This is a genomic window from Variovorax flavidus, assembly GCF_030317145.1.
Classification (GTDB): domain Bacteria; phylum Pseudomonadota; class Gammaproteobacteria; order Burkholderiales; family Burkholderiaceae_C; genus Variovorax; species Variovorax flavidus.
In genome coordinates, this window is record NZ_JASZYE010000003.1 from 732,074 (window position 1) to 788,113 (window position 56,040).

Annotated in this window: 56 protein-coding genes (2 of these 56 only partly in view); 36 read left to right on the forward strand and 20 right to left on the reverse strand. The window is 65.5% G+C overall.

The genetic code is table 11. The features are described from left to right. On the reverse strand, positions 1–579 hold the 5' portion of the coding sequence (locus QTH90_RS18690; protein ID WP_286666057.1) for a FadR/GntR family transcriptional regulator. It extends 252 nt beyond the left edge of the window; only the first 579 of its 831 coding nucleotides appear in the window; it begins with the start codon at positions 577–579; the stop codon falls past the left edge of the window. Between the two features lie 66 nt (positions 580–645). Here QTH90_RS18690 and QTH90_RS18695 point away from each other — a divergent pair, with 66 nt between their 5' ends. From QTH90_RS18695 to dnaJ, 14 genes are all read left to right on the forward strand, one after another. Further along, complete coding sequence (locus QTH90_RS18695; protein WP_286666058.1) at positions 646–1,470, forward strand: NAD-dependent epimerase/dehydratase family protein; 825 nt, start codon at positions 646–648, stop codon at positions 1,468–1,470. A gap of 5 nt (positions 1,471–1,475) precedes the next feature. Then, on the forward strand, positions 1,476–2,366 hold the full coding sequence (locus QTH90_RS18700; protein ID WP_286666059.1) for an SMP-30/gluconolactonase/LRE family protein: 891 nt from the start codon (positions 1,476–1,478) through the stop codon (positions 2,364–2,366). Positions 2,367–2,410: 44 nt separating this feature from the next. Beyond that, on the forward strand, positions 2,411–3,382 hold the full coding sequence (locus QTH90_RS18705) for a TRAP transporter substrate-binding protein (protein WP_286666060.1): 972 nt from the start codon (positions 2,411–2,413) through the stop codon (positions 3,380–3,382). Between the two features lie 55 nt (positions 3,383–3,437). Further along, entirely contained in the window at positions 3,438–3,926 is a 489-nt protein-coding gene (locus QTH90_RS18710) for a TRAP transporter small permease (RefSeq protein ID WP_286666061.1), read from the forward strand. Between the two features lie 3 nt (positions 3,927–3,929). Beyond that, complete coding sequence (locus QTH90_RS18715; protein ID WP_286666062.1) at positions 3,930–5,225, forward strand: TRAP transporter large permease; 1,296 nt, start codon at positions 3,930–3,932, stop codon at positions 5,223–5,225. 141 nt (positions 5,226–5,366) lie between these two features. Next, complete coding sequence (garD, locus tag QTH90_RS18720; RefSeq protein ID WP_286666063.1) at positions 5,367–6,953, forward strand: galactarate dehydratase; 1,587 nt, start codon at positions 5,367–5,369, stop codon at positions 6,951–6,953. Between the two features lie 13 nt (positions 6,954–6,966). After that, entirely contained in the window at positions 6,967–7,731 is a 765-nt protein-coding gene (locus tag QTH90_RS18725; protein ID WP_286666064.1) for an SDR family NAD(P)-dependent oxidoreductase, read from the forward strand. 64 nt (positions 7,732–7,795) lie between these two features. Then, positions 7,796–8,788 (forward strand): Bug family tripartite tricarboxylate transporter substrate binding protein, encoded by a 993-nt coding sequence (locus QTH90_RS18730; protein WP_286666065.1) that lies wholly within the window; start codon positions 7,796–7,798, stop codon positions 8,786–8,788. Between the two features lie 67 nt (positions 8,789–8,855). Continuing rightward, positions 8,856–9,707, forward strand: a complete 852-nt coding sequence (gene asd, locus QTH90_RS18735; RefSeq protein ID WP_286666066.1) for an archaetidylserine decarboxylase — start codon at positions 8,856–8,858, stop codon at positions 9,705–9,707. Positions 9,708–9,879: 172 nt separating this feature from the next. Next, positions 9,880–10,209, forward strand: a complete 330-nt coding sequence (locus QTH90_RS18740; RefSeq protein ID WP_286666067.1) for a winged helix-turn-helix transcriptional regulator — start codon at positions 9,880–9,882, stop codon at positions 10,207–10,209. Between the two features lie 83 nt (positions 10,210–10,292). Then, a complete protein-coding gene (locus QTH90_RS18745) occupies positions 10,293–10,643 on the forward strand; it encodes an FKBP-type peptidyl-prolyl cis-trans isomerase (RefSeq protein WP_286666068.1) in 351 nt (116 codons plus the stop codon). 139 nt (positions 10,644–10,782) lie between these two features. Then, positions 10,783–11,349 (forward strand): nucleotide exchange factor GrpE, encoded by a 567-nt coding sequence (gene grpE / locus QTH90_RS18750; RefSeq protein WP_286666069.1) that lies wholly within the window; start codon positions 10,783–10,785, stop codon positions 11,347–11,349. 104 nt (positions 11,350–11,453) lie between these two features. Continuing rightward, positions 11,454–13,388, forward strand: coding sequence for a molecular chaperone DnaK (gene dnaK, locus QTH90_RS18755; protein ID WP_286666070.1), 1,935 nt, complete (start codon positions 11,454–11,456; stop codon positions 13,386–13,388). 90 nt (positions 13,389–13,478) lie between these two features. Then, positions 13,479–14,615: a molecular chaperone DnaJ gene (dnaJ, locus tag QTH90_RS18760; RefSeq protein ID WP_286666071.1), complete on the forward strand. Its 1,137-nt coding sequence runs from the start codon at positions 13,479–13,481 to the stop codon at positions 14,613–14,615. 158 nt (positions 14,616–14,773) lie between these two features. On the opposite strand, the gene QTH90_RS18765 is transcribed toward dnaJ, so the two are convergent. The 3 genes from QTH90_RS18765 to QTH90_RS18775 all read right to left on the reverse strand — a co-directional run bounded on the left by QTH90_RS18765 (position 14,774) and on the right by QTH90_RS18775 (position 17,294). After that, a complete protein-coding gene (locus QTH90_RS18765) occupies positions 14,774–15,481 on the reverse strand; it encodes a molybdate ABC transporter substrate-binding protein (RefSeq protein WP_286666072.1) in 708 nt (235 codons plus the stop codon). After that, positions 15,478–16,467: a tripartite tricarboxylate transporter substrate binding protein gene (locus QTH90_RS18770; protein WP_353506620.1), complete on the reverse strand. Its 990-nt coding sequence runs from the start codon at positions 16,465–16,467 to the stop codon at positions 15,478–15,480. The genes QTH90_RS18765 and QTH90_RS18770 overlap by 4 nt, the downstream gene beginning before the upstream one ends. 155 nt (positions 16,468–16,622) lie before the next feature. Continuing rightward, positions 16,623–17,294 (reverse strand): FadR/GntR family transcriptional regulator, encoded by a 672-nt coding sequence (locus tag QTH90_RS18775; RefSeq protein ID WP_286666073.1) that lies wholly within the window; start codon positions 17,292–17,294, stop codon positions 16,623–16,625. A gap of 121 nt (positions 17,295–17,415) precedes the next feature. Here QTH90_RS18775 and QTH90_RS18780 point away from each other — a divergent pair, with 121 nt between their 5' ends. The 5 genes from QTH90_RS18780 (at position 17,416) to QTH90_RS18800 (ending at position 24,572) form a co-directional block, all read left to right on the forward strand. Then, a complete protein-coding gene (locus QTH90_RS18780) occupies positions 17,416–18,288 on the forward strand; it encodes a fumarylacetoacetate hydrolase family protein (protein ID WP_286666074.1) in 873 nt (290 codons plus the stop codon). A 38-nt stretch (positions 18,289–18,326) separates the two neighbouring features. Next, the gene (locus QTH90_RS18785; RefSeq protein ID WP_286666075.1) at positions 18,327–19,307 is read left to right on the forward strand and encodes a tripartite tricarboxylate transporter substrate binding protein; all 981 of its coding nucleotides are present in this window, start codon (positions 18,327–18,329) and stop codon (positions 19,305–19,307) included. 517 nt (positions 19,308–19,824) lie between these two features. Further along, a complete protein-coding gene (locus tag QTH90_RS18790; protein WP_286666076.1) occupies positions 19,825–21,747 on the forward strand; it encodes a PrkA family serine protein kinase in 1,923 nt (640 codons plus the stop codon). Positions 21,748–21,774: 27 nt separating this feature from the next. After that, positions 21,775–23,058, forward strand: a complete 1,284-nt coding sequence (locus QTH90_RS18795) for a YeaH/YhbH family protein (RefSeq protein ID WP_444814744.1) — start codon at positions 21,775–21,777, stop codon at positions 23,056–23,058. Next, the gene (locus QTH90_RS18800; protein WP_444814745.1) at positions 22,944–24,572 is read left to right on the forward strand and encodes a SpoVR family protein; all 1,629 of its coding nucleotides are present in this window, start codon (positions 22,944–22,946) and stop codon (positions 24,570–24,572) included. Before QTH90_RS18795 ends, QTH90_RS18800 begins: the two co-directional genes overlap by 115 nt. A gap of 8 nt (positions 24,573–24,580) precedes the next feature. On the opposite strand, the gene QTH90_RS18805 is transcribed toward QTH90_RS18800, so the two are convergent. Genes QTH90_RS18805 through aroQ form a run of 3 tightly spaced genes read right to left on the reverse strand, consistent with a single transcriptional unit; the run spans position 24,581 to position 26,780 of the window. Next, positions 24,581–25,216 carry a DNA-3-methyladenine glycosylase I gene (locus tag QTH90_RS18805; protein ID WP_286666079.1) on the reverse strand — a complete coding sequence of 212 codons (636 nt, stop codon included), beginning with the start codon at positions 25,214–25,216 and terminating at the stop codon, positions 24,581–24,583. After that, a complete protein-coding gene (locus tag QTH90_RS18810) occupies positions 25,216–26,328 on the reverse strand; it encodes a mandelate racemase/muconate lactonizing enzyme family protein (RefSeq protein WP_286666080.1) in 1,113 nt (370 codons plus the stop codon). The genes QTH90_RS18805 and QTH90_RS18810 overlap by 1 nt, the downstream gene beginning before the upstream one ends. Continuing rightward, positions 26,325–26,780, reverse strand: coding sequence for a type II 3-dehydroquinate dehydratase (gene aroQ / locus QTH90_RS18815; RefSeq protein ID WP_286666081.1), 456 nt, complete (start codon positions 26,778–26,780; stop codon positions 26,325–26,327). The genes QTH90_RS18810 and aroQ overlap by 4 nt, the downstream gene beginning before the upstream one ends. 65 nt (positions 26,781–26,845) lie before the next feature. On the opposite strand from aroQ, the gene QTH90_RS18820 reads away from it, so the two are divergent. From QTH90_RS18820 to QTH90_RS18835, 4 genes are read left to right on the forward strand one after another with little or no spacing between them, the layout of a single operon-like run. Then, positions 26,846–27,952, forward strand: coding sequence for an S-(hydroxymethyl)glutathione dehydrogenase/class III alcohol dehydrogenase (locus QTH90_RS18820; RefSeq protein ID WP_286567130.1), 1,107 nt, complete (start codon positions 26,846–26,848; stop codon positions 27,950–27,952). 7 nt (positions 27,953–27,959) lie between these two features. Then, on the forward strand, positions 27,960–28,871 hold the full coding sequence (locus QTH90_RS18825) for an alpha/beta fold hydrolase (RefSeq protein ID WP_286666082.1): 912 nt from the start codon (positions 27,960–27,962) through the stop codon (positions 28,869–28,871). Beyond that, positions 28,868–29,734: an S-formylglutathione hydrolase gene (fghA, locus tag QTH90_RS18830; protein WP_286666083.1), complete on the forward strand. Its 867-nt coding sequence runs from the start codon at positions 28,868–28,870 to the stop codon at positions 29,732–29,734. The genes QTH90_RS18825 and fghA overlap by 4 nt, the downstream gene beginning before the upstream one ends. A gap of 17 nt (positions 29,735–29,751) precedes the next feature. Further along, positions 29,752–30,360: a 3'-5' exonuclease gene (locus QTH90_RS18835; RefSeq protein WP_286666084.1), complete on the forward strand. Its 609-nt coding sequence runs from the start codon at positions 29,752–29,754 to the stop codon at positions 30,358–30,360. On the opposite strand, the gene QTH90_RS18840 is transcribed toward QTH90_RS18835, so the two are convergent. After that, positions 30,357–30,896, reverse strand: coding sequence for a gluconokinase (locus tag QTH90_RS18840; RefSeq protein ID WP_286666085.1), 540 nt, complete (start codon positions 30,894–30,896; stop codon positions 30,357–30,359). The genes QTH90_RS18835 and QTH90_RS18840 overlap by 4 nt on opposite strands. Before the next feature lie 63 nt (positions 30,897–30,959). Between QTH90_RS18840 and QTH90_RS18845 the strand changes: the two genes are divergently transcribed. From QTH90_RS18845 to QTH90_RS18855, 3 genes are read left to right on the forward strand one after another with little or no spacing between them, the layout of a single operon-like run. Then, the gene (locus tag QTH90_RS18845) at positions 30,960–34,178 is read left to right on the forward strand and encodes an efflux RND transporter permease subunit (RefSeq protein ID WP_286666086.1); all 3,219 of its coding nucleotides are present in this window, start codon (positions 30,960–30,962) and stop codon (positions 34,176–34,178) included. Positions 34,179–34,182: 4 nt separating this feature from the next. Continuing rightward, the gene (locus tag QTH90_RS18850) at positions 34,183–35,400 is read left to right on the forward strand and encodes an efflux RND transporter periplasmic adaptor subunit (protein ID WP_286666087.1); all 1,218 of its coding nucleotides are present in this window, start codon (positions 34,183–34,185) and stop codon (positions 35,398–35,400) included. Then, complete coding sequence (locus QTH90_RS18855; RefSeq protein ID WP_286666088.1) at positions 35,397–36,878, forward strand: efflux transporter outer membrane subunit; 1,482 nt, start codon at positions 35,397–35,399, stop codon at positions 36,876–36,878. The genes QTH90_RS18850 and QTH90_RS18855 overlap by 4 nt, the downstream gene beginning before the upstream one ends. Here the strand turns inward: QTH90_RS18855 and QTH90_RS18860 are convergent. Further along, entirely contained in the window at positions 36,829–37,923 is a 1,095-nt protein-coding gene (locus tag QTH90_RS18860; RefSeq protein WP_286666089.1) for a PA0069 family radical SAM protein, read from the reverse strand. The two genes, QTH90_RS18855 and QTH90_RS18860, sit on opposite strands and share 50 nt — an antisense overlap. Before the next feature lie 121 nt (positions 37,924–38,044). On the opposite strand from QTH90_RS18860, the gene QTH90_RS18865 reads away from it, so the two are divergent. Further along, on the forward strand, positions 38,045–38,401 hold the full coding sequence (locus tag QTH90_RS18865) for a DOPA 4,5-dioxygenase family protein (protein ID WP_286666090.1): 357 nt from the start codon (positions 38,045–38,047) through the stop codon (positions 38,399–38,401). A 24-nt stretch (positions 38,402–38,425) separates the two neighbouring features. Here the strand turns inward: QTH90_RS18865 and QTH90_RS18870 are convergent, their stop codons facing one another. After that, on the reverse strand, positions 38,426–39,082 hold the full coding sequence (locus QTH90_RS18870; RefSeq protein WP_286666091.1) for a glutathione S-transferase: 657 nt from the start codon (positions 39,080–39,082) through the stop codon (positions 38,426–38,428). Positions 39,083–39,198: 116 nt separating this feature from the next. Between QTH90_RS18870 and QTH90_RS18875 the strand changes: the two genes are divergently transcribed. Continuing rightward, the gene (locus QTH90_RS18875; RefSeq protein WP_286666289.1) at positions 39,199–40,416 is read left to right on the forward strand and encodes a polyhydroxyalkanoate depolymerase; all 1,218 of its coding nucleotides are present in this window, start codon (positions 39,199–39,201) and stop codon (positions 40,414–40,416) included. 122 nt (positions 40,417–40,538) lie between these two features. On the opposite strand, the gene QTH90_RS18880 is transcribed toward QTH90_RS18875, so the two are convergent. Beyond that, positions 40,539–40,985 (reverse strand): CBS domain-containing protein, encoded by a 447-nt coding sequence (locus QTH90_RS18880; protein WP_286666092.1) that lies wholly within the window; start codon positions 40,983–40,985, stop codon positions 40,539–40,541. A gap of 137 nt (positions 40,986–41,122) precedes the next feature. On the opposite strand from QTH90_RS18880, the gene QTH90_RS18885 reads away from it, so the two are divergent. After that, entirely contained in the window at positions 41,123–42,433 is a 1,311-nt protein-coding gene (locus tag QTH90_RS18885) for an O-acetylhomoserine aminocarboxypropyltransferase (RefSeq protein ID WP_286666093.1), read from the forward strand. Further along, the gene (locus QTH90_RS18890) at positions 42,433–43,239 is read left to right on the forward strand and encodes an alpha/beta fold hydrolase (protein WP_286666094.1); all 807 of its coding nucleotides are present in this window, start codon (positions 42,433–42,435) and stop codon (positions 43,237–43,239) included. The genes QTH90_RS18885 and QTH90_RS18890 overlap by 1 nt, the downstream gene beginning before the upstream one ends. Positions 43,240–43,260: 21 nt before the next feature. Here QTH90_RS18890 and QTH90_RS18895 read toward each other — a convergent pair whose 3' ends face one another. From QTH90_RS18895 to QTH90_RS18905, 3 genes are read right to left on the reverse strand one after another with little or no spacing between them, the layout of a single operon-like run. Then, positions 43,261–43,923, reverse strand: coding sequence for an NAD-dependent epimerase/dehydratase family protein (locus QTH90_RS18895; protein WP_286666095.1), 663 nt, complete (start codon positions 43,921–43,923; stop codon positions 43,261–43,263). Between the two features lie 17 nt (positions 43,924–43,940). After that, positions 43,941–44,333, reverse strand: a complete 393-nt coding sequence (locus tag QTH90_RS18900; protein WP_444814746.1) for a thioredoxin family protein — start codon at positions 44,331–44,333, stop codon at positions 43,941–43,943. A gap of 34 nt (positions 44,334–44,367) precedes the next feature. Continuing rightward, complete coding sequence (locus QTH90_RS18905) at positions 44,368–45,585, reverse strand: YihY family inner membrane protein (RefSeq protein ID WP_286666097.1); 1,218 nt, start codon at positions 45,583–45,585, stop codon at positions 44,368–44,370. Between the two features lie 52 nt (positions 45,586–45,637). On the opposite strand from QTH90_RS18905, the gene QTH90_RS18910 reads away from it, so the two are divergent. Genes QTH90_RS18910 through QTH90_RS18935 form a run of 6 tightly spaced genes read left to right on the forward strand, consistent with a single transcriptional unit; the run spans position 45,638 to position 50,119 of the window. After that, positions 45,638–46,042: a DUF2069 domain-containing protein gene (locus QTH90_RS18910; protein WP_286666098.1), complete on the forward strand. Its 405-nt coding sequence runs from the start codon at positions 45,638–45,640 to the stop codon at positions 46,040–46,042. Then, positions 46,039–47,469: an FAD-binding oxidoreductase gene (locus QTH90_RS18915; protein ID WP_286666099.1), complete on the forward strand. Its 1,431-nt coding sequence runs from the start codon at positions 46,039–46,041 to the stop codon at positions 47,467–47,469. The genes QTH90_RS18910 and QTH90_RS18915 overlap by 4 nt, the downstream gene beginning before the upstream one ends. Next, positions 47,466–48,296, forward strand: a complete 831-nt coding sequence (locus QTH90_RS18920) for a thymidylate synthase (RefSeq protein ID WP_286666100.1) — start codon at positions 47,466–47,468, stop codon at positions 48,294–48,296. Before QTH90_RS18915 ends, QTH90_RS18920 begins: the two co-directional genes overlap by 4 nt. Before the next feature lie 2 nt (positions 48,297–48,298). Further along, positions 48,299–48,796 carry a dihydrofolate reductase gene (locus tag QTH90_RS18925; protein WP_286666101.1) on the forward strand — a complete coding sequence of 166 codons (498 nt, stop codon included), beginning with the start codon at positions 48,299–48,301 and terminating at the stop codon, positions 48,794–48,796. 49 nt (positions 48,797–48,845) lie between these two features. Then, positions 48,846–49,625: an exodeoxyribonuclease III gene (xth, locus tag QTH90_RS18930; RefSeq protein ID WP_286666102.1), complete on the forward strand. Its 780-nt coding sequence runs from the start codon at positions 48,846–48,848 to the stop codon at positions 49,623–49,625. After that, positions 49,622–50,119, forward strand: a complete 498-nt coding sequence (locus QTH90_RS18935; RefSeq protein ID WP_286666103.1) for a hypothetical protein — start codon at positions 49,622–49,624, stop codon at positions 50,117–50,119. Before xth ends, QTH90_RS18935 begins: the two co-directional genes overlap by 4 nt. A 19-nt stretch (positions 50,120–50,138) precedes the next feature. Here QTH90_RS18935 and ntrC read toward each other — a convergent pair whose 3' ends face one another. The 6 genes from ntrC to QTH90_RS18965 form a co-directional block, all read right to left on the reverse strand. Beyond that, complete coding sequence (gene ntrC / locus QTH90_RS18940) at positions 50,139–51,662, reverse strand: nitrogen regulation protein NR(I) (protein ID WP_286666104.1); 1,524 nt, start codon at positions 51,660–51,662, stop codon at positions 50,139–50,141. Positions 51,663–51,684: 22 nt separating this feature from the next. Next, a complete protein-coding gene (gene glnL, locus QTH90_RS18945; protein ID WP_286567541.1) occupies positions 51,685–52,761 on the reverse strand; it encodes a nitrogen regulation protein NR(II) in 1,077 nt (358 codons plus the stop codon). A 114-nt stretch (positions 52,762–52,875) separates the two neighbouring features. Continuing rightward, a complete protein-coding gene (locus QTH90_RS18950; RefSeq protein ID WP_286666105.1) occupies positions 52,876–53,388 on the reverse strand; it encodes a hypothetical protein in 513 nt (170 codons plus the stop codon). Between the two features lie 235 nt (positions 53,389–53,623). Continuing rightward, positions 53,624–55,039: a type I glutamate--ammonia ligase gene (gene glnA / locus QTH90_RS18955; protein WP_286666106.1), complete on the reverse strand. Its 1,416-nt coding sequence runs from the start codon at positions 55,037–55,039 to the stop codon at positions 53,624–53,626. Between the two features lie 147 nt (positions 55,040–55,186). Then, positions 55,187–55,987: a competence/damage-inducible protein A gene (locus tag QTH90_RS18960; RefSeq protein WP_286666107.1), complete on the reverse strand. Its 801-nt coding sequence runs from the start codon at positions 55,985–55,987 to the stop codon at positions 55,187–55,189. Then, positions 55,984–56,040, reverse strand: partial view of an EI24 domain-containing protein gene (locus QTH90_RS18965; protein ID WP_286666108.1) — the end only. 816 nt of this gene lie beyond the right edge of the window; the window shows 57 of its 873 coding nt (coding positions 817–873); its start codon lies beyond the right edge, outside the window; the stop codon is at positions 55,984–55,986. Before QTH90_RS18965 ends, QTH90_RS18960 begins: the two co-directional genes overlap by 4 nt.

Consider the following 56,040-nt stretch of genomic DNA (forward strand, 5'->3'; position numbering starts at 1 on the left):
CGGGATGATCGTGGTGCCCAGATGGCTCATGATGTCGGCGAAATACGAATTGCCCGTTGCCTGCGCGATCTGGAGATGGAAGCGGAAATCGGGCTCCACCGTATCCCCCGCCACGGCGACGTTGCGCTCGAAATCATCCAGCGCCTCCCGCATGGCAAGCAACTGCTCTTCGGTGCGACGCGTCGCGGCCAGGCCGGCCGATTCGGTCTCGAGGCTGATGCGAAGCTCCAGCACCGCAAGCACATCGACCGAGGTGGCGATGTCCGACGCATCGAGCCGGAACATGCCGGCCGTGCGCGGCTGAAGCACGAAGGTTCCAATGCCGTGATGCGTTTCCACGAGCCCTGCTGCCTGCAGCTTCGACAGCGCCTCGCGCACGACGGTGCGACTCACGCCATAGGCTTGCATGATGGCGGACTCGGTCGGCAGTTTGTCGCCCGGCCGCAGTTGCTGGCTGCGGATCTTCTCGCCCAGATCGTCCACCAGGCCATGGGCCAGCCCACGAACCCTCCGACGCGGATTCGCGCCGAAGGCAGGTTGTTCGGTCGTTGCGGTTGACCCCGTTGACAGGCTCGACATGCCATGATGATAATCGCCGCGATGTTGTATGACAACAGATAACTTACGACCAGAAACCTGACACCCATGAGCGAGACATTTCCCAACCCGCTGCGCGTTAGCCGACTGCTCTTGACCGGGGCCGCCGGCGGCTTGGGCAAAGTGCTGCGCGAGCGCCTGCGCCCCTACGCCGACGTGCTGCGCGTCTCCGACATCGCGGCCCTGTCCCCGGCCGAAGGCCCGCACGAAGAAGTCGTGCCCTGCAACCTCGCCGACAAGGCGGCCGTCGACGCACTGGTCTCCGGCTGCGACGCCATCGTGCATCTTGGCGGAGTGTCCGTGGAGCGCCCCTTCGAGGAAATCCTCGAAGCCAACATCAAGGGCGTGTTCCACATCTATGAGGCCGCGCGCCGCCACGGCGTGAAGCGCGTGGTCTTCGCCAGTTCCAATCACGTGATCGGCTTCTACAAGCAGAGCGAACACCTGGACGCCCATGTCGCCCGCCGTCCGGACGGCTATTACGGCCTGTCGAAATCCTTCGGCGAGGACGTGGCCCAGTTCTACTTCGACCGCTGGGGCATCGAGACCGTCAGCATCCGCATCGGCTCCTCCTTCCCCGAGCCGGCCAACCGCCGGATGATGAGCACCTGGCTCAGCTACCGCGACCTGACCAACCTGATCGAGAAGTCGCTCTTCACGCCCGACGTGAAGCACACCGTCGTCTACGGCATGTCCGCCAACCGCGACGTGTGGTGGGACAACGATGCCGCGGCGCACCTGGGCTTCGTGCCGCAGGACAGCTCCGAAGTCTTCCGCGCGAAGGTCGAGGCACAGCCGCCCGTCGCGCCCACCGACCCGAACGCCATCTACCAGGGCGGAGCCTTCACGGCCCAGGGCCCCTTCGGCGATTGAGCGCGATGTCCGCCAACGCCGAACTCGTGGTCGACGCGCGCTGCGGCACGGGCGAAAGCCCCGTCTGGTCCGTTGCGGAAGAGGCCCTGTACTGGGTCGACATTCCCGGCCGTGCGCTCCACCGCTGGTCCGCCGATGGCCATGCGCAGTGGACCTCCGACGAAATGCCCGCCTGCATCGCACCGCGCGCCGACGCGCCGGGCGCCTGGATCGCGGGCATGGAAAGCGGGATCTTCTCCATCGAGACGCAGGATGACGGCCGGCTCGAAGCCTTCCGGCTGGCGTCCGTCACGCACGCGGCGCCGGGCATGCGCTTCAACGACGGCCGCTGCGACCGCCAGGGCCGCTTCTGGGCCGGCACGATGCTGATGGACATGGCCGCCGGCTCGCGCGTCGGACGCGTCTACCGCCAGGACAAGTCCGACACGGCGCCGACGATCCAGCTGGAGGACTTCATCGTCCCCAATGGACTCGCCTTCAGCCCCGACGGCCGCACCATGTACCTGTCCGACTCGCACCCCAGCGTGCAGACGATCTGGGCTTTCGACTACGACATCGCGACCGGAACGCCCTCCAACCGGCGAGTGTTCGTCGACATGAATCCCCTCCCCGGCCGACCTGACGGCGCGGCGATCGACGCCGACGGCTGCTACTGGATCTGCGGCAACGACGCCGGCCTGGTGCATCGCTTCACGCCCGAGGGCAAGCTCGACCGCTCGCTCGCCGTACCCGTCAAGAAGCCCGCCATGTGCGCATTCGGCGGCCCGAAGCTCGACACGCTGTTCGTCACGTCGATCCGCCCCGTCGGCGACCTCTCCGATCAACCCTTGGCCGGTGGCGTTTTCGCGCTGCGTCCGGGCACCCAGGGCATCCCCGAACCCATGTTCGGGGCCTGAATCCAGATTTCATTTTCACGACAACCACCAGCAGAGGAAGACAAATGAAGGTTCATAAACACGCACTCATCGTCGCCATCGCGGCCTGCATGACCGCGATGGCCGCACAGGCCACCGAGTTCCGGTCGGCCGACATCCATCCCGACGACTACCCGACGGTCACGGCCGTCAAGTTCATGAGCGAGCGTCTCAAGCAACTCTCGGGTGGCAAGGACAGCATCAAGGTGTTCAACAACAGCGCCCTGGGCAGCGAGAAGGACACGATCGAGCAGGCCAAGATCGGCGCGCTGCAGATGGTGCGCGTCAACATCGCCCCGATGAACAACATCTGCGCCGAGACGCAGGTGCCGACCATGCCCTTCCTGTTCCGCTCGGTGGACCACCTGCACAAGGTGCTCGACGGCCCGATCGGCGAAGAGATCCTCAAGTCCTGCGAAAAGCAGGGCTTCATCGGCCTCGCCTACTACGACAGCGGCGCACGCTCGATGTTCACTGCCAAGAAGCCGGTGCGCAGCTTCGCCGACATGAAGGGCCTGAAGGTCCGCGTGCAGCAGTCCGACCTGTGGGTTTCGATGCTCGAAGCCATGGGCGCCAACGCCACGCCGATGCCGATGGGCGAGGTCTACACCGGCCTCAAGACCGGCCTGATCGACGCCGCCGAGAACAACTACCCCACCTACGAAAGCGCACGCGCCTTCGAAGTCGCCAAGTACTACACCAAGACCGAGCACTCGATGGCCCCCGAGATGCTGCTGTTCTCCAAGCGCGCGTGGGACAAGCTCTCGCCCGAAGAGCAAGGCTGGATCCGCCAGGCCGCCAAGGAGTCGGTGCCCTACATGCGCAAGCAGTGGGAAGAACGTGAAGTCAAGTCGCTCGCGACCGTGAAGGCCGGCGGCGCCGAGATCATCGAGATCGACAAGGCCCCGTTCCAGGCCGCGATGAAGCCCGTGTACGACAAGTTCATCGTCGACGCGAAGCTGAAGGACCTCGTCAAGCGCGTGCAGGACACCAAGTAAGTCCGGTCTTCCCCACCCTGCCCCTCTCCGCACGCGAGAGGGGCAAAGGCACATCATGTACACGAAAATCTGCCGCACGCTGGCTCGCGCCTGCATGTGGCTGGGCATCTTCGGCCTCGTCGCGGTGATCTGCGCCGTGAGCTGGCAAGTGTTCGGCCGCTACGTCCTCAACAACACCCCCACGTGGGCAGAAAGCCTCGCGCTGCTGCTCGTGCTCTACGTGACCATGCTCGGCGTTGCAGTCGGCGTGCGCGACGCGGGCCACATCGGGCTTGAATCCTTCCTCGTGCTCGCGCCCGACTGGCTGCGCCTGAAGATGGAGTTCCTGATCCATTTCCTGATCCTGCTGTTCGGCGCCGCAATGGCCTGGAATTGCGCCTCGCTGGCCGAATCGGTCTGGAGCTATCGCCTTCCCACGCTGTGGATCTCCGAAGGCTGGAAATACGTGCCGGCCGCAGTGTCCGGCGTCCTGATCGTGATGTTCTCGATCGAACACATCATCGCGCTTGCCAAGGGCGGCGAAGTCGAACCCGCCTGGACCTGAGCAATGACCATTCCTCTCCTCATCCTCTGCGTTTCCTTCACGCTCTTCCTGCTGCTGGGCGTACCGGTCGCGTTCTCCATCGGCCTGTCGGCCCTTTCCACCCTGCTCTATGAGGGTCTTCCGCTGGAAGTCGGTTTCCAGCAGATGACCTCGGGCATGGGCATCTTCTCGTTCCTCGCGATTCCGTTCTTCATCTTTGCCGGCGAGCTGATGCTCTATGGCGGCATCGCCGACCGCATCGTGAATCTCGCGCGCGATCTGGTGGGTCACGTGCGCGGCGGCCTCGGCATGTCGAACGTGGTGGCCTGCACCTTGTTCGGCGGCGTCTCGGGCTCACCCGTGGCCGACGTCTCGGCGATGGGCGCCGTGATGATCCCGATGATGAAGAAAGAGGGCTACCACGCCGACTACGCCGTCAACGTGACGACGCACGCGGCACTTGTGGGCGCTCTGATGCCGACCAGCCACAACCTGATCATCTATTCGCTCGCGGCAGGCGGCAAGGTGTCCATCGCGGCGCTGATCCTGGCGGCGTTGCTGCCGGCGGCAGTGCTCACCATCAGCAACCTCGCCGCGGCCTATCTGGTCGCAGTGAAGCGCGGCTACCCCGCAGGCACCTTCCCGGGCTGGCAGATCGTGGCGCGTTCGTTCGCGGCGGCGTTGCCGGGCCTGTTCATCGTGGTGCTGATCCTCGGCGGCATCCTGTCCGGCGTGTTCACCGCGACCGAATCGGCCGCCGTGGCCGTGCTGTACGCGCTGGCGCTGACGATCTTCGTCTACCGCACGCTGAAGTGGGAGCACTTCATCAAGGCGGCGTCGAAGGCGGTGCGTACCACGGGTGTGATCCTGCTGCTGATCGGCATCTCGAGCACCTTCGGCTACCTCATCAGCCTGTACGGCGTGGCGGAGCTGACGGGCCAGATGCTGTCGCAGATCACGAGCACGCCATGGGTGATCTTCCTGCTGATCAACGTCATCCTGTTCGTCCTGGGCACCTTCCTGGACATGGCTGCGACCATTCTCCTGTGCACGCCGATCTTCCTGCCCATCGCACAGCAGTACGGCATGACCTCGGTCCAGTTCGGCATCGTGATGCTCATCAACTGCGCGCTGGGCCTCAACACGCCACCGGTGGGCACGACCCAGTTCGTGGGCTGCGCGATCGGCGGGGTGTCGGTGGGCACAGTGATGAAGACGATCTGGCCCTTCTACGGCGCATTGATCTTCGCGCTGGGCGTCGTCACCTTTGTTCCGGCCTTCTCCACGTGGTTGCCAAGCCTCTACATGGTGGTCAAATGATGGACACCCCCGGGCTCGCGCACTTCGTGTCGCTCTCCACCCCCTTGCAGGGGGCAACACCGGCGGCCCGGCGAAGCCGGTTCCGCGGTGTTTCCGGCATCCGGGCGTGCGAGTCTTCGGGCCAAGCTGCGGAGAACTGACATGTGGGAAAGCGCGAAGGCGCCGCTGTGCATCAGCATGGATGAACGCGACAACGTCGCGATCGTGGCCAACGACGGCGGCCTGCCCGCGGGCACCGTGTTCCCCTCGGGCCTGACGCTGGTGGACAAGGTCCCGCAGGCGCACAAGGTGGCGCTGGTGGACATCCCCGAAGGCGGGGAGGTGCGCCGCTACAACGTCGTGATCGGCTATGCGCTCAAGGCGATTCCCGCCGGCAGCTGGGTGCATGAGCGCTTGCTCAAGATGCCCGCGGCGCGCGAACTCGTCGGCCTGCCGATCGCCACCGTCAAGCCCGAGCCGCAACCTGCGCTGGAGGGCTACACCTTCGAGGGCTACCGCAACCCGGATGGCTCGGTGGGCACCCGCAACATCCTGGCGATCACGCAGACCGTGCAATGCGTGGCGGGCGTGACCGATTTCGCCGTGAAGCGCATCAAGTCCGAGCTGCTGCCGAGGTTCCCCCACGTCGATGACGTCGTGGCGCTCGAACACAGCTACGGCTGCGGCGTCGCCATCGATGCGCCGGACGCCATCATCCCGATCCGCACCCTGCGCAACATCAGCCTCAACCCCAACTTCGGCGGCGAGGTCATGGTGGTGAGCCTGGGCTGCGAGAAGCTCCAGCCCGAGCGCCTGATGCCCCCGGGCACCATCCCGCTGATCGACGAACGCAACGTGGCCGACGTCGGCGACAGCGCGGAGAGCAAGCTCGACGTCGTGTGCCTGCAGGACGACGCGCACGTGGGCTTCATGTCGATGGTCGATTCGATCATGCGGCAGGCGGAAGAGCACCTGGAGCGGCTCAACGCCCGGCGCCGCGAGACCGTGCCGGCCAGCGAACTCGTGGTCGGCGTGCAGTGCGGCGGCAGCGACGCCTTCTCGGGCGTCACGGCCAATCCGGCGGTCGGCTTCTGCACCGACCTGCTGGTGCGTGCCGGCGCGACGGTGATGTTCTCGGAAGTCACCGAGGTGCGCGACGGCATCGACCAGCTCACCTCGCGCGCCACCACGCCCGAAGTGGCCGACGCGATGATCCGCGAGATGGCCTGGTACGACGCCTACCTGGACAAGGGGCGGGTCGACCGCAGCGCCAACACCACCCCCGGCAACAAGAAGGGCGGGCTGTCCAACATCGTGGAGAAGGCGATGGGCTCGATCGTGAAGTCGGGCAAGTCGCCCATCTCGGGCGTGATCTCGCCGGGCGAGAAGGTCCGGCAGAAGGGGCTGATCTACGCGGCCACGCCCGCGTCGGACTTCATCTGCGGCACGCTGCAGCTCGCCGCGGGCATGAACCTGCACGTGTTCACCACCGGCCGCGGCACCCCGTACGGGCTGGCCGAAGTGCCCGTCATCAAGGTCGCGACGCGCGCCGACCTGGCCCGCCGCTGGCACGACCTGATGGACATCAACGCCGGGACGATCGCCACCGGCGAGAAGACCATCGCCGACGTCGGCTGGGAGATGTTCCAGTTGATGCTCGACGTCGCGAGCGGCCGCAGGAAGACCTGGGCCGAGCACTGGAAGCTGCACAACGCGCTGGTGCTGTTCAATCCGGCACCCATCACCTGAAGGAGAGCGAAACATGGAAGACCTCAAAGGCCGCAGCGCCCTTGTCACCGGCGCAAGCACGGGCATCGGAGCCGCCGTTGCCATCGGCTACGCCCAGCGCGGCATGCGCGTGGCTGTGCACTACAACAGCTCGGCAGATGCCGCCAAACAGGTGGTCGCGACGATCCAGGCGGCAGGCGGCGATGCCTTTGCTCTGCAGGCGGACGTGCGCGACAGCGCAGCGATCCGGCGTGTCGTGGCCGAAGCCAACGAACGGCTCGGCGGCATCGACGTGCTGGTCAACAACGCGGGCAGCCTCGTGAAGCGGCTGCCGATCGCCGAGTTCGACGACGCGCTGTTCGACGACGTGATGCACATCAACGCGCGTTCGGTGCTGGCGTTCTGCCGTGAGGTCGTGCCGTTGATGCGCAAACAAGGCCGCGGCGGCAGCATCATCAATGTGTCGTCGATCGCGGCGCGCAACGGCGGCGGCCCGGGCGCGTACCTGTACGCAGGTGCGAAAGGCTTCGTCAGCACCGCAACGCACGGCCTTGCCAAGGAACTGGCGCCCGACAACATCCGCGTCAACGCAGTCGCGCCCGGCGTGATCCAGACGCCCTTCCACGACCGCTTCTCCACGCCGCAGCTGCTCGAATCGTTCAAGGCGGCCATCCCGATGGCGCGCATCGGCGAGCCGGACGATTGCGTCGGCGCCTTCCTCTATCTTGCGTCGGCTCAGCTCTCGGGCTATGTGACGGGGCAGGTCATCGAAGTGAACGGCGGGCAGTACATGCCCTGAGTTCCAACGTGCCGCGACACAACGACAAGAAGCGCGGCGCCCACCTTTCAACGGAGACAAGAACATGCAACGCCGCACACTCATTCATACCGCACTCGCCTCGCTCGCCGGCGGCCTTCCGGCCCTGCCCGCTTTCGCACAGGGCCAATGGCCCACGGGCAAGACCATCACCTATCTGGTTCCCTTCCCGGCCGGCGGCACCACCGACGTGCTGGGCCGGCTGATCGGCCAGAAGCTCGGCCCGGTGCTGGGCACCACGGTCGTCATCGACAACAAGGGCGGTGCCGGCGGCAGCGTCGGCTCCGAGATCGCATCGCGCGCCGCGCCCGACGGGTACACGATGCTGGGCGGCACGATCAGCTCGCACGCGATCAACGTCAGCCTCTATCCCAAGATCGGCTACGACCCGCAGAAGTCTTTCGCGCCCGTCACGCTGATCGGGACCAATCCCGTCGTGCTGGTGGTCAACCAGGCGAGTCCCTACAAGACCCTGAAGGACGTGCTCGAGGCCAGCAAGGCCAAGTCGGGCGGCCTCTCTTCGGCGTCTGCCGGAACAGGCACCTCGCAGCACCTGGCGCTCGAACTGCTGGCCTACAAGTCCGGCGTCAAGTTCACGCACATTCCCTACAAGGGCAGCGGCCCGGCGATCCAGGACGTGATCGGCGGCCAGGTCGACATGATGTTCGACACCACCGTGGTGGCCGGCCCGCATATCCAGAGCGGCAAGCTGCGCGCGATCGCCGTCACCTCCGGCAAGCGGCTGGCGTCGATGCCGGACGTGCCGACGGTCGCCGAATCGGGTGTTCCGGGACTCAAGGATTTCGAAGTGGTGTCCTGGCAGGCTATCTTCGTGCCGGCCGGCACGCCGGCGCCGGCCATCGACCGGCTGCACAAGGAGATCCGCACGATCCTGGCGCAGCCGGACATGCAGGACAAGCTCAAGGGCTTCGGCATGGAGCCCGCCGACATGACCACGGCACAGATCGCGGCCTTCCAGAAAGCCGAGGTCGAGAAGTGGGCCCAGGTGATCAAGGCCGCCAACATCAAGGCGGAGTAGGTCCCGTCCTGCGAAATGCGCGGGAGGCGGTCGATAGAATCGCCCACCGCTTTTTTGGGAAGACCCCTTGTCCGATCGCCTCCCCGTCCTGCCGCAGTACCTGTTCCCCAAGCAGGCGCTGACCTCTTTTGCCGGCTGGGTTGCCGGCAAGGAACGCGGCGCCGTCACGACGTGGATCATCCGGCGCTTCGTCGCGAAGTACGGCGTCGACATGGAGGAAGCGCTCGACAGTGACATCGCAAGCTACCCGAGCTTCAACGAGTTCTTCACGCGCGCGCTGAAGCCCGGCGCACGCCCGCTGGCGCAGGCCGACCTGGTGTCGCCGGTCGACGGCGCGATCAGCCAGTTCGGCCCCATCGAGGGCGACCAGATCTTCCAGGCCAAGAACCACCGCTACTCGACCACCGCACTGGTCGGTGGCGACGCGGCGCTGGCGGCGCAGTTCGAGCACGGCAGTTTCGCCACGCTCTACCTGAGCCCGAAGGACTACCACCGCATCCACATGCCTTGCGACGGCCGGCTGACCCGGATGATCTACGTGCCAGGCGATCTCTTCTCCGTCAACCCGACCACCGCCCGAGGCGTGCCCGGCCTCTTCGCGCGCAACGAGCGCGTGGTGTGCGTGTTCGAATCGGCGGCGGGTCCGTTTGTGCTGGTGCTCGTCGGCGCGACCATCGTCGGCAGCATGGCGACGGTGTGGCACGGCGTGGTGAATCCGCCGCGCGGCGGCGAAGTGCGCGAATGGCGCTATGACGACCAGCAGGTCGTGCTCCGACAAGGCGACGAGATGGGCCGCTTCCTGCTCGGCTCGACGGTCGTGATGCTTTTCCCGCCTCCCTCGCTGGAATTCAATCCGGCATGGGCACCGGCTCGCCCGATCCGGCTCGGCGAGGCCATGGCCAACTACCCGACGCACTGAAGTGCGCGGCTGCAAGCCGCAGCCGGCTTGCTTTCACAGCTATAAAACTTGTAGCAGCAGCTCTTCTGGGCTATAGTCGCCGGCCGTTTCGAGTGGTCACGAGCCAGTCACAAAGAACAAGCGGGCGCCGCCGTGCGTCGCCCGGCCGCCGCGCCCCGAGGAGATGAAGTCGATGAGTAGCAAGGAAAACGCAGCCATCAGCCAATTGCTTGCGCTGCTGGAAGCCCGCTACGCGCTGCGCGTCCTCTGGGCCCTCCGGGACGGACACGCCCAGACCTTTCGCCTGCTCCAGGACAGCGTTGGCAGCATCACGCCCAACACGCTGAACACCCGCATCAAGGAGCTTCGCGAAGCGGGCCTCGTGAACCACGGCACCGACGGCTACAGCCTGACACTCAGCGGCCAGGATCTGCTCAAGCGGCTTTCCGACCTGCAGGCCTTCGCCGGGAAATGGCAGCAGAGCCAGGTGAAGAAGACGCCGCCGCCCGTCGCGCCCACCTGAAGCGGCGACGCCCCGCCCGGGGACCTGCCGTCCAGCCTCGTTAAACTGCGCGGTTTCCTCCCCAATTCCCAAAGGAGCGCTCCATGCCCACCACTCCCTCCGGCCTGCAATACGAAGACACCACGGTCGGCGACGGCGCCGAAGCCAAGGCTGGCCACCACGTGCACGTGCACTACACCGGCTGGCTCTACAACGACGGCGTGCAAGGCGCCAAGTTCGATTCGAGCCGCGACCGCAACGACCCCTTCGCCTTCTCGCTCGGCGCCGGCCAGGTCATCAAGGGCTGGGACGAAGGCGTCGCCGGCATGAAGATCGGCGGCAAGCGCACGCTGATCATCCCGGCTTCCCTCGGCTACGGTGCCCGCGGCGCCGGCGGCGTGATTCCCCCGAATGCGACCCTGAAGTTCGACGTCGAACTGCTCGACGCCCACTGACGAGGCCGGGACCCACCCGCCTCCTCGAATGCGCCCTCTGCGGCGCATTTTTTTGCCTTGAAAAGCCCATGGCAGGCCTCAAATGGCTGCCTATTGTTCGTTTTCACTGTTTTCCGGCATGGCCGCCGGCTTTTTGAGCATGACTGACCCGAAAAACCCTCAACAGAATCCACAGACCCTGCAGGGCGAGCCCAGCCCCGAAGAGCTGGAAGCCGCACAGGCGGCGAACGACGCCGATGCGCTGGCCGCGGCCCAAGCCGAAATCGCCGCGCTGCAAGCCAAGAACGCCGATCTCGCCGACCAGTTCCTGCGTGCGCAGGCCGACGTGCAGAACGCGCGCCGACGCGCGGACGAGGAAGTCTCCAAGGGCCGCAAGTTTGCGATCGAAGGTTTCGCCGAGAGCCTGCTGCCGGTGCTGGACAGCCTGGAGGCCGGCCTGGCGATCCAGGACGCGACGGCGGAGCATCTGCGCGAAGGCACCGAAGCCACCTTGCGACAGCTCAAGAGCGCTCTGGAGCGCAACAAGGTCATCGAGATCGCTCCGCCGGCCGGCAGCAAGTTCGATCCGCACCTGCATCAGGCGATCTCCGTCGTGCCGGCGCCCGGGCAGGAGCCCAACACCATCGCCAGCGTGCTGCAGAAGGGCTACACGATCGCCGACCGGATCCTGCGCCCCGCTCTGGTGACCGTCAGCAGCCCGAGCTGAAAACCAACAAGAAACCCACAGGAAATCCCCGCTTCATCCCTTGAATCGAACCGGGTTATCCACAAGTTCACAACAACCTCATTTCAGATCCCAGGAGCAATAACATGGCCAAAATCATCGGCATCGACCTCGGCACCACCAACTCGTGCGTGTCGATCATGGAAGGCAACACCACGCGTGTGATCGAGAACTCGGAAGGCGCCCGCACGACGCCCTCGATCGTGGCCTACCAGGAAGACGGCGAAGTGCTGGTCGGCGCCTCGGCCAAGCGCCAGGCGGTGACCAACCCCAAGAACACGATCTACGCAGTCAAGCGCCTGATCGGCCGCAAGTTCGAAGAGAAGGAAGTGCAGAAGGACATCGACTTGATGCCCTACAGCATCACCAAGGCCGACAACGGCGACGCATGGGTCGAAGTGCGCGGCAAGAAGCTCGCTCCCCAGCAGATCAGCGCCGAAATCCTGCGCAAGATGAAGAAGACCGCCGAGGACTATCTCGGCGAGGCCGTGACCGAAGCGGTGATCACCGTGCCGGCCTACTTCAACGACAGCCAGCGCCAAGCCACCAAGGACGCCGGCCGCATCGCCGGTCTGGACGTCAAGCGCATCATCAACGAGCCCACCGCGGCTGCGCTGGCCTTCGGCCTCGACAAGCACGACAAGGCCGACCGCAAGATCGCCGTGTATGACCTCGGCGGCGGCACCTTCGACATCTCGATCATCGAGATCGCGGACGTGGACGGCGAAAAGCAGTTCGAAGTGCTGTCGACCAACGGCGACACCTTCCTGGGCGGCGAAGACTTCGACCAGCGCATCATCGACTACATCATTTCCGAGTTCAAGAAGGACCAGGGCGTCGACCTGAGCAAGGACGTGCTCGCACTGCAGCGCCTGAAGGAAGCGGCTGAAAAGGCCAAGATCGAACTGTCGAACAGCGCGGCGACCGACATCAACCTGCCGTACATCACGGCCGACGCATCGGGCCCGAAGCACCTGAACATCAAGCTCACCCGCGCCAAGCTCGAAAGCCTGGTCGACGAGCTGATCGAACGCACCATCGCGCCCTGCCGTACCGCCATCAAGGATGCCGGCGTGAGCGTCTCGGACATCAGCGACGTGATCCTGGTCGGCGGCATGACTCGCATGCCCAAGGTGCAGGACAAGGTCAAGGAATTCTTCGGCAAGGAACCGCGCAAGGACGTGAACCCCGATGAAGCCGTGGCCGTCGGCGCCGCCATCCAGGGCCAGGTGCTCTCCGGCGACCGCAAGGACGTTCTGCTGCTCGACGTGACCCCGCTGTCGCTCGGCATCGAGACCATGGGTGGCGTGATGACCAAGATGATCACGAAGAACACCACGATCCCGACGAAGTTCGCGCAGACCTTCTCGACGGCCGAGGACAACCAGCCTGCCGTGACGATCAAGGTGTTCCAGGGCGAGCGCGAGATCGCATCGGGCAACAAGCTGCTCGGCGAGTTCAACCTCGAAGGCATCCCGCCGGCCTCGCGCGGCACGCCGCAGATCGAGGTGAGCTTCGACATCGACGCCAACGGCATCCTGCACGTCGGCGCCAAGGACAAGGGCACCGGCAAGGAAAACAAGATCACCATCAAGGCGAACTCGGGCCTGTCGGAAGACGAGATCCAGAAGATGGTGAAGGACGCCGAGCTCAACGCGGCCGAAGACAAGAAGAAGGTCGAGCTGGCCCAGGCCCGCAACCAGGGCGAAGCCATGGTTCACAGCGTGAAGAAGTCGCTCGGCGAACACGGCGCGAGCCTGGATGCCGGCGAGAAGGAAAAGATCGAAGCCGCGATCAAGGACGTCGAAGAAGCCCTCAAGGGTGAAGACAAGGCCTCGATCGAAGAAAAGACCAACACGCTGATGAGCGCCAGCCAGAAGCTCGGCGAGAAGATGTACGCCGACGCGCAGGCCGCGGCCGGTGCGGCGGGCGGCGCGGCAGGCGCTGGCCCGGAAGCTGCAAGCGCTCCGGCGGACGACAACGTGGTCGACGCCGAAGTGAAGGAAGTCAAGAAGGGCTGATTCTCACGCCCTGACACGAGGCTGGACCCGCTGCAAGGTGGTCCAGCCTTTTCCGCTTCCTGAAGACGATTCCGCCACCGACCCCCGACCATGGCTACCAAACGCGACTATTACGAAACCCTCGGCGTTCCCAAGAACGCGAGCGAGGAGGAAATCAAGAAGGCTTATCGCAAGTTGGCGATGAAGCATCACCCTGACCGCAACCACGGGGACTCCAGCAAGGAAGCCGAGTCCAAGTTCAAGGAGGTCAAGGAAGCCTACGAGATGCTGTCGGACTCGCAGAAGCGCGCCGCCTACGACCAGTACGGCCACGCGGGGGTCGACCCCAACATGCGCGGCGGCCCGGGCGCGGAGGGCTTCGGCGGCTTCGCGGAAGCCTTCGGCGACATCTTCGGCGACGTGTTCGGCCAGCGCGGCGGCCGCCAGGGCGGCGGGCGTCAGGTGTTCCGCGGCAGCGACCTGAGCTACGCGATGGAGGTCACGCTCGAGGAAGCAGCCGAAGGCAAGGACGCGCAGATCCGCATCCCGAGCTGGGACGATTGCGGCACCTGCAAGGGCACGGGCGCCAAGCCCGGCACCAAGCCGATCACCTGCACCACCTGCCATGGCCAGGGCGCAGTCCAGATGCGCCAGGGTTTCTTCAGCGTGCAGCAGACCTGCCCGACCTGCCACGGCTCGGGCAAGATCATCCCGGAACCGTGCGCCACCTGCCACGGCCAGGGAAAGATCAAGAACAACAAGACGCTGGAAGTGAAGATCCCGGCCGGCATCGACGACGGCATGCGTATTCGCAGCACCGGCAACGGCGAGCCCGGCACCAACGGCGGCCCGCCCGGCGATCTATATATAGAGATCCGCCTCAAGAAGCACGACCTGTTCGAGCGCGACGGCGACGACCTGCATTGCGTGGTACCGGTCAGCGTCACGACCGCAGCGCTGGGTGGCGAGATCAACGTGCCGACGCTCAAGGGCGCGGCGGCGATCGATATTCCCGACGGCACCCAGAGCGGCAAGCAGTTCCGGCTGCGCGGCAAGGGGATCAAGGGCGTCCGCTCGAGCTACCCCGGCGACCTGTATTGCCACGTGCGCGTCGAAACGCCGGTCAAGCTGACCGAGCATCAGCGCAAACTGCTGAAGGAACTCGACGAGTCGCTCAAGAAGGGCGGCGAGAAACACAGCCCCACCGACAAGGGCTGGTTCGACAAGGCCAAGGAATTCTTCAGCTAGATAGGGCTCGCCCCCAGGCTACGCGCACTTCGTGTCGCTTCGCCTACCCCCTGCCGGGGGCAACACCGGCGGCCCGGCGGAGCCGGTTCCGCGGTGTTTCACGAATGGGCCTGGCTTCGCGGCCTTTGGCCGCCTTGGCCTTTTTGCGCCACATCAGGTCACGATGGCATGGACGCGGTGAATTCGAAGCCGCCCTGCTCGCGAAGGCAGCGTGATCGAGGGCCCGCGATCAGGTCGACAAAGCGCCGGGCAAGGTCCGGCTGCGCGGCCGTGGCGCTGACCGCGGCCGCATAGTTCGTGGCCAGTTCGAACGCAGGGGGCAACGACCCCACCAGCGCCACACCCGGCGTGTATCGGATCTCGGTGACTTGCGTGCAACCGATCCCGCCGGGTCGGCGGTCGGCGGCGAGTTCGCGCATGGCGGTGGCGCCGTTCGGGAAGGTGCGCAGGCGCGAGGCGACGGCCTCGGCGATCCCGAGCTTCACCAGCACGCCGGCGAAGTGGATGCCGGCGGTCGATCGCTGCATGTCCGGAAGATAGATCGAGCTCGCCGCGAGCAGGGCTGCCTTCAGATCGTCGGGCGTGGCGATGGCGGGCAATGCGTCGCCGGCACGGGCAGCGATGCCGGTGCGCACGCGGCCGAGCGCGGCTTCCGAGCCCGGCGCCAGCCGTCCGTCCGCCTGCAACGAGGAGATCAAGGCCTCGGTGACGATCATCACGTCGCAGGGCTCGCCCGCAAGAAGCGCCTCCTTCATCGCGCCGACGGCGCCGAAGCGCCCTTCGACCTTGGCGCCGGTCAATTCCAGGAACACGCCCTGCAAGGCCTTCACGAGGCCTTGTGCGGCGCCAGCACAAAGAATGTTCATTGGTCCGCCTTGGCGCCGGAGATCTTCACGATGCGCGACCACTTGTCGATGTCCTCGTTCATGTAGCGCGTGAAGTCGGCCACGTTCATGGTCAGCGGTGTCGCGCCCTGCGCCTTCCAGGCGCGGACCACCTCGGGGTTGGACACGATCTTCACGACTTCGGCGTTCAGGCGATCGACGATCGCAGCGGGCGTGCCCTTGGGCGCCATCAGGCCGAGCCAGATCGTGGCTTCGTACTTGGGCACGCCGGCTTCGTTGACCGTGGGCACGTCGGGCATCACGGCGGAACGCGACAAGCCGGTGGTCGCCAAGGCCTTGACCTTGCCGCTGCGGACATGCTCCGTCATGGTCGGCACGGCGTCGAACATCATGTCGACCTGGCCGCCCAGGACGTCGGTGCGCGCACCGGCGCTGCCCCGATAGGGAATGTGCAGGATCGAGACGCCCGCCATCGCCTTGAAGAGTTCACCGGCCATGTGATACGGGGTTCCGGGGCCGGAGGATGCATAGGAGAGCGCCCCGGGCCTCGACTTGGCGAGCGCGATCAGCTGGCCCAGGTTGTTCACCGGCAGCCCGCTTCGCGTGACGAGCACCAGATCCGAGTAGTTGATGGCGGCGACCGGCACGAAGTCGCGCATGAGCTGGAAGGGCTTGTTCGGGATCAGCGACTCATTGACCGTGTGCGCATTCGACATCAGCAGCAGCGTGTAGCCGTCGGGCGGGCTCTTTGCCACGGCGTCGGTGCCGATGACCGAGCCGGCGCCGGGCCGGTTGTCGACCACGAATCCCTGCCCGAGCACTTCCTGCAGGCGCGTGGCGATGAAGCGCGCATAGACGTCGGCGGGACCACCGGCGGCGAAGGGCACGACAAGGCGCACCGGACGCGACGGGTACTCCTGCGCCGCGACCCAAGGAGCCACGACCAGCAGGACAGCAGCCCACCAGCGATGGCTCAGACGCAGACTTCGGGCAGACGGTGTCTTCACGGTTGTCTCCAGGCAGTGGGACGCGGTCGCCGTCCGATGTCGCAACGATTGGTACGAATTGGTATCCATATATGCCAATCGAGGACCAATATAGCGACCGCCACGTCCAGGGTCAATGCGGGGCCGGGTTTGTCCGCAACAAGGCCCGTGCAGGGTCAGTAGCCGAGGAGATTGCGTCGCACGTGCGTCAGGTGGCCAATGCAGAGTTCGTTGGCGCGGGTGCCGTCGCGGTCCTTCAGCGCGGCGACGAGTTCGCGGTGTTCGCGCTGGTAGTCCAGACGGCGCTCGGGCGTGGCGCTCCTGCGCTTGAGCATGCCCCACTCGCTTTGCGCCCGCGCTTCGTTCATGCGCTGGAACACGGCCGAGATGAAGGCGTTGTGCGCGGCATCGGCGATGGCCTCGTGCAGCTTGCCATCCCACAACTCGAACTCTTCGATCGTGTCCGCCGCCTCGCCCCTCTCGCAGCAATTCTCCATTCGGTCGAAGTCGGCATGGGTGGCATTGCCGACGACCATCGCGATGATCGCGGGCTCGAGCACCAGGCGGGCACTCATCAACTCCGCCGGGCTGGTCGCGAGCGGGGCGCCCCCATGCGTGATGTTCGCCAGCGCCTGCACCACCTCATCGCTGACATAGGTCCCGCTGCCCACGGTCTGGGTGATGAGCCCCCGGCCCTTCAGGTCCGCGAGGACGCGGCGAACGGTCGACCGGCTGAGCCCGAACTGCCCACTCAGCTCGCGCTCGGTCGGCAGGCGGTGGCCGGCTCGCCATGCGCGCGATTGGAGGTTCTCGAGAATGGCTTCCCGGAGGGTCTGGGCACTTTGCACGGTCGCAAGCACGTGTAGGTTGGATGGGGTGCGCCGATCGTATCAAGCCGATCCTCGCGCATGCTCTATTGTGCACTTGGTATCGGATTGGTAGCATTTGGTCGTCAATCAGGAGATCATTTTGCGCATTGCTACATATCAATATCAAGGCCGACGGCAGGTGGGCCTGGTGTCGGAGGACGGAGCCACCGTCCGGACGCTGCAGTTCGACGCGCCCCGCTCGCGTCGCGGCGCGCTGTCGCTCATCGAAGAACGCGCCACGGGCGCCACCCAGTTGCCGCCGACCGGCGAACCCGTGCCGCTGGGCGAGGTCAGACTGGAAGCGCCATTGCCCATGCCGCGCCGGAACATCTTTTGCGTGGGCCGCAACTACCACGCGCACGCGAAGGAACTTTCGGCCTCGGTCTTCAAGAACAACGCGGCCAAGGTGGATACGTGGCCCATCGTGTTCACCAAGGTGCCCGAGTGCGTGATCGGGCCGAACGACGAGGTTCGCCTGCCGGGCGAATCCATCTCCGCACAGATCGACTATGAGGCCGAGTTGGCCGTCGTGATCGGGAAAGGCGGCCGCAACATCTCGCGTGAGGACGCGCTGTCGCACGTGTTCGGCTACACCATCGTCAACGATGTGACGGCGCGCGACGTGCAGATGCGCCACCAGCAGTGGGACCTCGGCAAGTCCTTCGACACCTTCTGCCCGATGGGTCCATGGATCGTGACCGCCGACGAAATGGACGGGACACGCACCCGGGTGCGTTGCTGGGTCAACGGCGAACTGCGGCAGGACGGGCAGACCACCGATTTCATCTTCGACATCCCGACGCTGATCGAAACCTGCTCGCGCGGCATCACGCTCCATCCGGGCGACGTGATCGCCACCGGCACGCCGGCCGGCGTCGGCATGGGCCTGACGCCGCCGCAGTACCTGAAGGCGGGCGACGTGGTCCGCATCGAGATCGACGGCCTCGGCACGCTGGAAAACCGGTTCGTCTGAGCCGGCGCCCTTACAAGACATACAACGGAGACAGACAAATGCATCCACCACGTCGCGCGCTGCTGCGCGCCGCGCTTCTCGCAGCCTCGTGCTGCGCCACTGCCGCGCTGGCCCAGGGCGGCTGGCCCGACAAGCCGATCACGATGATCGTGCCCTTCCCACCCGGCGGTGTAGCCGACACGGTGGCTCGGCCGGTGGCCGAATCCCTGTCGCGCGAACTGAAGCAGACCGTCATCGTCGAGAACAAGGCCGGCGCGGGCGGCGCCGTGGGTATTGGTTTCGTGGCTCGTGCACCCGCGGACGGCTATACGGTGTTGTTGAGCCTTTCGTCGATCTCGATCCTTCCCGAGGCCGATGCGATCCTCGAACGCAAGCCCGCCTATCAGATGAGCCAGTTCAAGCCGATCGCCCGCTTCACCGCGGATCCGACGGTGCTGGTCGTGCGCGCCGATGCGCCGTGGAAGACCTTGTCGGAATTCATCGCCGATGCGCGCGTCAAACCCGGCACTTACAACTACGGCAGTTCGGGCAACTACGGCACCATGCACGTGCCGATGGAGATGCTGAAGAATGCCGCCGGATTCAGGATGACGCACATCCCTTACACGGGCGCGGGCCCCGCCGTCGTCGCCCTGCTCGCGGGACAGGTCGATGCGGTGGCAAGCGGGCCGTCGACCGTGGTGCAGCAGATCAAGGCCGGCAAGCTTCGCGCGCTGGCGCATTGGGGCGACAAGCCGCTGGCTGCGCTGCCGGACGTGCCGAGCCTCGAACAAGCCGGCTACAAGGTGAAGTTCGCGCAGTGGTCGGGCCTTTTCGTGCCCGCCGGGACACCGGAGGACATCGTGCGCAAGCTGCGCGCCGCCTCGGCCAAGGTCGCCGCGGACCCGGCCGTCGTGCAAGTGATCGAACGCGCCGGCAGCCCCCTGGCCTACCTCGACGCGCCCGAATTCCAGACGTACTGGAACGCTGACGCGAACACGATGACCGACGCGGTGCGGAAGATCGGCAAGGTCGAGTAGCGACGCCCGACAGGCGTGAAGCCCATCGCAAAAAGGCGGCCCCGACGGCCGCCTTTTTTTGCGCGCGTCCGCTGCCTTGGGAATAGTTCACGGTGATTGTCGCGCTTTGCGCGTTTATCCGTATGCCGATGGCAAAGCACGGGCGTTCGTGCAGAAATAGACGTTCAAGGCATATGGAAAGAACGGACAAGCGCAGATGACGAAATCCGACAGCCTTGCTTGCGCGACCCCCATCAAGATGCTCGTTGACAGGACCGCCGCGCACGTGAGGACTGGCGATTGTTTCGAACGCCGCCATGCCTTTCCCATGAACTTTTTCACCTTCTTGTTGTTCTTAACGGAAAAGCAAGAAAAGCAATTTGCTGGAGGCGCTCTTTGTTCTATGCTTTAACCAAGTTCCTGCTTGAGGAGTTGATCCAAAGCGTGCACACATCACCTGGCACCATTCCTGCGAACGATGCAACGTGTGCAGCACGGAGACTCCGGGCAGCGCCCCGCTGACTCGATGGAGGTGTCTATGGATGTCATCAGCAACTTCGCCGCTCGTTACGAGCGTACGCGCGAAGAGGTCCTGTCCCTGCAGGAATATCTCGAGATCTGCAAACGGGAGCCCATGGCGTATGCCACTGCGGCGGAACGCATGCTCGAAGCCATCGGTGAACCCGAACTGGTGGACACGCGCAACGACCCTCGCCTGTCGCGCATCTTCGCCAACAAGGTCATCAAGATCTACCCGGCCTTCCGCGAGTTCTACGGCATGGAGGACGCCATCGAGCAGGTGGTCTCGTACTTCAGGCATGGCGCGCAAGGGCTGGAAGAGAAGAAGCAGATCCTCTATCTGCTGGGCCCGGTCGGCGGCGGCAAGAGCTCGATCGCCGAGCGCCTCAAGCAGCTCATGGAGCACGTGCCCTTCTATTCGATCAAGGGTTCGCCGGTCAACGAAACGCCGCTCGGGCTCTTCGACGCGACGGAAGACGGCGAGATCCTCGAGAAGGAATACGGCATCCCTCGCCGCTATCTGCAGCGCATCCTCTCGCCCTGGGCCGTGAAGCGCCTCGAGGAGTTCGGCGGCGACATCCGGAAGTTCCAGGTCGTGAAGCGCTACCCCTCGGTGCTGCGCCAGATCGCGGTTGCCAAGACCGAGCCGGGTGACGAGAACAACCAGGACATCTCCTCGCTGGTCGGCAAGATCGACATCCGCAAGCTCGAGGACTACGCGCAGGACGACCCTGACGCCTACGCCTACTCCGGTGGCCTGTGCCTGGCCAACCAGGGCTTGCTGGAGTTCGTCGAAATGTTCAAGGCGCCCATCAAGGTGCTCCACCCGCTGCTGACGGCCACGCAGGAGGGCAACTTCAAGGGCACGGAAGGCTTCGGCGCCATCCCGTTCGACGGCATCGTGCTCGCACACAGCAACGAGAGCGAATGGAAAGCCTTCCGCAACAACAAGAACAACGAAGCCTTCCTTGATCGCATCTACATCGTCAAGGTGCCGTACTGCCTGCGCGTGTCGGAAGAGATCAAGATCTACGAGAAGCTGGTGCGCAACTCGTCGCTCGCCGCAGCGCCCTGCGCGCCCGGCACGCTTCGCATGATGGCGCAGTTCTCGGTGCTTACGCGCCTCAAGGAACCCGAGAACTCCAGCATCTTCAGCAAGATGCAGGTCTACGACGGCGACAACCTGAAGGACACCGACCCCAAGGCGAAGTCCATCCAGGAGTACCGCGACTACGCGGGCGTCGACGAAGGCATGAGCGGCACCTCGACGCGCTTCGCGTTCAAGATCATCTCCAAGGTCTTCAACTTCGACAGCAGCGAGGTCGCGGCCAATCCGGTGCACCTCATGTATGTGCTCGAACAGCAGATCGAGCGCGAGCAGTTTGCGCCCGAGACGGAGCAGAAGTACCTGTCCTACATCAAGGAACTGATGGCGCCGCGCTACGCGGAGTTCATCGGCAAGGAGATCCAGACCGCCTACCTCGAAAGCTACTCGGAGTACGGCCAGAACATCTTCGACCGCTACGTGACCTACGCCGACTACTGGATCCAGGACCAGGAGTACCGCGACCAGGACACCGGCGAGGTCTTCGACCGCGGATCACTCAACGCCGAGCTCGAGAAGATCGAGAAGCCCGCGGGGATCAGCAACCCCAAGGACTTCCGCAACGAGATCGTCAACTTCGTGCTGCGCGCGCGCGCCGGCAACGCGGGCAAGAACCCGCTGTGGACCAGCTACGAGAAGCTGCGCACGGTGATCGAGAAGAAGATGTTCTCCAACACCGAGGAGTTGCTGCCCGTCATCAGCTTCAACGCCAAGAGCAGCGCCGACGAGCTCAAGAAGCACGAGGACTTCGTCAATCGCATGGTGCAGAAGGGCTACACCGCCAAGCAGGTGCGTCTGCTGTGCGAGTGGTATTTACGCGTTCGCAAGAGCTCATGATGAGCTGAAGGAGTTCCGGCCGTGGCCATGCTGCAGCAGATCATCGACCGCCGGTTGTCGGGCAAGAACAAGTCCATTGGCAACCGCGAGCGTTTCCTGCGGCGCTACCGCGAGCAGATCGGTGAAGCCGTGCGCCGTGCCGTCAGCGGCCGCGGCATTCGCGACCTCGAACAGGGGGAGGACATCACGCTGCCCAAGCGCGATGTGTCCGAGCCCGTGTTCGGCCACGGCCAGGGCGGCGACCGCGAGTACGTGCATCCGGGCAACAAGGAGTACGTCAAGGGCGACCGCATCGAGCGGCCGCAAGGCGGCGGCGGTTCGGGCAGCGGCTCGCAGGCCGGCGACGGCGAAGGTGGCGAGGACGATTTCGTCTTCCGCCTGACCAAGGAAGAGTTCATGCGGGTCTTCTTCGAGGACCTCGCCCTGCCCCATCTGATCCGCACCCAGCTGGCCGAAGTGCCGGAGTGGAAGAGCCACCGCGCCGGCTTCGTCAGCGACGGCAATCCGAGCAACCTGCACGTGGTGCGTTCGATGCGCGGCGCGCTGGCACGGCGCATCGCGCTGGGCGGCGACTCCCGGCGCGAAATCCGTGAACTCGAGGCGCATCTGCTGCATCTGCAGCGCAGCCCTCGCGTTTCTGATGCGCTGGTGCAGCGCGAGATCCGTGAAACCGAAGCCAGGCTCGAGGAACTGCGTGCCAAGGCCAAGCGCATTCCCTATCTCGACCCGATCGACCTGCGCTACCGCAATCGCGTGAAGGTGCCGGTGCCTTCGGCCAAGGCGGTGATGTTCTGCCTGATGGATGTCTCCGGCTCGATGGACGAGGCGCGCAAGGACATGTCCAAGCGCTTCTTCATGCTGCTCTACATGTTCCTGACGCGGCACTACGAGAAGATCGACCTCGTCTTCATCCGCCACCACACGCAGGCGGCCGAAGTCACCGAGGAAGAGTTCTTCCATGCCACGGAGACCGGCGGCACCGTGGTGTCCAGCGCCCTGACCTTGATGAACGACATCATCCGCGCGCGCTACCCGAGCAACGAGTGGAACATCTACGGCGCGCAGGCCAGCGACGGCGACAACTGGCACCAGGACAGCGGCCGCTGCCGCGAACTGCTGAGCGACCACCTGCTGCCGGTGGTGCGCTACTACGCCTATGTACAGGTGGCCGAGGCCGAGCAGAACATGTGGGAGGAATACACCCAGCTGGTCGGCTCGCACAAGAACTTTGCCATGCGCAAGGTGGCCGATGCGCAGGACATCTACCCCGTGTTCCGCGACCTGTTCAAGAAAGAGAGAGGACCGGCGTGAACGCGAAGACCCGAACCCCCTTGCCCAGCCCGTCGGACTGGACTTTCGAACTGATCGAGCAGTACCACGGCGAGATCGCCCGCGTGGCGCGCGGCTACAAGCTGGACACCTACGCCAACCAGCTCGAGATCATCACGGCCGAGCAGATGATGGATGCCTACGCCTCGGTGGGCATGCCGGTCATCTACCGCCATTGGTCCTACGGCAAGCAGTTCATTGCCACCGAGAAGAACTACCGCCGCGGCCACATGGGCCTGGCCTATGAGATCGTGATCAATTCCGATCCGTGCATCGCCTACCTCATGGAAGAAAACACCATGGCGATGCAGGCCCTGGTGATCGCCCATGCCGCCTACGGCCACAACAGCTTCTTCAAGGGCAACTACCTCTTCAAGATGTGGACGGATGCCTCGTCCATCATCGACTACCTGGTCTATGCCCGGAACTACATCAGCGAGTGCGAGGAACGCCACGGCGTGTCGGCGGTCGAGGACCTGCTGGACTCCTGCCACGCGCTGATGAACCACGGCGTCGATCGCTACCGCCGCCCCCAACGGCTGTCGCTCAGCCAGGAACAGGCGCGCCGCGAGGAGCGCGAGCATCATTTGCAACAGCAGGTCAACGACCTGTGGCGCACCCTGCCCCGGCGCAGCGGCCGAAGCGCCGAGGAGGAAGAAGCGTCCAAGCGCTTCCCCGCGGAGCCGCAGGAGAACCTGCTGTACTTCATCGAGAAAAATGCACCATTGTTGGACCCCTGGCAACGCGAAGTGGTGCGTATCGTGCGCAAAATCGGGCAGTACTTCTATCCGCAGCGCCAGACGCAGGTCATGAACGAAGGCTGGGCGACCTTCTGGCACTACACCCTGCTCAACACGCTCTACGACGAAGGCCTGCTGGCGGACGGCTTCATGATGGAATGGCTGCAGTCGCACACCAACGTGGTGTTCCAGCCGCCGATCGGTCACCGCGCTTACAGCGGCATCAATCCCTATGCCCTCGGATTCGCGATGTACACGGATCTCCGTCGCATTTGCGAAAAGCCGACCGATGAAGACAAGCGCTGGTTCCCCGATCTGGCGGGCACCCCCTGGCTGACCTCGCTCGATTACGCCATGCGCAATTTCAAGGACGAGAGCTTTATCGGCCAATTCCTCTCGCCCAAGCTGATGCGCGATTTCCGGTTTTTTGCGGTGCGCGACCAGGAAAGCGAGCCCGAACTCGAGGTGTCGGCCATCCACGACGACAGCGGCTACCGCCAGTTGCGCGAATCGTTGTCGCGCCAGTACGACCTCAACCACCGCGAGCCCAACATCCAGGTGTGGAGCGTCAACCTGCGCGGCGACCGGTCACTGACGCTGCGCCACACCCAGCACAACAACCGCCCGCTGCACGACGACTCGCAGGAAGTGCTCAAGCACGTGGCGCGGCTGTGGGGCTTCGACGTCCATCTGGAGAGCGTCGACAGCCAGGGCCGCGTGAACCACCGCAAGGTGGCGGGGCCGCAGGCTGCGTAGTTGCGGGGTCAGCGCGGCAGCTTGAGCTTCGCGCGAGCTTTGAGCGCCTTGTCGCGGGCGTGGCAGCCCTCGACGTGATCGTTGACCAGGCCCATGGCCTGCATGAAGGCATAGACGGTCGTCGGACCGACAAAGCTCCAGCCGCGCTTTTTCAAATCCTTGGACATCGCGATCGATTCGGCCGACGTCGTCATCGCGCGCAGGGCCTCGTGCGTGATCCGCTTCGGGCGTGAAGCGGCCTCAGGCTCGAAGCGCCACGCATACGCAGCCAGCGAGCCGAACTCCTCGCGCAGTTCGAGCACGCGCTGCGCGTTGTTGATGGCCGACTCGATCTTGCCGCGATGCCGCACGATGCCCGCGTCGGCCAGCAGCCGGGCCACATCATCGGCACCGAAGCGCGCCACCCGCTCGGCCTCGAACTGCGCAAAGCCGAGGCGGAAAGCCTCCCGCTTGTTGAGGATGGTCAGCCAGCTCAGGCCAGCCTGGAATCCTTCGAGGCACAGCTTCTCGAAAAGCCGCCGGTCATCCGTGACCGGAAAGCCCCATTCGCTGTCGTGGTAGTCGCGATAGATCTGCGTCGATTCGCACCAGCGACAGCGCAACGCGCCGTCCGTGCCTTCGAACAAGCCAGCCCGCTCGCTCATCATGCGGTGGCCTGGCGGTACTTCTGCCAGGCGTCGGAGGTCGGGGTGGTCCCTGCGCCGGGCTCTTGCGGCAGCGCGAAATGGCCGTCCACCACTTCGGCCGGATCGGTGAAGCAGGCCTTGATCCAGGGGATGTACTCCAGCACCTCGCAGGCCGGATGGGCGTAGCTCAGATGCACGTGGACCTGGCTCATGTCGCCCGCATGCGGCGCGACCGGCAAGCGGAACGCATGCGCGGCCTCGCAGACCTGCAGGACTTCGGTGATGCCGCCCATGCGCGTCACGTCAGGCTGCACCCAATGGATGGCCTGCTGCGCAAAGAACTCCGAAAACGCGTCGGCCGTGTAGAGCTGCTCGCCGAGCGCCACCGGAATGCGCGTGGCGCGCGCGAGTTGCGCATGGCCCTTGACGTCGTCGTACCAGAGCGGTTCTTCGAACCAGAACACATCGGACGCCTCCGCGCCGCGGCAGAAGCGCAGACAGTCGGCGAGGCTCCACTTGCCGTTGCCGTCGACCGCCAGCGTGACATCCGGCCCGATCGCCTTTCGCACGGCTTCGAGCCGGCGCAGATCGCGGCCCACGGTCGAACCGACCTTGATCTTGATACCGGTGAAGCCTTCGTCCACCGCACGCCGTGCGCCTTCGACCAGCTTGTCATCCGCGATGCTGAGCCAGCCGATGTCGGTGTTGTAGGCCCTGACCTTCTGGCGGACCTGACCGCCCAGCAGCTTCCAGAGCGGCACGCCGGCAAGCTTGGCCTTCAGGTCCCACAGCGCGATGTCGATCGCCGCCAGCGACAGCGTGGTGATGCCGGCACGGCCGATCCACTGCAGCGCGGGGTTGCGGGCGAGCTTGAGCCACAGCCGGTGCACGTCATTCGCGTCTTCCCCGACCAGCAGCGGCGCGTGGCAGGTTTCGATGCAGCGCGTGATGAGCTGGTCGCCGGGCAAGTGCGCGTGCGTACCGGTGAAGCCGTAGCCTTTCAGGCCGTCTTCGGTTTCGATCTGCGCGCCGACCACGCCCCAATGCGTGATGCTGTGCGTGCTGTCGGCGATCTGGCTGCCGGTGACCGGCACGTGCAGGATGAAGGGCTGGACCGATCTGATCTTCACTTCGGCTCGCTCACGCGCACCAGCGCCTCGATCGCGAGCGGATAGCCCTTCACGCCGAAGCCGACGATGATTCCGCGCGCCGCGGGCGAGATGTACGAGTGATGGCGAAACTCTTCGCGCGCGTGAACATTGGAGATGTGCAGCTCGACCAGCGGCACGCTCGCGCCCTTGATGGCGTCGTGCAGCGCAACCGAGGTGTGCGTGTAGGCACCGGGGTTCATGACCACGCCGAACATGCGGCCCGCCGCCACTTCGCGGCCGGCCTCGTGGATCCAGTCGATGAGCTGGCCTTCGTGGTTGGACTGCCGGCACTCGATTTCCACGCCGATCTTCGCACCGGTTTCGGCGCACATGCGCTCGACGTCGGCCAGGGTTTCGTAGCCGTACTGCGCGGGCTCGCGCGTGCCGAGCAGGTTCAGATTCGGGCCGTTGAGGACAAGGATTTTCTTCATGACATGACGCTCCTGTGCCGGGCATCTTATAGTGCCCGGTTCCCGAACCGAACCCCCAAGGACCCATGAAAACCAAAGCCGCCGTCGCCTGGAAATCCGCCGCGCCCCTGACCATCGAAACCGTCGACCTCGAAGGCCCCCGGTTCGGCGAGGTGCTGGTGGAAATCAAGGCCACCGGGATCTGCCACACCGACTACTACACGCTGTCGGGCGCCGATCCCGAAGGCATCTTCCCGGCCATCCTCGGCCATGAAGGCGCTGGCATCGTGGTCGACGTCGGCCCCGGCGTGACCACGCTCAAGAAGGGCGACCACGTCATCCCGCTCTACACGCCCGAATGCCGGCAGTGCAAGTTCTGCCTCTCGCGCAAGACCAACCTGTGCCAGCTGATCCGCGGCACGCAGGGCAAGGGCCTGATGCCCGACGGCAGCAGCCGCTTCAGCCTGGACGGCAAGCCCATCTTCCACTACATGGGCACGAGCACCTTCAGCAACTACACCGTCGCGCCCGAGATCTCGCTGGCCAAGATCCGCGAGGACGCACCCTTCGACAAGGTCTGCTACATCGGCTGCGGCGTGACCACCGGCATCGGCGCCGTGATCTTCACGGCCAAGGTGGAAGCCGGTGCGAACGTGGTCGTGTTCGGCCTCGGCGGCATCGGCCTGAACGTGATCCAGGGCGCGAAGATGGTGGGCGCCGACAAGATCATCGGCGTCGACCTGAACCCGGCCCGCGAAGCGATGGCGCGCAAATTCGGCATGACGCACTTCATCAACCCGAAGGACACGCCCAACGTGGTGGACGCCATCGTGCAGCTCACGGACGGCGGCGCCGACTACAGCTTCGAGTGCATCGGCAACACGCAGGTGATGCGCCAGGCGCTGGAATGCACGCACAAGGGCTGGGGCCGCAGCATCATCATCGGCGTGGCGGAGGCAGGCGCGGAGATCAGCACCCGCCCCTTCCAGCTCGTGACCGGACGCAAGTGGGAAGGCTCGGCCTTCGGCGGCGCGCGCGGACGCACCGACGTCCCGAAGATCGTCGACTGGTACATGGAAAACAAGATCAACATCGACGACCTGATCACTCACACGATGCCGCTGGAAGACATCAACAAGGGCTTCGACCTCATGAAGAGCGGCGAATCCATCCGCGGCGTGGTCCTGTACTGAGGCCGACATGCCGACCATGCAGGCTCTTCGCACCGTCCGGGCCGGCGTGCTCGACATCGCGTACCACGAGGACGGCCCCGCCGACGGCCCGCCGGTGTTGCTCATGCATGGTTTTCCGTACGACATTCACAGCTACGCCGAGGTCGCACCCCTGCTGGCCGGTGCCGGCTGCAGGGTGATCGTGCCGTACCTGCGGGGCTACGGCGCCACGCGCTTCCTTGGCGACGCCACACCGCGCTCCGGCGAACAGGCTGCGCTGGGCGCGGATTTGCTCGCGCTGCTGGATGCGCTCGCGATCCCGCGCGCCGTATTGGCCGGCTACGACTGGGGCGGTCGCGCCGCCTGCGTCGTGGCAGCACTCTGGCCCGAGCGCTGCGCAGGCCTGGTCTCCTTCAACAGCTACAACATCCAGAACATCGCCAGGTCCATGGAGCCGGAGGTCGCGGAGAACGAACACCGGCTCTGGTACCAGTACTACTTCCACAGCGAGCGCGGACGTGCCGGACTCGCGGCCGACCGCCGCGGCATCACCCGGCTGCTCTGGCGGCTCTGGTCGCCGACATGGAAATTCGACGACGCGACCTTCGAGCGCAGCGCGGCAGCCTTCGACCACCCGGATTTCGTCGAGGTCGTGATCCACTCGTACCGCCACCGCTTCGGCCTCGTGCCGGGCGACCCGGCCTATGCCGCCATCGAGGCACGACTGGCCGCGCAGCCATCCATCACCGTGCCGACGATCACTTTCGACGGCGCCGACGATGGCGTGAGGCCCGTGGCCGATGCCTCCGCCCATGCGCACCGCTTCACCGGACCCCGCTCGCACCGTGTCGTGCCCGGCGTCGGCCACAACATGCCGCAGGAAGTACCGCGCGTGTTCGCCGACGCGGTGCTCGAACTCGTACCCGCACTCAAGACATGACAGACAGCCTGAAGACACTTTCCGAACACCGCTGCTTCGGCGGCGTGCAGCGCTTCCACGAGCACGCCTCGCGCGAGATCGGGCTGCCGATGCGCTTCTCGGTGTACCTGCCGCCGCAAGCGGAGCGTGGGCCCGTCCCCGCCGTGATGTACCTCGCGGGCCTGACGTGCAACGAGGAAACCTTCATGGTGAAAGCCGGCGCGCAGCGCGTCGCGGCCGACCTGGGTCTTGCATTGATCGCACCGGACACCAGCCCGCGCGGACCGGCGGTCGAGGGCATCGACGGCGCCACGGCGAGCTGGGACTTCGGCATTGGCGCCGGCTTCTATCTCGACGCAACGGCCGAGCCCTGGGCCGAGCACTGGCGCATGGAAAGCTGGCTGATCCACGAGTTGCTCCCGCTCGCCGCGCAAGCCTTCCCGATCGATTCGAAGCGGATCGGCATCTTCGGCCACTCGATGGGCGGCCATGGCGCACTCACCCTCGCGCTGCGGCATCCGGGCAAGTTCAGGTCGCTCTCGGCATTGGCGCCGATCTGCGCGCCTTCGCAGTGTCCGTGGGGCGACAAGGCATTCAGCGGCTATCTCGGCAGCGACCGGAGCGCCTGGCTCGCGCACGACGCCTGCGCGCTGATGCAGTCGCAAGTCGTCGCGCCCTATCCGGAAGGCATCCTGGTCGACCAGGGACTGGCCGACAAATTCCTGGCCGAACAACTGCACCCGCAGCTCTTCGAGGCGGCGTGCTTCTCCGCCGGCCAGCCGCTCACCTTGCGTCGCCACGAGGGCCACGACCACGGGTACTACTTCATCCAGAGCTTCATGGCCGATCACCTGGCGCATCACGGCAAGGCCCTGAGAGCCTGAACAGGCCTTCCCCTCCGATGAATCACGCCCTCCCCCCGCTACCCGAACGCGAGCAGATCGCGCTGCTCGAACCCTTCGAGGGCCTCGGACTGCAGGACATCCGGGTCGTCACTTCGCACCAGGACGCGCAGGCTGCAACCGCGGCGCTGCTGGCCAGCGGCGTGGTGGGCTTCGACACGGAATCGAAACCGACCTTCGCGAAGTTCGAAGTCTCCGGCGGCCCGCACGTGATCCAGTTCGCGACGCTTCGCGAGGCCTGGTTGTTCCAGTTGCATCGCACGGAGTTCCATGGCGAGCTGGGCGCATTGCTCGCATCGACGGAACTCACCAAGGTGGGCTTCGGCCTATCGAGCGACCTGGGGCTGATCCGCCAGCGCTTCGGCGTCGAGCCGCAGGCCGTGTTCGACATCGACAGCGAGTTCCGCCGCCGCGGCTACCGCAAGTCGGTGGGCGTGAAGACCGCGGTGGCGCTGGTGTTCAACCGCCGCTTCATCAAGTCGCGCAAGGCGACGACATCGAACTGGGCCAACCGGCAGCTCACCGACGCGCAACTGCGCTACGCGGCCAACGATTCGTACGCGGCGATCCGGGTGTTCGACGCACTCGGACTTCGCGCCGAGGGCTAGCCCTGCGGAGCGGGCCCGGCGAGCCAGGCGCGTGTCTGCTCGACGAGTTCCGCCTGCGCTGCCGTCGCATCGAGTTCCAGAACGCCCGCCTCACCCACCGGTGATTCGAGCGTCGCGAACTGGTTGGCGACCAGGCTGGCCGGAAACATGTGCGCCCCGGCCCGCGACGCGACGCGCCGCTCGGACTCCTCGCGCGTCAACGCCAGGAAAACGAAGCGCAGCCCCGGCACCGCCGCGCGGAGCCGGTCGCGATAGTCGCGCTTGAGTGCCGAACAGGTGAGCACCGCCCCCTCCGGGTGACCCGCCAGTTCCTTTCCGAGGGTGGCGAGCCATCCTGCGCGGTCGGCATCGGTCAGCGCGGTGCCGGCGCGCATCTTGCTCACGCTTTCCGGCGAATGGAAATCGTCCCCTTCGATCAGCGGCAGCGCCAGTTCTCGCGCCAGTGCCGCACCCAGGCTGGACTTGCCGCAGCCCGAGACGCCCATCACCACCAGCCAATGAAAGCTGTCGCGGCCGGGAACGTAAAGCTGCTGCATAGGCTCCATTGTGTTGCCATCTCTCCTTATGATGGCGGCCTCGTTGTCGAGAAGTAACAAGTCGTGTCCATGGTTCAGCTGGCTCTGCGTCGCCCGTACACCTTCATCGTGATGGCGATGCTCATCGTGTTGGCCACGCCTTTCGTGTTGCTGCGGATGGCGACCGACATCTTTCCGGAAATCAATATTCCGGTCATCAGCATCATCTGGAACTACGGCGGCCTGCCGGCCCAGGAGATGGGCCAGCGCATCGCCGGCCAGACGGAACGCAGCCTGACCACGACGGTGAGCGACATCGAGCACATCGAGTCGCAGTCACTGGCGGGGGTGACCGTCATCAAGGTCTTCTTCCAGCCGACGGCGAACATCGAGACGGCCATCGCGCAGGTGGTGGCCTCGATGCAGACACAAGTCCGCCAGTTGCCGCCGGGCATCACCCCGCCGCTGGTCATCAAGTATTCGGCATCGAGCATTCCGGTCATCCAGCTCGCGCTGTCGAGCCCCACCCGGGCGGAAAACGCCCTGTTCGACGCGGCGATCAACCAGCTTCGGCCGCAACTCATCACCGTACCGGGCGTGGCGGTGCCTTTCCCCTACGGCGGCAAGAACCGGCTCATCTCGGTCGACCTCGACACGCAGGCGATGCAGGCGCGAGGCCTTTCGCCGGCCGACGTGGTCAACGCGGTCAATGCGCAGAACCTGATCCTGCCGTCGGGCACGGCCAAGTTCGGCGCCACCGAATACAGCGTGCGCATGAACGGCTCGCCCGAGGCGATTGCCGGTCTCAACGACCTGCCGGTGCGCACCGCCGCCGGCGCGACCACCTACCTGCGCGACGTCGCGAACGTGCGGGACGGGTTCTCGCCGCAGACCAACGTGGTGCGGCAGGACGGCGTCCGCGGCGTGCTGCTGTCGGTGCTGAAGAACGGCGGGGCCTCGACCCTGGACATCGTCTCCAACCTGCGCGCGCTGCTTCCCGTCGCCGCGCAGGGCATGCCGGCGGACATCAAGATCACGCCGCTCTTCGACCAATCGGTCTTCGTCAAGGCCGCCGTGCAGGGCGTCGTGGCCGAAGCCATCATCGCGGCAGCGCTGACGGCCGCGATGGTGCTGCTCTTCCTGGGCAACTGGCGCAGCACGCTGATCATCGCGCTGACGATCCCGCTGTCGATCCTGGCGTCGATCCTCGTGCTCTATGCGCTGGGCCAGACGCTCAACCTGATGACGCTGGGCGGCCTGGCGCTCTCGGTCGGAATTCTGGTGGACCAGGCGATCGTGACGATCGAGAACATCGAGCGCCATCTGCACATGGGCACCGAACTCAACGAGGCCATCCTGGTCGGTGCCGGAGAGATCGGCCCCGCGGCTTTCGTTTCGACGCTGTGCATCTGCATCGTGTTCGTGCCGATGTTCTTCCTTTCGGGGGTGGCGCGCTTCCTCTTCGTGCCGCTGGCGGAGGCCGTGGTGTTCGCGATGCTGGCGTCATACATCCTCTCGCGCACGCTGGTCCCGACGCTGGTCATGCTGCTGATGGGCGGCGTCCACGCCAAGGCCGCGGCCGACACCAACCCGAGCCTGTTGCAGCGGGTTTACCGCAGCTTCGACCGCAAGTTCGAGCGCGTGCGGCGCGCGTACACGCTCGTGCTGTCGGCCTTGCTGGCGAAGCGCGGTCAGTTCATCGTGCTTTTCCTCGGTTTCTGCGTCCTGTCCTGCCTGCTGTATCCGGTCCTCGGGCGCGACTTTTTCCCCGGCGTGGATGCAGGCCAGATCCGTCTTCACATGCGCGCCCCCACCGGCACCCGCATCGAGGAAACGGCGCGGCTCGCCGACGAAGTCGAAGCGGCCATCCGCGAGCTGGTGCCCAAGGACCAGCTCGAAACCATCCTCGACAACCTCGGGGTGCCCAACAGCGGCATCAACCTCTCCTACAGCAATGCCGGGACCATCGGCACGCTGGACGGCGAAATCCTCCTGTCGCTGCGCGACGGACACCGGCCGACCGAAGAGTTCGTGTCGCTGCTGCGCGCGGAACTGCCCAAGCGCTTTCCGGGTACGGAGTTCTTCTTCCAGCCGGCGGACATCGTCACGCAGATCCTGAACTTCGGCCTGCCAGCGGCCATCGACGTCCAGTTCAGCGGCAACGACGTCAACGCCAACGCCGCCCGCGCGGCGGAACTGGTCAAGGCCATCCGGCAGATTCCCGGCGCGGTCGACGCGCACGTGCACCAGCGGCTGGACGGCCCTGGCCTGAACCTGCAGATGGACCGCACGCGGCTGCAGCAGTTCGGACTCACGGCGGCAAACGTCGGGCAGAACGTGCTGATCGCCCTGTCCGGCAGTTCGCAGACGGCGCCGGCCTTCTGGCTGAATCCCCAGAACGGCGTGGTCTACAACATCGCCGTGCAGTCGCCGCAGTACAACGTGGACTCGCTCGATTCGCTGCTCAACATCCCCGTGGGCGCCGGCGGCGGCGGCGCGGCGTCCGGCAATGCGCCCCAGTTGCTGGGCAACCTGGTCGACGCCCAGCCGGGCCGGCAGCCGGCGGTGGTCTCGCGCTACAACATCAGCCCGGTGGTCGACGTGTACGTCAGCGTCCAGGGGACCGACCTCGCGAGCGTGGCGTCCAAGGTGCAGGCGCTCGTCGACGAGATGCGGCCCAAGCTGGCGCGCGGCAGCCAGGTGACGGTGCGCGGGCAGGTTCAGACCATGCAGTCGTCCTTCATCGGGCTCGGCGTCGGGCTTGCCATGGCGATCGTCCTGGTCTATTTGTTGATCGTGGTCACCTTCCAGTCGTGGGTCGACGCCGCCATCATCATCACCGCCCTGCCGGCGGCGCTGGCCGGCATCGCCTGGATGCTTTTCATCACCGGCACCACGCTCAGCGTCCCGGCGTTGACCGGCGCCATCATGACGATGGGCGTCGCGACCGCGAACAGCATCCTGCTGGTGGCATTCGCGCGAGAGCGTCTCGCGGCGGGCACGACCGCGCTGTCCTCCGCGCTCGAAGCCGGCGCGACGCGCATCCGGCCGGTGCTGATGACAGCGCTGGCCATGATCATCGGCATGATCCCGATGGCACTGGGGCTCGGCGAAGGCGCCGAGCAGAACGCGCCGCTCGGCCGCGCCGTGATCGGCGGCCTGCTGTTCGCGACAGTGTCGACGCTGTTCTTCGTGCCGGCCGTCTTCGCCGAAATCCACAGCCGCCGCGCGCGCCGCCAGGCAGCGCGCGAAGCCGCCACATCTGCACCACCCTCGCTCGGGGCCGAGCCCCAGGAGACCTGAAAACATGTCGGAGCAACGCCACGCGGCATTGGCCATCCACCCGATCGCCGTCGATGAAGACGGCGGTCACCATGAGTTGCCGAAGCGCCGGCAGATCGTGCGCCGCACCCGGATCGCGGTGCTCATCGTGCTCGTCCTGCTGGCCGTCGGTGCCGCGCGCACCGTGGTCGTGCGCATGAGCAATGCGCGCGCGCTGGAGGCCGGTACCACCGAGCGGGCCGCCCAGTACGTCAAGACCGCCCTGCCCCAGACCGCGGCCGCCGGCCAGACGCTGGCGCTGCCGGGCACGCTGCAGGGTTTCGTGCAGTCGCCGATTTCGGCGCGCGCCAGCGGCTATCTGCGCAGGTGGACCAAGGACATCGGCAGCCGCGTCGAAAAGGGTGAACTCCTGGCCGAGATCGAGACGCCGGAAATCGACCAGCAGCTCTCCCAGGCCATCGCCGCGCGCCAGCAGGCAGCCTCCGGCCTGGAACTGGCCAAGAGCACGGTCGCGCGCTGGGAAAACCTGCGCAAGAAAGACGTGGTCTCGCAGCAGGACCTGGACGAGCGGCGCAGCGCGCTCGCGCAGGCCACCGCGAACCTGGCCGCCGCCGACGCCAACATGCAGCGACTGCGGCAGACCGAGGGGTTCAAGCGCGTGCTCGCGCCCTTCGCCGGCGTGATCACCCGGCGCAACGTCGACGTGGGCGACCTGATCGATGCGGGCGGCGGTGGCGGCGGGCGAGCCCTGTTCATGCTCGCGCAGACCGATCCGCTGCGCGTGTACATCAACGTGCCGCAGGCCTATGCGCAACTCATCAAGACCGGGCAACCGGTCGTGGTCACGCAGGCCGAACTGCGGGGCCAGAGCTTCAAGGGCGAAGTGGCGCGCACCTCGGGCGCGATCGACACGACCACGCGGATGATGCAGGTCGAGGTGTCCCTGCCCAACAAGGAAGGCACCCTGCTGCCCGGCGCGTACGTTCAGGTTTCGCTGCCGCTCGCGGCCAGCCAGTCGCTCACCATTCCCGCCAACGCGCTGCTCTTCAGGGCCGAAGGCACGCGCGTCGCCGTGGTCGATGCGCAGGGGCGCGTTCGCCTGCGCACCGTGCAACTCGGCCGCAACTACGGCGAGACGGTCGAGGTGCTCGATGGCCTCGGCCCCTCCGACCGGCTGGTGCTGAATCCCTCCGATTCGCTGGCCGAGGGCGATGTCGTCGTGGTTGCCAAGGAACCGGCGTGAGCTTGCCGCGGATCTCGATACTGGCCGCCGCGTTGCTGGCGGGCTGCGTTTCAGGGCCGGACTATCGCAAGCCGGCCGTCGAAGTGCCGGTGACATGGCAGCTCGAAGAGCCCTGGCGCCAGAGCACGCCCAGCGACGCCGACGACAAGGGCCCGTGGTGGCAGCGCTTCGGCGACGCGCAGCTCGATGCGCTGCAGCAGAAGGCGCTGGCCAACAGCCCGACGCTGGATCTCTCCAGCGCCAGGCTCGCACAGGCGCGGGCATCCCTCTCCGGCAGCGAGGCTGCCCGCTATCCGCAGATCGGGCTGGGCACGCGGGCGGCGCGCTTCAAGATCTCCGAGAACCGCCCGCTCACCAACTACAACGCCCCGAACTTCTCGACAGTGCAGAACGACTTCGCGCTGTCGCTCACGGCAAGCTACGAACTCGACCTCGCCGGGCGCGTGCAGCGATCCGTCGAAGGTGCGACAGCGTCGGCCGCGCAGTCGGCGGCGGACCTCGAGAACACCCGTCTGCTGCTCACGACCGACCTGGCGTCGAGCTACTTCAACCTGCGTTCGACGGACGTGGAACTGGACGTCCTGGCGCGCTCCATCGCCCTGCAACGCCGTGCGCTGGGCTTCGTGACCGACCGGCACGATCTGGGCGCCGTGTCGGGCCTGGACGTGGCGCAGCAGCAAGCCCTGCTGGACAACACGCTGGCGCAAGTCGACGTGCTCAAGAAGCAGCGCTCCCAGTACGAGCACGCAATCGCCACGCTCACCGGAACGCCGGCACCGCTGTTCTCGATCGCACCCGACCTCAAGCCACTCGTCCCGCCCGCGATTCCGATCGGCGTGCCCTCGGAGGCGCTGGAGCGCCGGCCCGACGTGGCCTCCGCCGAACGCGCGATGGCGGCTGCCAACGCGCAGATCGGCGTTGCCACCGCGGCCTTCTATCCCAGCGTGATGCTGCTGCCGTCCGGGGGCCTCGACAGCCGAACGATCTCCAACCTGTTCGATGCCAGCAGCCTCCTCTGGTCGATCGGGGTCTCGGCCACGCAGACGATCTTCGATGGCGGCCGCATCCGCGCCAATGTCGATTTCAGCCGCGCCGGCTACGACGCCGCGGTGGCCAGCTACCGCCGCGTCGTCCTGACCGCGATGCAGGAGGCCGAAGACGGCATCACCGGTCTCGCGTCGCTCGACCGCGCATCAGCGCAGGCGCTCACAGCCGTCGCCAGTTCGCGCCGGGTGCTGGATATGGCGGCCAGCCGCTACGAAGGCGGTGCGTCGACCTACCTCGATGTGATCACCGCCCAGCAGGCCGTGCTCAACACCGAGCGCCAGGCCGCGCAGATCAACGGCCAGCGCATGCTGACCTCCGTCTTCCTGGTGAAGGCGCTCGGCGGCGACTGGTGTGGCGTCGAGCCCCGCGGCACGACCGAAGCTAGAACAGGCTGCCCTGCCCCGCTGCGCCAGGTGGTCGGAACGCGCTGAGGTCCTGCACGGTGCGCTCGCGGTTGAATCCGATGCGATTCGTGGCCTTCTCGAAGCGCTGGCGGATCAGGTCGGACCACAAGCCACTGCCCTTCATGCGCGTGGCGAAGTCGGCGTCGTAGTCCTTGCCGCCGCGCATCTCGCGGATGCGCGCCATGATGCGCGCCGCACGCTGCGGATAGTGCAGCTCCAGCCACTGCTTGAAGAGCGGCGCGACTTCCCAGGGCAGGCGGATCACCGTGTAGAACGCGCTGCGCGCGCCGGCCTCCCACGCCGCTTCGAGCACCTGTTCCATGTCCTCGTTGACGAAGGGAATCTGCGGCCCGACGCTCACGCCCACCGGCACTCCCGCCTCGGCCAGCGTGCGCACCGTACGCAGCCGGCGATACGGCGCGGCCGCCCGCGGTTCGAGCTTGCGAGCGAGTTCGCCGTCCAGCGTGGTGATGGTGACGTACACGGCGGCCAGACGCTCGGCCGCCATCGGCGCGATCAGGTCGAGGTCATGCTCCACCGCGCTGGACTTGGTGACGAGGCCGAAGGGGTGGCGTGTTTCCTTCAACAATTCGATCACCGATCGCGTGAGCCTCAGTTCGCGCTCGATCGGCTGGTAGCAATCCGTCGCGGTGCCGATCACGATGGGACTCGGCACGTAGCTCTTGCGCCCGAGTTCGGCGCGCAGCACCTCGACGATGTTGCGCTTGGCGATCAGCTTGGTCTCGAAATCGAGCCCCGGCGACAGATTGAGGTAGCTGTGGGTGGGCCGGGCGAAGCAGTAGATGCAGCCGTGCTCGCACCCCCTGTAGGGATTGAGCGAGCTGTCAAAGGGCACGTCAGGGGAATCGTTGTGGGTGAGCACCGATTTGACGTCCTCGAAACGGACCTCGGTTGCGAGCGGCGGCAAGTCTTCGGCATCGGCGGCCCCTTCCTCGAGGGTGCCCCAACCGTCGTCGAAGGCGTTGCGCGCGTCGCGCTCGAATCGATGCGGCAAGCGCGTGGCCGCGCCTCGGCCCTTCAGGGCATGCAGGGGGATGAAAGCGTCGGCCATGATCGGCGTCCTGAATACTGTATGAATTCACAGTATTTCACCATTTGGGCGGCCGTGCAGCAAGCGCTTGTTACCGATGGGCAGGCGAAAGCGTAAGCTCCACCCTCCTCCGGAGTTCACCATGCCGCGCCGCCCCGAAAACCTCTACCCGCAGTACCACGCCCATATCTATTTCGGGCCGGACACTGTCGCCCAGGCGAGGCAACTGGCCGAGGATGCCGGCCACAGCCTGCTGGTGGTCGTCGGACGCGTCCATGAAAAGCTGGTCGGCCCGCATCCGTACTGGAGTTGCCAGATCGCCTTCGATGCCGCCGAGTTCGACGAAGTCATCGGCTGGCTCGACGAGCATCGCCATGGGCTCGACATCTTCGTGCACGGCCTGACCGGCGACGACTACCTCGATCACACGGCGCACGCGATGTGGCTGGGCAACGAGGCGACGCTCGACCTGCGCATGTTCCGCAAGCCCGCAGCCTGAAACGGCCGACCGGCCGGCAAGAGCTCAGAACTCGGCGTCGAGTTCGTCGATCTCTTCCGGCTCCTGCTTGGCAGCCTTGATCCATTCCTGCATCGCAGGCAGTTCGATGATCCGCTTGCAGTAGGCGGCGCAGGTCCGGTCGAGCGCCACGTCGTAGGTCATGAAGCGCGTGACGACCGGTGCGTACATGGCGTCCGCCATGCATGGCTGCTCGCCGAACAGGAAGGGGCCGCCGTACGCGCCCAGGCATTCGCGCCAGATCGCGACCACCCGGTCGATGTCGGTCTGGGCACGCGACCAGATCTTGAAGCCGGGGAATTTCGCCTTGACGTTCATCGGCAGCGATCCGCGCATCGAGCTGAAGCCCGAGTGCATCTCCCCGCAGATCGCCCGGCAGTGCGCACGGGCCTTCATGTCGGCCGGCAGCAGGCCAGCCTTGGGCTTGATTTCGTTCAGGTACTCGCCGATTGCGAGCGTGTCCCATACCTTGACGCTGCCGTGCTGCAGCGAGGGCACCAGCATCGAGGCCGAGAGCAGCAGCATCTCGGCCTTCATCGCTGGGTCGTCGGGCGGGATGATGTTCTCAGTGAACTCCAGGCCCGCCAGCCGGCACATCAGCCAGCCGCGAAGCGACCAGGCACCGTAGTTCTTGCTACTGATAGTGAGTACGGGTTTGGCCATGCTGACGCTCCTCGGCTGCCGGATCGGCCAGCAAGCTGTGCAAGGCCTGTGCCAGAACGGTGCGCCTCGCTGACGACTTCGCCTGGCTTGGCCCGCAACTTGCCTACAGCATGTGCATGCTGTACCGGGCCTACCAAACCAATGCCGACCTGCTTTCGCCATCCCGGCTTGCGGCCCAATACCTCGGCAGCGCGCTCTGGCATTCGAAGGCCGACCGCAGCCTCACCCGGCGAATGGCCGCGGCAATGGAGGTGTACTCGCGCATGCGGCTCACGCACACGCGCCCGCCCTATGGCATCGACAGCGTGATGGTCGATGGCGAGGAAGTCGCCGTCCACGAAGAAGCCGCGCTGGTTGCGCCCTTCGGCACGCTGCTGCACTTTCGCAAGGACACCAGCGCGGTGCATCCGCCCGTGCTGCTGGCCGCACCGTTGTCGGGCCATTTCGCGACGCTGCTGCGCGAAACGGTGCGCACCCTGCTGCGCGACCATGACGTCTACATCACCGACTGGCACAACGCGCGCGACGTGCCGCTCTGGCATGGCGGCTTCGGGCTCGACGACTACACACGGCAGATCATCAGCTTCCTCGAAGCGATCGGCCCCGGCGCGCACATGGTCGCGGTGTGCCAGCCCTGCGTCGCGGCGCTGGCGGCCACCGCGCTCATGTCGGAAGACGACAACCCGGCCACGCCCTGCAGCCTGACGCTGATGGCCGGGCCGGTCGACTGCCGCATCAACCCGACAGCCGTGAACAAGCTCGCGAACGAGCGCTCCATCGGCTGGTTCGAGCGCAACCTGATCAGCCGCGTGCCATGGCCGCATGCCGGCATGATGCGGCGCGTCTACCCCGGCTTCCTGCAGCTCAGCGCCTTCATGAGCATGAACCCTGACCGGCACAAGCAGCAGTTCGCCAAGCTCTACCAGCACCTCGTCGACGGCGAGGTCGACCAGGCCGCCACCATCCGGAACTTCTACGACGAATACCTCGCAGTGAACGACCTGCCGGCCGAGTTCTATCTGGAAACGGTGGAACGCGTGTTCCAGACCTACGACCTGCCCCGCGGCGAACTCACGGTCGGCGATCGCAAGGTCAACCCCGCCGCCATCCGCAAGACTGCGTTGCTGACGGTGGAGGGCGAGCGCGACGACATCTGCGCCGTGGGCCAGACCGTCGCTGCGCAGGACCTCTGCACCAGCGTCCGCCCCTACCTCAAGATCCACCACCTGCAAGCCGGCGTCGGCCACTACGGCGTCTTCAGCGGCAGCAAGTGGAATACGCAGATCTATCCGCGCGTGCGGGAAACGATCCACACCGCCGCGGAATTGCATTAGCGCCCGGCGCAGCCAAGGCCGTTGGTGAAACACCGCGGAACCGGCTCCGCCGGGCCGCCGGTGTTGCCCCCGGCAGGGGGTAGGCGCAGCGACACGAAGTGCGCCGAAGCCTGGGGGTGAGCTTAACTTTCGTCTTCTGCAGGCCAGTCGCGGATGTAGGCCTTGAGCATCTTGTTCTCGAAGTTCTGGCTATCGACCACTGCCTTGGCAACGTCGTAGAAGCTGATCACGCCCATCAGCATGCGCTTGTCCATCACCGGCATGTAGCGCGCGTGGCGTTCCAGCATGATGCGGCGGATCTCGTCGAGATCGGTTTCGAGGGTGCAGGTCACGGGATGGTCGTCCATCGCCTTGCGCACCAGCGTGCCGCCGACCTGGCCGCCGTTGGCGACGATCGCGACGATCACCTCGCGGAAGGTGAGCATGCCGACCAGGTCGCCATGCTCCATGACGACGAGCGAGCCGATGTCCTTGTCGGCCATGGTGTTGACCGCGTCAGCCAGGGGTTGATCGGGCGTGGCAGTGAAGAGCGTGTTGCCCTTGACGCGCAGGATGTCGCTGACTTTCATCGTGTTGCTCCTCTCTTACTCGGCGGCGTGCCGATTTGAATATAGCCCACAATGGCCGCCCATCCATTCGCCCACGTCGACGTCGCAGGGTTTGCACGCGTAACGGGGCATTGCAGAAACGACACTGAAAGGCGCTCATGTCCGGCTACTCCGACCCCGGCTTCGACACGCTGGCATTGCATGCCGGCGCAGCACCCGACCCTGCCACCGGCGCGAGGGCGGTGCCGATCCATCTGACCACCTCCTTCGTCTTCGAGTCGAGCGACCACGCGGCGGCGCTCTTCAATCTCGAGCGGGCGGGCCATGTGTACTCGCGCATCAGCAACCCGACCAATGCCGTGCTGGAGCAACGCGTGTCAGCGCTCGAAGGCGGCATCGGCGCGATCGCGACGGCCAGCGGCCAGGCGGCGCTGCATCTGTCGATCGCGACATTGATGGGCGCAGGTTCGCACATCGTCGCGAGCACGGCGCTCTACGGCGGCTCACAGAACCTTTTGCATTACACGATGCGCCGCTTCGGCATCGACACCACCTTCGTGAAGCCGGGCGACCTCGACGGCTGGCGCGCTGCCATCCGGCCCGAGACCAAGCTGCTGTTCGGCGAGACGGTGGGCAATCCGGGCCTCGATGTGCTGGACATTCCGGCCGTGAGCGACATCGCGCATGCTGCCAAGGTGCCGTTGCTGGTCGATTCGACGCTGACCTCGCCCTACCTCATCAAGCCCTTCGACTGGGGCGCGGACCTGGTCTACCACTCGGCCACCAAGTTCCTGTCGGGCCACGGCACGGTGATTGGCGGCGTCGTGGTCGACGGCGGCAGCTTCGACTGGGAACGCTCGGGCAAATTCGCCGAGCTGACCCAGGCTTATGACGGCTTCCACAACATGGTGTTCAGCGAGGAGAGCACGGTCGGCGCCTTCCTGCTGCGCGCACGGCGCGAAGGCCTGCGCGATTTCGGCGCCTCGATGAGCCCGCACACCGCGTGGCTCATCCTGCAGGGCATCGAGACCCTGCCGCTGCGCATGGAACGCCATATCGACAACACGCAGAAGGTGGTGGAGTTCCTCGCCTCGCACCCCTTCGTGGCGCATGTGGGGCATCCGCTGCTGGAGACGCATCCGAGCCACGCACTCGCGAACAAGCTGCTGCGGCATGGCGCGAAGGGCGCCGGCGCGGTCTTCAGCTTCGACCTGAAGGGCAACCGCGAGCAGGGCAAGAAGTTCATCGAGACGCTCAAGCTGTTCAGCCACCTGGCGAACGTGGGGGACTGCCGAAGTCTCGTGATCCATCCCGCGAGCACCACGCACTTCCGCATGACCGACGAGGCCTTGGCCGGGGCGGGCATCACGCAAGGCACGATCCGGTTGTCGATCGGCCTCGAAGATCCGGCCGACCTGATCGACGACCTGAAGCGCGCCCTGAAGGCGGCAGAAAAGGCAGGTGCCTGATGGACCTCATCGTCAACGGCCACCGCACTTACTGCTACACCGGCGGCAAATCGCTCGACAGCGCCAAGCCGACCGTGGTCTTCATCCATGGCGTCCTCAACGACCACAGCGTATGGATCCTGCAGAGCCGCTGGTTTGCCAACCACGGCTGGAACGTGCTGGCAGTGGATCTGCCGGGCCATTGCAGGAGCGAAGGGCCGCCGCCCGCGACGGTCGAGGAAGCGGCTGCGTTCGTCGTCGGTCTGCTCGATGCGGCCGGGGTCGCCAAGGCTGCACTGGTGGGCCACAGCTTCGGATCGCTGATCGCGCTCGAAACCACGGCGCGATCGCCGGAGCGTGTCACGCACCTGGCGCTGGTAGGCACGGCCTACCCCATGACGGTGTCTCCGGCCCTGCTCGATGGCGCACTCAACGACCCACAGCGCGCGATCACCATGGTCAACACCTTTTCCCACTCGCTGCTGGCGCCGCCGCCCTCCTCGCTAGGCCCCGGCACATGGCTCTATGGCGGTTCGCGCGCGCTCATGCGCCGCGTGCTGGCGAGCAACCCCGACGCCAACGTGTTCCACATCGGCTTCAAGGCTTGCAACGACTACGCGAACGGCGAACAGGCGATCGCATCCGTGCAGTGCCCGACGCTGTTCCTCCTCGGCGAATCCGACCAGATGACACCGCCGCGAGCCGCGCGAGCGCTGGCCTCGAAGGCGCACAACGCCAAGGTCGTGACCGTCAAGGCCGGCCATGCCCTCATGAGCGAAGCGCCCGACGACGTGTTGTTCGCGCTGGGCGCTTTCCTGAAAGGCTGAAGATGACGCGCGACGCCGGCGTCAGCGCAGGGCGTTGATGTCGGGCACCTCGACCAGCGGCATGGGCGCGCCGCGCTTGGCCGCCACGAGCATCGCGCGCCCCACCTGCACGCTGGTCGTCACGCGGTTGGGAGCCCACCGGCGCAGCAGCCCGAACACCGGCTTGGCGATCACGTAGGCCGCCTGGTAGAGCGCCGTCTTGGAGCGCACGCCGTGCATCGGCTCGATGAAGCCGGGGCGGAACATGTAGGCGGCCCTGAAGGGAAGACGCATCAGCGCGTTCTCGGTCGCGCCCTTGACCCTGGCCCACATGCTTGGCCCACGCTCGGTGCTGTCGGTTCCGGCGCCTGACACATATATGAAGGTCATTTGGGGGTTGAGACGTGCCAGCGGCTGTGCCGCCGCCAGCGTGAGGTCGTAGGTGACGCGGCGGTAGTCTGCCTCGTTCATGCCAACGGAGGAGACACCCAGGCAGAAGAAGCAGGCATCGAAACCCGAGAGCCTGTCCTCGACAGCCGAGTAGTCGTACATGTCCGGAACGATGAGCTCGCTGAGCTTCGGATGCTCCTGCCCGGTCGGTTTGCGGCCGACGCAGAGCACCCGCGTCACGTCGCCATCGACCAGGCATTCGCGCAGCACCCCCTGCCCCACCATGCCCGTTGCGCCAAAGAGCATGATTTTCATGAAGGCTCCAGAGAGGGTCAGTCGACGGTGAAAGTCTCGGGCTCGCGCACCAGCGCGCCGAGCAGCGTGGTCACTTCGGGCGCCGAAGCCTGCGCCGGTTGCAGCGCACCCAGCAGCCGTGCAAGGGTTTCCGCATGCGGCAGCAAGGGACCGAGAAAACGCGTGCCGGCCGTGCCGGCGACCAGCATCGTCGGAAAGGTCTCGACATCGAAATCGTCGGCGATATCCGCATGGTCCTCGACGTCGACCCACGCAAAGCGGAATTCGGGATGCGCTCGCGCCACCTGCTCGAACAGCGGCCGGTACTCGCGGCAGGCGCCGCACCACTCGGCACACAGGCAAACGACCCACAGCGGGTCGCCGGGCGACTGGGGGTCCGTGGAAGTGGAGAAGTCGGTCAAGGCCAGGATGGAAGAAGAAAAGGAAATGAAACGCGTCGCGCCATTATCGATTCGGCAGCAGATCTTGCAGCAGCAGCGCATCCAAAGGGCCTTTGCGCCACAGGCTCTCGAGCGGCGGCACTTGCGGCATGAGCAGTTCCTTCAGCAGCGGTTCGAGCGCCGTCGTGGCCGGGTCGGCCAGGAGGACGTAGCGCGGGTCCTCGTTGTCCGGCTCCTCGTCGAGTGGCGCGATCCAGTCGATCGCGACCAGGGTTGCGAGCACCGGCGCGAGCTGCAGCGCGTCGATCCGCATCCGGGCCACCAGTTCCGCTGCGCCAAGCCCCTTGCCGGGCCTGTTCCTGGCACGATGCAGATGCTGCAGCGCCTCGACCGCGAGTTGCAACGACCAGCCCGCCATGCCGCCCCGCCGCGCCACGCCCATCAACAGGCTGGGCAGGTAGGCGACGATCACTGCGCCGAACAGCACGATGAGCCAGGCCACATAGATCCAGATCAGCAGGATCGGCACGGTCGCGAAGGCGCCGTACAGCACTGAATAGGTCGGCACCAGGCTGAGGTAGTAGCCCAGCACCCGCTTGGAAATCTCGATCGCGGCTGCGACAAAGAAGCCGCCGGCCCATGCGTGCGACCACTTGACGTGGGTGTTGGGCACATAGTGATAGAGGGCCGCCATCCCGCCCGCCAGCAGCACGAATTCGAAGGTGTCGAACAGCAGTTTGACGACGCTGACGCCGACCACCCCCCTCGAAGCCGAGAAGAAGGACGCGGTGGTGCTCAGGCTCAGAGCCAGCACCAGCGGGCCCAGCGTGATCGCGGCCCAGTAGATCAGCACCCGTTGCGCAAAGGGCCGGGGCGTGCGAACGCGCCAGATGTTGTTGAGGGTCTTGTCCATCGTGAGGATCAAGGCGACCGCGGTGACCAGCAACACCACGAGCCCGGCCACGCCCAGTCCGCTGGCCTTGCTCGCGAACTGGTTGAGATAGCCCAGCACCTGGCGCGCGATGTTGTCCGGGATCAGGCTTTCGATCAGCCAGCGCTGCACGCGGCCCTGCATCTTGGAGAACATCGGGAACACCGTGAACAGCGCCGCCGCGACGGTGAAGAAGGGGACCAGGGCGATGGTGGTGGTGAAGGTCAGGCTGCTCGCCGTGAGGCCCAGCCGGTCTTCCCGGAAGCGCTCGCCGAGCACTGCGGCGGTGTTGCCCCAGGGGAAATGCGAAAGGTCCCTCCAAAGTTGCCGGCGATTCATGGCCGGTATCATCTCACCCCCTGGGCTTCGCTCACTTTGGGTCGCTTCGCCCGCATTTTTTCTCGTGACCCCATCCACCCTCCCGCCCGCCTCCGTTTCGGCCACCCGCTGGCTGGCCGTCGGCAGCCTCGTCGGCCTGATCGTCCTCGGCCTTGCCTGGGAGCTGTGGCTGGCGCCGTTGCGTCCTGGGGGCTCGTGGCTGGCACTCAAGGTGCTGCCGCTGGTTGTCCCGCTCGCGGGGCTGCTCAAGAACCGCATGTACACCTATCGCTGGGTCAGCCTGATGGTCTGGCTCTATTTCACCGAAGGCGTGGTGCGCGCCTGGAGCGACACCAACGGCGTCGGGCAAGTGCTCGCGCTGATCCAGGTCTTGCTGTGCCTGGCGCTCTTCACCGCCTGCGCGTGGCATGTTCGACTCCGCCTGCGCAATGCCGCGCAAGCGCGAAGCCTGGAAGGAGCGACGCAATGAGCGTCCTGATCGAGAAGTTGCGCGCCATCGTCGGCGCACCGCATGTGTTGACCGACGGCGATCTCACCGCCTGGGAACAGGACTGGCGCAAGCGCTCGCGCGGCAAGGCGCTGGCCATCGTGCGGCCAGCCAGTGCGCAGCAGGTCGCGGACGTGGTCAAGGCCTGCGCCGACGCCGGCATTTCGATCGTGCCGCAAGGTGGCAACACGGGCCTTGCGGTCGGCTCGATCCCTGACGACAGCGGAACCCAGGTCCTGCTGAGCCTGCAGCGCATGAACGCGATCCGCGGCATCGACGCCGCCAACCTCACCGTGACCGTCGAGGCCGGCTGCGTCCTGCAGACGCTGCAGGAAGCCGCCAGGAACGCCGGCTTTCTCTTTCCGCTCAGCCTCGCCGCCGAAGGCAGTTGCACCATCGGCGGCAACCTCGCGACCAATGCCGGCGGCACGCAGGTCGTGCGCTATGGCAATACGCGGGACCTGTGCCTCGGCCTTGAAGTGGTCACGCCGCGGGGCGATATCTGGGAAGGCACCAGCGGCCTGCGCAAGGACAACACCGGCTACGACCTGCGCGACCTGATGATCGGCAGCGAAGGCACGCTGGGCATCATCACCGCGGCGACCATGAAGCTCTACCCGCTGCCCGCCGCGCAACTGACTGCGTGGGCGGCAGTGCCTTCGCTGGCGCACGCGGTCACGCTTCTCGGCCTTGCGCACAAGCGCCTGGGCGCGGGCCTGACGGGGTTCGAGGTCATGGGCAAGTTCGCGCTGAGTCTGGTGGCCAGGCACTTTCCCGCGATGCGCGTTCCATTCATCGACGACGAAGCAGTGCCTTATTGCGTGCTGCTCGAGAACTCCGACAACGAGTCGGAGGACCACGCGCGGGCCCGCTTCGAGGCGCTACTCGAAACCGCCTTCGAGGCGGGTTGCGTGACAGACGCCGTGGTCGCCGAAAACCTCACGCAGGCGCACCAGCTCTGGCACATCCGCGAGAGCATTCCACTGGCACAGGCGGAGGAAGGGCTCAACATCAAGCACGACATCTCGATCGCGGTGTCGCGCATTCCCGATTTCGTGGCCGATACCGACGCACTCCTCGAACGCGAGATTCCGGGCGTCCGGCTCGTGAACTTCGGCCACCTGGGCGACGGCAACCTGCACTACAACGTGCAGGCGCCGGCCGGCGGCGACAACTCGGCCTTCCTGCGTGACCATGAAGATCGCATCAACACGCTGGTGTATGACGCGGTCGAGAAATTCGACGGCTCGTTCTCGGCCGAACATGGCGTCGGCTCGCTGAAGGTCGACAAGCTCGAAAAGCACAAGTCGCCGGTGGCGCTCGGCATGATGCGTGCGATCAAGCGCGGCCTCGACCCGCTGAATATCCTGAACCCGGGTCGGGTGATCCGGGTGGAGACCACTGAATGAACCGCCCCATCCGCTCCCAATACGAAGATTTCATGCGCCACGTCGACACGACGGGCGTACAGAAAGGCGATCGCACCGGCACGGGCACGAAGAGCGTGTTCGGCTACCAGATGCGCTTCGACCTCGGCGAAGGCTTTCCGCTCGTCACGACGAAGAAGGTGCACCTCAAGTCCATCATCCAGGAACTGCTGTGGTTCCTGACCGGGTCGAGCAACAACAACTGGCTGAAGGAACGCGGCGTCACGATCTGGGACGAATGGGCACGCGAAGACGGCGACCTCGGTCCCGTGTACGGCGTTCAGTGGCGCAGCTGGCCGACGCCGGACGGCGGCCACATCGACCAGATCCAGCAGGTGATCGACACGCTCAAGAGCAACCCCGATTCGCGCCGCATCATCGTGAGCGCGTGGAACGTGGCCGAACTATCGAAGATGGCGCTGATGCCCTGTCACGCCTTCTTCCAGTTCTACGTGGCGCCGCCGCAAGCGGCCGGCGAGCGCGGCAAGCTCAGCTGCCAGCTCTACCAGCGTAGCGCCGACATCTTCCTGGGCGTGCCCTTCAACATCGCCAGCTATGCGCTGCTCACGCACATGATCGCGCAGCAATGCGACCTCGACGTGGGCGACTTCATCTGGACGGGTGGTGACTGCCATATCTACAGCAACCATGCGGAACAGGTGGCGCTGCAACTCGGCCGCGAGCCGTTCCCCTACCCGACCCTGGTCATCAAGCGCAAGCCCGCCTCGATCTTCGACTACGAGTACGAAGACTTCGAGGTCGTGGACTACCAGCACCACGCCGCCATCAAGGCACCCGTCGCCGTCTGACCATGGGCACCCGCATCAACCTGATCCTCGCGCGCGCCGCCAATGGCGTGATCGGCCTCAACGGCGTGATGCCCTGGCATCTGCCCGAGGACATGGCGCATTTCAAGAAGCAGACGGCCGGTGCGCCGGTGATCATGGGACGCAAGACCTGGGATTCGCTGCCCCCCCGATTCCGGCCTCTGCCCGGGCGGCGCAACATCGTCATCACGCGCCAGCCGGATTGGCAGAGCGACGGCGCGGAACGCGTGCCGAGCCTCCAGGCGGCCTTGGCGATCTGCGAGCACGACAATTCGCCCGAAGCCTGGGTGATCGGCGGCGCTCAGATCTATGCGGAAGCCGAACCTCTCGCCCGACGCGCCATCGTGACCGAGATCGAGCGGGACTATGAAGGCGACACCTGGGCACCTCGATTCGGCCCCGGCTGGCAAGAAATTGCGCGCGAGTCTCACACCGCAGCCAATGGACTTCCGTTCAGCTTCGTCACGTTCGAACGGCGCTGACCACTGAGAACTTCGTTACAGAGACGTCACGCTCTCGAGCCTCATCCCCATGAAAATCGCCACCTGGAACGTCAATTCCCTCACCGCACGGCTGCAGCATGTGCTCGACTGGCTCATCGCCAACCCCGTCGATGTGCTGTGCCTGCAGGAACTCAAGATGAGCGACGACAAGTTTCCGCTCGAAGTGTTGAAGTCGGCCGGCTATGACGCCGCCGTGTTCGGCCAGAAGACCTACAACGGCGTCGCGATCCTGAGCCTGGCGCCGGTGCGCGACGTCGTGAAGAACATCGGCGGCTTCACCGACGAGCATTCGCGCGTCATCAGCGCGACCATCGACACCCCTGCCGGCGAACTGCGCGTGGTCAACGGCTACTTCGTCAACGGCCAGGCGCCTGGCACCGAGAAGTTCGAATACAAGATGCGCTGGCTGAGCGCGTTGCGCGACTGGCTGCGCGAGGAGCTTGTCGCCCATCCGAACCTGGTGCTGCTCGGCGACTTCAATGTCGCACCGGAAGACCGCGACAGCTTCGACCCCGTCGGGCTCGCGGAGACGATTCATCACACCACCGCTGAGCGCGACCACTTCAAGGACCTGTTGAAGCTGGGCATGACGGACAGCTTCCGTCTCTTCGACCAACCCGAGAAGAGCTACTCGTGGTGGGACTACCGCATGCTGGGCTACCAGAAGAACCGCGGACTGCGCATCGACCACATCCTGGTGAGCGCACCGCTGGTGCCGCGCGTCAAGGGTTGCGTGATCGACCGCGTGCCGCGCAAGTGGGAGAAGCCCAGTGACCACGCCCCTGTGATTCTGGATTTAGCACCATGAAAAACACGCTCCTCCTGACCGTTCTCGTTGTCTCACTCGGCCTTGCAGGCTGCGAGGCCTTGAAGCAGGAGGGGAAAGGCGATGCCGCGAAGGGCACGCCGAGGGACGACACCCCCTCCGCGCAGGCGGCGCCCGAGCGGCTCATCACCTCGCAGACGCCCGCAGTGAAGGCCTACCGCAAGACCGGCGCGGCCTACATCTACAAGACCTATCCCAAGCGCATCTACAAGGGCAAGATTCCGCCGTTGGTGTACGCCGTGGTCGTGACCGAGACCGACATCGACAGCACGGGCAAGGTGACGGGCGTGTACTTCAGCCGCACGCCGAGCCATGCGCCGGAGGTAGCCCCGATGATCGAGGAGCTGATCAAGGCCGCATCGCCCTTGCCGAACCCGGGCAAGGTGGGTGGCCACACGTACGTCGACACATGGCTTTGGGACAAGAGCGGCCAGTTTCAGCTCGACACGCTGACGCTGGGTCAACGCAACCGCTGACCCTTGCCACCTGATCAGGTCATTCCAGGCCGAGTTCCTGGATCTTCCGAGTGATGGTGTTGCGGCCGATGCCGAGCTTTTGCGCGGCCTCGATGCGGCGGCCCCGCGTGTTCGCCAGCGCCGTGAGGATCAGGCGTGATTCGAAGCGGCGCGAGAGCGCATCCCATACGTCGGTACGGCCCGCCGCCAGCATGCTTTGCGCTTCGAGCTCGAGCCCGCTTTCCCATGCGGCCGAGGCTGAAGCGCCGGCGACCGGCGCGGTCGGCGTTGCCGGTGCAGCAGCCGCTGAACCCACCGCTACGGGCTCGCGCTCGACAGTCGACGCCTGTGCCGATGCAACGGCTGCTGCCGTTGCGGGCGCTTCGATATGCGCGCCTGCCATCACTTCAGGCGGCAAGTCCTTGGCCTCGATGAGTTGCGCCGGCGCCATCACCGTCAGCCAGTGGCAGATGTTCTCGAGCTGCCGCACGTTGCCGGGAAAGGCGAAGGTCGCCAACTGGGCGAGGGCCGCATCCGAAATGCGCTTGGGCTCCACGCCCAGTTGCTTGGCGCTTTGCTGCAGGAAATGGCGCGTGAGCGCGGGCACGTCCTCGCCGCGCTCGCGCAATGCAGGCAGCCGCAGCCGGATCACGTTGAGCCGGTGAAAAAGGTCTTCGCGGAAGCCGCCGAGCTTGACGCGCTGCTCCAGGTCCTGATGCGTTGCCGCGATCACGCGCACGTTGGCCTTGACGGAGTTGTGGCCGCCGACGCGATAGAAATGCCCGTCGCTCAGCACGCGCAGCAGGCGCGTCTGGAGATCGAAAGGCATGTCGCCGATCTCGTCGAGAAACAGGGTACCGCCCTCGGCCTGTTCGAAGCGGCCGCGCCGCATCGTCTGTGCGCCGGTGAAGGCGCCGCGCTCGTGGCCGAACAGTTCGCTTTCGAGAAGGTCCTTGGGGATGGCCGCGGTATTGATCGCGACGAAGGGCCCGCTCGCGCGCGGTGAATGCTTGTGCAGCGCACGCGCCACGAGTTCCTTGCCGGAGCCGGACTCGCCGGTGATCAGCACCGTCACATTGCTTTGCGACAGCCGTCCGATCGCACGGAACACGTCCTGCATCGCAGGGGCCTGTCCGAGCATTTCGGGCGCCGCCTGCATTCGCTCCTCGGCAACCTCCTCGCGCTGGCTTTCGTCGACGGCACGGCGAATCAACTCCACCGCGCGCGGCAGGTCGAAAGGCTTCGGCAGGTACTCGAAGGCGCCGCCCTGGAAGGCCGAGACAGCGCTGTCCAGATCGGAGAACGCCGTCATGATGATGACCGGAAGTCCGGGGTGCTTGGCCTTGATCTTGTCGAGAAGATCGAGGCCCGAGCCGCCTGGCATGCGGATGTCGCTCACCAGGACCTGGGGGCCCTGCAGTTCGTCGTCGGCAGCCGCTTCGAGTGCGGCGAGAACTTCGCGCGTGTTGGTGAAGCTACGGGTTGGCAGGTCTTCGCGCAGTAGCGCTTTTTCCAGCACAAAGCGGATCGATTGGTCATCATCCACTATCCAGATCGGCTTCATGCAGCTCCTTGTTGCTTGGCTGCTAGGGCAGCGGTATCAGTATCTTGAAATCGGTCCGGCCCGGGACGCTGTCGCACTCGATCACTCCGTGATGCTGTTGCACAAAAGTTTGCGCAAGCGTCAATCCCAAGCCAGTTCCGCCTTCCCTGCCCGACACCAGCGGGTAAAAAATGCGGTCCTTGATCGCGTCCGGCACGCCCGGTCCATTGTCGATGACATGCAATTCCAGTGCCAGTCGATACCACTGCTTATTGAAGATAACCTGACGCGCGATGCGGGTCTTGAACGTGATCTGCGCATCACCCGCAGCGCGCCGCTCCGCCAACGCCTGCGCAGCGTTGTGGACGATGTTGAGCGTGGCCTGGATGAGCTGCTCGCGGTCGCCGCGGAACTCCGGGATCGACACGTCGAAATCACGCTCGATGTGCAGGTCGCGCGGGAACTCGGCCAGGATGACCGAGCGCACGCGCTCGCAGACCTCGTGGATGTTGACGTCACCCACCACGTGCGGCCGCCGGTGCGGCGCCAGCAGCCGATCGACCAGCGTCTGCAGGCGGTCGGCCTCGTGGATGATGACTTGCGTGTATTCGATGAGGTCGCGTGATTCGACCTCCATCTGCAGCAACTGCGCCGCGCCGCGAATGCCGCCGAGTGGGTTCTTGATCTCGTGCGCAAGGTTGCGGATCAGTTCCTTGTTGGCCTGCGCCTGATCGAGCAGCCGCTCCTCGCGGTCCTGCCGCACCTGCTGCTCAAGCGGCGACATCTCGATGATCAACTCGCCCGCCTTGTCGCTCTGCGCGAGCGTCACCTGCACCGGCATCAGCTCGTGGTTGACGCGGCGCAACAGGGCCTCGTAGCGCAGGGTGGCAAAGTCATTGCTGCGCGCGCCATCGATGGCGGTACGCAACACCTGCGGTTCATGAAAGCAGGCGCCGAATTGCGAACCTTCGAGCGTGCGCCGCGAAGTGCCAAGTGCGTCTTCCAGGCCGGAGTTGGCAAAGAGCACTGAACCATCGGTGCGCACCACCGCAATCAGCGTCGAGAGCAGGTCGAAGGCTTGAAAGCGCTTGCCCGGCCCGGCGGATTTACCAAAAGCCACGTGAGAAAGTCCCTTCCTGGAACGCCGCGAACCCGGCTTCGCCGGTCCGCAGGTGTTGCCCCCGGCAGGGGGCAGGCGAAGCGACGCGAAGTGCGCGCAGCCTGGGGGCGAGTGTCATTTCACCGGCAGGCGACCGATCTCGCGCTGGATGCCGGCAATATCGCTCTCGTTGCGCGCAAGCTCGGCTTTCATCTCGGCCACGCGGTCGAGGTACTTCTGGTAGTTGCGACCTTCGCTGCCCTGCTTCTCGGGTTCGCCGTTGTTGTATTCCTTGACCAACTGGGCTTGCCGGTCCTGCGCCTTCCGGAGTTCGGATTCGAGCACCGAACGGGCCTCGCCGTCGCGGGCACGCTGGTCAGCGCCATCGACTCGCGGGCTGCCCGCAGGGCTGCTTGCGCTGGCCGGGGCGCGCACCGCGCTGCTCGATGCAGCGGAAGCAATCGGCCGGTTGCCCTGTACGACGGTGACGTTGCCGCCTTCCATCAGCTTGCAACCGCGCTGCTGCGCCTGGGTCGCGTTGTTGGTGTATTCATTGCCGCAGCGCCAGACACGCTCTTGCGCCTGAGCTTGCACGTGAACACCGGCCGCGGCAAATGCGGTCAGCAGGAAAACGGAAAGAGTCTTCATGGTCATGGTTGGAGTGCGCAGCAATGCGGCATTTTCGTGCAATTCGATACGAGTGCCATGCTGGTGTTCCCACCCAAAGAAAAAGGACGGCATTTGCCGTCCTTTTTAACGCCCAGGTGTGCTGGCACTCCCTTTCAGGGGGCCGCCGCGCGCGGCCGCCCGAAGCGGCCGGACCGCCCCCGGCAGGGGGTGGGCGAAGCGACACGCAGTGCGCGCAGCCTGGGGGTGAGCAACATTACAACGAATAGTACATGTCGAACTCGACCGGATGGGTCGCCATGCGGAAGCGCGTCACTTCTTGCATCTTGAGATCGATGTATGCATCGATGTACGCATCGGTGAACACGCCGCCCTTGGTCAGGAATGCACGGTCCTTGTCGAGGTATTCCAGAGCCTGGTCGAGGCTGTGGCACACGGTCGGGATCAGCGCGTCTTCTTCCGGCGGCAGGTGGTACAGATCCTTGCTGGCGGCTTCGCCCGGATGGATCTTGTTTTCCACGCCGTCGAGGCCAGCCATCAGCAGCGCTGCGAAACCGAGGTACGGGTTCATCAGCGGATCGGGGAAGCGCGCTTCGACGCGACGGCCCTTCGGGTTCGCCACGAACGGAATGCGGATCGAGGCCGAGCGGTTCTTGGCCGAGTAGGCCAGCTTCACCGGGGCTTCGAAGCCGGGCACCAGGCGCTTGTAGCTGTTGGTGCCGGGGTTCGTGATGGCGTTCAGCGCGCGAGCGTGCTTGATGATGCCGCCGATGTAGTGCAGCGCGAAGTCGCTCAGGCCTGCATAGCCGTCGCCGGCGAACAGGTTCTTGCCGTCCTTCCAGACCGACTGGTGCACGTGCATGCCGGAGCCGTTGTCGCCGACGATCGGCTTGGGCATGAAGGTCGCGGTCTTGCCGTAGGCGTGGGCGACGTTGTGGATCACGTACTTCTGCAGCTGGACCCAGTCGGCGCGCTGGATCAGCGTGCTGAACTTGGTGCCGAGTTCCATCTGGCCGGCGTTGGCCACTTCATGGTGATGCACTTCGACCGGGATGCCGAGCGACTCGAGCACCAGGCACATTTCGGAGCGCATGTCCTGGAAGCTGTCGACCGGCGGAACCGGGAAGTAGCCGCCCTTGACGGCCGGGCGATGGCCCGTGTTGCCGTGCTCGAATTCCTTGCCCGTGTTCCAGGCGGCTTCTTCGGATTCGATCTTCACGGAGCAGCCGGACATGTCGTTCTGCCAGCGCACGCCGTCGAACACGAAGAATTCGGGTTCCGGTCCGAAGTAGGCGGTGTCGCCCAGGCCCGATGCCTTCATGTAGGCCTCGGCGCGCTTGGCGAGCGAACGCGGATCGCGCTCATAGGGCTTGCCGTCCGAAGGGTCGACCACGTCGCAGGTCAGGATGAGCGTGGTTTCTTCGAAGAAGGGGTCGATGTTGGCCGTGTTCGGGTCGGGCATGAGCTGCATGTCCGATGCTTCGATGCCCTTCCAACCGGCGATCGACGAGCCATCGAAAGCATGGCCCGAAGTGAACTTGTCCTCGTCGAACGCGGAAACCGGCACGGTGACGTGCTGTTCCTTGCCGCGAGTGTCGGTGAAGCGAAAGTCGACGAACTTGACCTCGTTTTCCTTGACGAGTTTGAGTACATCGGCGACGGTCTTTGCCATCAGGTTCTCCTGGTTTGGATAGTGGTTGGAAGTACGGGTATTCCGGAATGCAGTTTCTGTGCCATTGTCACTGCAGCCGAGGGGGGTTTGGCGCATGCGCCAGAACCCAAAAACAGGCGAGTTGTAACCAATTTGGTGCGATGCGAATCAACGCACCATTTCAGGGCCGAGACGTGCGCCAAACGCGTGCAGGCCCGCCAGCAACTGCGCATAGGCGGGCCCGATTTTGTCGGCGTCGCCCTTCACACCGAGTTCGATGTGTCGCCCATGTTCGGCGTGGTCCACACTCGGCAGGCTGAACACCTTGATGCCGGCATGCGCCTGCTCGATGGCTTCCATCAGCGGGGTCAACGTGGCCTCCATCGCGCCGTAGACGATCACGGATCTTTCGGCGGCGCGGCCGCGGGCGAAGAGGTCGGGATATCGCTCATCGAGAACCGATTCGATCATCGGCCAGGCCATGACCGGGAAGCCGGGCACGAAGTGCACGTCGCCGACACTGAAGCCGGGGATCTTGTTGTACGGGTTGCGGATGATGTTGGCGCCCAACGGGAAGACACCCATGTTGAGACGGTGGATGTTGTCCGGCCGGTCTGGCTCGTAGACCGTACCCTGCTCGCGCGCGGTGTCCTGCATGCGCTCGCGAATCAGCGCCTCGGCCTCCGGATGCAACCCGAGTGGTACGCCGAGAGCCGCGGCCGCGCACTGGCGCGTGTGGTCGTCGGGCGTGGCGCCGATTCCGCCAGTCGAGAACACGATGTCGCCGGAAGCGAAGGCGCGCGCCAGCGCCGCCGTGATGCGCACCGGCACATCGCCGACGTATTCGGCCCATCCCAGTTCGAGTCCGCGCTCGGAGAGCAACTCGATGACCTTGGGCATGTGCTTGTCGATGCGCTTGCCAGAGAGGATTTCGTCGCCGACGACGATCAGACCGAATGAACGACTCATGGGGCACCCCATTGGCTTGCGGCCGCGTTGGCGTCGGCCAACTCGACCGCGGG

Bases quoted from the DNA above. Each gene is read 5' to 3' on its own strand.
- garD (WP_286666063.1), top strand. From the start codon at position 5,367: ATGTGGGAAAGCGCGAAGGCGCCGCTGTGCATCAGCATGGATGAACGC.
- QTH90_RS18695 (WP_286666058.1), top strand. From the start codon at position 646: ATGAGCGAGACATTTCCCAACCCGCTGCGCGTTAGCCGACTGCTCTTG.
- QTH90_RS18960 (WP_286666107.1), bottom strand. From the start codon at position 55,987: ATGAGTCGTTCATTCGGTCTGATCGTCGTCGGCGACGAAATCCTCTCT.
- QTH90_RS18935 (WP_286666103.1), top strand. From the start codon at position 49,622: ATGAAAAACACGCTCCTCCTGACCGTTCTCGTTGTCTCACTCGGCCTT.
- QTH90_RS18865 (WP_286666090.1), top strand. From the start codon at position 38,045: ATGCCGCGCCGCCCCGAAAACCTCTACCCGCAGTACCACGCCCATATC.
- QTH90_RS18920 (WP_286666100.1), top strand. From the start codon at position 47,466: ATGAACCGCCCCATCCGCTCCCAATACGAAGATTTCATGCGCCACGTC.
- QTH90_RS18745 (WP_286666068.1), top strand. From the start codon at position 10,293: ATGCCCACCACTCCCTCCGGCCTGCAATACGAAGACACCACGGTCGGC.
- QTH90_RS18880 (WP_286666092.1), bottom strand. From the start codon at position 40,985: ATGAAAGTCAGCGACATCCTGCGCGTCAAGGGCAACACGCTCTTCACT.
- QTH90_RS18820 (WP_286567130.1), top strand. From the start codon at position 26,846: ATGAAAACCAAAGCCGCCGTCGCCTGGAAATCCGCCGCGCCCCTGACC.
- QTH90_RS18950 (WP_286666105.1), bottom strand. From the start codon at position 53,388: ATGAAGACTCTTTCCGTTTTCCTGCTGACCGCATTTGCCGCGGCCGGT.
- QTH90_RS18825 (WP_286666082.1), top strand. From the start codon at position 27,960: ATGCCGACCATGCAGGCTCTTCGCACCGTCCGGGCCGGCGTGCTCGAC.
- QTH90_RS18715 (WP_286666062.1), top strand. From the start codon at position 3,930: ATGACCATTCCTCTCCTCATCCTCTGCGTTTCCTTCACGCTCTTCCTG.
- QTH90_RS18710 (WP_286666061.1), top strand. From the start codon at position 3,438: ATGTACACGAAAATCTGCCGCACGCTGGCTCGCGCCTGCATGTGGCTG.
- QTH90_RS18785 (WP_286666075.1), top strand. From the start codon at position 18,327: ATGCATCCACCACGTCGCGCGCTGCTGCGCGCCGCGCTTCTCGCAGCC.
- fghA (WP_286666083.1), top strand. From the start codon at position 28,868: ATGACAGACAGCCTGAAGACACTTTCCGAACACCGCTGCTTCGGCGGC.
- QTH90_RS18915 (WP_286666099.1), top strand. From the start codon at position 46,039: ATGAGCGTCCTGATCGAGAAGTTGCGCGCCATCGTCGGCGCACCGCAT.
- QTH90_RS18885 (WP_286666093.1), top strand. From the start codon at position 41,123: ATGTCCGGCTACTCCGACCCCGGCTTCGACACGCTGGCATTGCATGCC.
- QTH90_RS18765 (WP_286666072.1), bottom strand. From the start codon at position 15,481: ATGAACATTCTTTGTGCTGGCGCCGCACAAGGCCTCGTGAAGGCCTTG.
- QTH90_RS18860 (WP_286666089.1), bottom strand. From the start codon at position 37,923: ATGGCCGACGCTTTCATCCCCCTGCATGCCCTGAAGGGCCGAGGCGCG.
- QTH90_RS18895 (WP_286666095.1), bottom strand. From the start codon at position 43,923: ATGAAAATCATGCTCTTTGGCGCAACGGGCATGGTGGGGCAGGGGGTG.
- grpE (WP_286666069.1), top strand. From the start codon at position 10,783: ATGACTGACCCGAAAAACCCTCAACAGAATCCACAGACCCTGCAGGGC.
- dnaJ (WP_286666071.1), top strand. From the start codon at position 13,479: ATGGCTACCAAACGCGACTATTACGAAACCCTCGGCGTTCCCAAGAAC.
- QTH90_RS18875 (WP_286666289.1), top strand. From the start codon at position 39,199: ATGCTGTACCGGGCCTACCAAACCAATGCCGACCTGCTTTCGCCATCC.
- dnaK (WP_286666070.1), top strand. From the start codon at position 11,454: ATGGCCAAAATCATCGGCATCGACCTCGGCACCACCAACTCGTGCGTG.
- QTH90_RS18890 (WP_286666094.1), top strand. From the start codon at position 42,433: ATGGACCTCATCGTCAACGGCCACCGCACTTACTGCTACACCGGCGGC.
- xth (WP_286666102.1), top strand. From the start codon at position 48,846: ATGAAAATCGCCACCTGGAACGTCAATTCCCTCACCGCACGGCTGCAG.
- QTH90_RS18705 (WP_286666060.1), top strand. From the start codon at position 2,411: ATGAAGGTTCATAAACACGCACTCATCGTCGCCATCGCGGCCTGCATG.
- QTH90_RS18925 (WP_286666101.1), top strand. From the start codon at position 48,299: ATGGGCACCCGCATCAACCTGATCCTCGCGCGCGCCGCCAATGGCGTG.
- glnA (WP_286666106.1), bottom strand. From the start codon at position 55,039: ATGGCAAAGACCGTCGCCGATGTACTCAAACTCGTCAAGGAAAACGAG.
- QTH90_RS18840 (WP_286666085.1), bottom strand. From the start codon at position 30,896: ATGCAGCAGCTTTACGTTCCCGGCCGCGACAGCTTTCATTGGCTGGTG.
- QTH90_RS18795 (WP_444814744.1), top strand. From the start codon at position 21,775: ATGCTGCAGCAGATCATCGACCGCCGGTTGTCGGGCAAGAACAAGTCC.
- aroQ (WP_286666081.1), bottom strand. From the start codon at position 26,780: ATGAAGAAAATCCTTGTCCTCAACGGCCCGAATCTGAACCTGCTCGGC.
- QTH90_RS18790 (WP_286666076.1), top strand. From the start codon at position 19,825: ATGGATGTCATCAGCAACTTCGCCGCTCGTTACGAGCGTACGCGCGAA.
- QTH90_RS18905 (WP_286666097.1), bottom strand. From the start codon at position 45,585: ATGATACCGGCCATGAATCGCCGGCAACTTTGGAGGGACCTTTCGCAT.
- QTH90_RS18730 (WP_286666065.1), top strand. From the start codon at position 7,796: ATGCAACGCCGCACACTCATTCATACCGCACTCGCCTCGCTCGCCGGC.
- QTH90_RS18740 (WP_286666067.1), top strand. From the start codon at position 9,880: ATGAGTAGCAAGGAAAACGCAGCCATCAGCCAATTGCTTGCGCTGCTG.
- QTH90_RS18870 (WP_286666091.1), bottom strand. From the start codon at position 39,082: ATGGCCAAACCCGTACTCACTATCAGTAGCAAGAACTACGGTGCCTGG.
- QTH90_RS18850 (WP_286666087.1), top strand. From the start codon at position 34,183: ATGTCGGAGCAACGCCACGCGGCATTGGCCATCCACCCGATCGCCGTC.
- QTH90_RS18805 (WP_286666079.1), bottom strand. From the start codon at position 25,216: ATGAGCGAGCGGGCTGGCTTGTTCGAAGGCACGGACGGCGCGTTGCGC.
- QTH90_RS18835 (WP_286666084.1), top strand. From the start codon at position 29,752: ATGAATCACGCCCTCCCCCCGCTACCCGAACGCGAGCAGATCGCGCTG.
- QTH90_RS18725 (WP_286666064.1), top strand. From the start codon at position 6,967: ATGGAAGACCTCAAAGGCCGCAGCGCCCTTGTCACCGGCGCAAGCACG.
- ntrC (WP_286666104.1), bottom strand. From the start codon at position 51,662: ATGAAGCCGATCTGGATAGTGGATGATGACCAATCGATCCGCTTTGTG.
- QTH90_RS18700 (WP_286666059.1), top strand. From the start codon at position 1,476: ATGTCCGCCAACGCCGAACTCGTGGTCGACGCGCGCTGCGGCACGGGC.